Origin of the sequence: Bacillus sp. UNC437CL72CviS29 (genome assembly GCF_000482345.1) — a bacterium.
In the GTDB taxonomy this organism is placed as follows: Bacteria; Bacillota; Bacilli; order Bacillales; family Bacillaceae_G; genus Bacillus_A; species Bacillus_A arachidis.
In genome coordinates this window covers 1-47,373 of the sequence record NZ_AXVB01000029.1, presented here as the reverse complement: position 1 = coordinate 47,373, position 47,373 = coordinate 1, and the positions used below count along the sequence as shown (strand labels likewise).

The window sequence follows — 47,373 nt, the reverse complement described above, 5'->3', positions numbered from 1 at the left end:
CCTCCTTCAAAACGTCGAAACCCCGGCTAAACAAAGGAAAAACCTCTGTCTAACCGAAAGTCCCCCTTAGGCAGTTCCCGATTGTGCACAACAAGCGATGTTTCTGTACGAAATTTCTCGATAATGCATCATATCCATTATAGACAAAAGGGAAAATTCTATACAGAAAAATTAAACACGACGACGTTTTGGCGGACGACATCCATTATGAGGAACTGGAGTAACATCTCTGATTGCTGTTACTTCTAGACCTGCAGCTTGAAGAGCACGAATTGCAGCTTCACGACCAGCACCAGGACCTTTTACAGTAACCTCTAAAGTTTTTAAACCATGCTCCATTGCAACTTTAGCAGCAGTTTCAGCAGCCATTTGCGCAGCGAATGGAGTAGATTTACGAGATCCACGGAAACCAAGTGCACCAGCACTAGACCAAGAAAGCGCGTTACCGTGAGTATCTGTAAGTGTTACGATTGTGTTGTTGAAAGTAGAACGAATATGAGCTACACCAGCTTCAATATTCTTTTTCACACGTTTTTTACGAGTGTTTGTTTTACGTGCCATTGTTAGTTCAACCTCCTTTACTTATTATTTCTTTTTATTTGCTACTGTACGACGTGGACCTTTACGTGTACGAGCATTGTTTTTAGAGTTTTGACCACGAACTGGTAAACCACGACGGTGACGAAGACCACGGTAAGAACCGATCTCCATTAGACGTTTAATGTTAAGTGATACTTCACGACGAAGGTCTCCCTCAACTTTAATACGATCGATGATATCACGGATACGTCCTAATTCGTCTTCCGTTAAATCACGAACTCGTGTTTCTTCAGAAACACCAGCTTCAGCAAGAATTTTTTCAGCAGTTGTGCGACCAATGCCGAATACGTAAGTTAAAGAAATAACAACGCGTTTGTCACGAGGAATATCTACACCTGCGATACGTGCCATTCCGAATGCACCTCCTTCTGATTAACCTTGTTTTTGTTTATGTTTAGGGTTTTCACAAATAACCATTACTTTTCCACGTCTACGAATAACTTTACATTTTTCGCAGATTGGTTTAACTGACGGTCTTACTTTCATGTCTCGAACCTCCTTAAAGATTACGGAGTGCTATATTATTTAAAACGGTACGTAATACGACCACGATTTAAATCGTACGGAGATAATTCTACCGTAACTTTGTCTCCTGGTAAAATACGAATGAAGTTCATACGGATTTTACCAGAAACGTGAGCCAATACGACATGCCCATTCTCTAATTCTACTTTGAACATAGCATTTGGCAACGTTTCAAGAACGGTACCTTCGACTTCAATTACATCATCTTTAGCCATTCAATAGTTCTCCCTTCTTCAAATCAGTAACATTTTACACTGCTCTGAAATCCCGGAGAGCCAGCTACTTATAAAGTGGTAAGGATTTCGTATCCTGCTTCTGTAAGAGCAATCGTGTGCTCAAAATGGGCACACCATTTACCATCTACCGTTACCACTGTCCAGTCATCAGATAGTGTTTTTACATATCGTCTTCCTTGGTTCACCATCGGCTCAACACAGATGACCATGCCCGGCTTTAATCTAGGACCTTTATTTGGTGGACCATAGTGCGGGATTTGAGGGTCTTCATGTAAGTCTTGCCCGATTCCGTGACCAACATACTCCCTAACGATTGAGAATCCATTATCTTCAACATACGTTTGAATCGCATGTGAGACATTTGATAATCTCTCGCCTGGTTTTATTTGTTCTAGACCAAGATACAACGATTTTTCTGTGACATCAAGTAGCTTTTGAACAGATTCAGAAATGTTTCCTACTGGATACGTCCATGCAGAATCTCCATGGTACCCATTGTATTTCGCACCAATATCGATACTGATGATATCGCCCTCTTGGAGCTTGCGCCTTCCTGGAATCCCATGTACAAGCTCTTCATTTACAGAAGCACAGATGCTTCCCGGAAATCCATTGTATCCTTTAAAAGATGGCGTAGCACCATATTTTCGAATCGTCTTTTCCGCTATTTGATCGAGCTCTTTCGTTGTAATTCCTGGAGTAATATGCTTTTTCAACTCTTGATGAGTTAAAGCAACGATCCTGCCAGCTTCTCGCATGATTTCTATCTCGCGAGGAGTTTTGCAAATGATCATTACGCTAAGCCTCCGATGAGAACATCGATATCAGCAAATACTTTATTGATATCTTGCTCACCATTAATGCTTTGTAAGTAACCAAGCTCTTCATAGAAATCAAGCAAAGGTTGTGTTTGCTTAATATTTACCTCTAAACGATTCGCTACAGTTTCTTCGTTGTCATCAGAGCGTTGATATAATTCGCCACCACATTTATCGCACACATCAGCTTTTGCTGGTGGATTGAATTCTAAGTGGTAAGTCGCACCGCACTCTTTACAAATGCGACGGCCTGTAAGACGTTTTAATAGCAATCCTGAATCCACATTAATGTTTAAAACATAGTCGATTTTTTTGCCAAGATCTTTCATAATCTCTTCAAGAGCAGATGCTTGTGCAACTGTTCGTGGAAAACCGTCTAATAAGAAGCCTTTCACGCAGTCTTCTTGGCTTAAACGTTCACGAACGATTCCAATTGTAACCTCATCTGGTACAAGCGCACCTTTATCAATAAAAGATTTTGCTTGTAAACCAAGTTCAGTTTCAGCTTTCATAGCTGCACGGAACATATCTCCTGTTGAGATGTGAGGGATGTTATACTTGGCAACAATCTGTTCGGCTTGTGTACCTTTACCAGCACCAGGAAGCCCCATTAAAATTAAGTTCATCTTTGTTCCCCCTCATAATGAGCATGTAGGGAAGACACATCTTCCCACTTACTCACTGCTTGATAAACCCTTTGTAATGGCGTTTTACCAGTTGGCTTTCTAGCTGCTTCATTGTTTCTAAAGCAACGCCGACAACGATTAACATACTCGTTCCACCGATCTGTGCAGATGGAGGAAGATTTCCCAGCTTCGTAAAGATAACTGGTAGAATTGCAATCGCTGCTAGGAAAATAGATCCTACAAAGGTCAAACGATACAAGATTTTTGTTAGATATTGCTCTGTATTCTTACCCGGACGAATACCAGGAACATATCCACCTTGTTTGTTTAGATTCTCTGACATTTGTTCTGGATTAACCTGAACAAATGCATAGAAATATGTGAAGGCTACAATGAGCGCAACATATATAATCATTCCCACTGGATGAGAATAGTTAAAGTTTTGGATAATCCACTGCGATATATCATGTTTCGGGAAGAACTGTGCAATAGTTGGAGGCGTAATCAAGAATGAAACAGCAAAAATTACTGGAATAACACCCGCACTATTTACCTTAAGAGGTAAATGTGTGTTTTGTGCTCCAGTATAACTACCATTTCCTCCTGTTACACGCTTCGCATATTGAATTGGAATCTTTCTAACAGCCTGTTGAATGAAGATAACTCCAACAACAACTGCTAGCACAGCTAGTAATATCAATACAACTTTAACGATACTCATGAACAGTTGATCTCCGACATTTTGAAACTGTTGTTGATACACTTGAGATATTACACTTGGGATAGCTGCGGCAATACCAGCAAAGATGAGGATGGAAATACCATTCCCTACACCTTTAGCTGTAATCTGTTCACCTAACCACATTAAAAATGCAGTACCAGCAGTCAGTACCGTAGCAATGTATAAATAAGTGCTCCAACCTGGATTCAAAATTAACTGCCCACCTACCATACCGTTAAAACCGATTGACATACCAAACCCCTGAATAAACGCAAGAACAATTGTAAAGTAACGCGTGAATTGTGTTAATTTACGACGGCCCATTTCGCCTTGCTTCGACCATTCCGAAAATTTAGGAACAACATCCATCTGCAATAATTGCACGATGATGGATGCTGTAATATACGGCATGATTCCCATCGCAAAGATGGAGAAGTTTTTCAAAGCGCCACCGCCAAATGTATTAAGGATTCCTAATGCATTTAACTGATCTTGTGCTTTCAGTACGTCTCCATTTGTAAATGGCACTGGGATAAACGTGCCAATCCTGAATACGATTAACATCGCTAAAGTGAATAATATTTTACGTCTTATCTCAGCAACGCGCATAAAGTTGGAGATTGTACGAAACATTAGATCACCTCAACTGTTCCGCCAGCTGCTTCAATTGCTTCTTTAGCACTTGAAGAGAACTTGTGCGCTTTAACAGTTAGTTTTTTCTCAACTGCTCCGCTTGCAAGAACTTTAACACCGTCGTTTAATTTGCTGATAACGCCAGTTTCCAGCAATAATTCAGGTGTTACTTCTGTACCATCTTCAAAACGATTTAACGTCGCTAAGTTTACGATAGCAAACTCTTTGCGGTTAATGTTTGTGAAGCCGCGTTTTGGTAAACGACGGAATAATGGAGTTTGACCACCTTCAAAGCCAAGACGAACACCGCCGCCAGAACGTGCGTTTTGTCCTTTATGACCTTTACCAGCAGTTTTACCGTTACCAGAACCGATACCGCGACCGACACGGTTACGTACTTTACGAGAACCTTCTGCAGGTTTTAATTCATGAAGTTTCATTCCCAGGCACCTCCTTATATTAATGAGTTATCCTTAAGCTTCTTTTACAGTTACAAGGTGAGAAACTTTGTTGATCATACCAAGAATAGCAGGAGTTTCTTCCTTAACTACAGTTGAATTCAACTTTTTAAGACCTAAAGCTTCTACAGTCGCACGTTGATCTTGCGGACGACCAATTACACTACGAGTGAGGGTAATTTCTAACTTTTTCGCCATTTGTTTTCCCTCCTTCTTAACCTAGTAGCTCTTCTACAGATTTACCGCGTAATTTTGCAACATCTTCAGCACGCTTAAGTTCGCTTAATCCGTTCACAGTAGCGCGAATCATGTTAATTGGTGTGTTAGAACCAAGAGATTTCGAAAGAATATCTTGTACACCAGCTAATTCAAGAACCGCACGAACAGGTCCACCAGCGATTACTCCAGTACCTTCAGCAGCAGGTTTTAGGAATACTTCACCAGCTCCGAAATGTCCGATGATTTCGTGTGGAATTGATGTACCAACTAATGGTACTTCGATTAAGTTTTTCTTAGCATCTTCGATAGCTTTGCGAATAGCATCAGGTACCTCTTGAGCTTTACCAGTACCGAATCCAACATGACCGTTTTTATCACCAACTACAACTAGTGCAGCAAAGCGGAAACGACGACCACCCTTAACAACTTTCGCAACACGGTTTATCGTAACTACACGTTCTTCAAGTTCTAATTTACTTGGGTCAATGCGACGCATCAATTTTCCCTCCTTTGACCATTAAAATTGTAATCCAGCCTCACGAGCAGCTTCAGCTAGAGCTTTAACACGGCCATGGTATAAATAACCACCGCGATCAAATACTACTTCTTTAACACCCTTCTCTACAGCACGCTTAGCAACTAATTCGCCAACTTTCGTAGCAGCTTCAGTGTTGCCTGTACCGTTAAGAGCAAGGTCTTTATCAAGAGTAGATGCACTTACTAATGTTACACCATTCACATCATCAATAACTTGAGCGTAAATGTGTTGATTAGAACGGAATACGTTTAAACGTGGACGTTCTGCAGTACCAGTAAGTTTAGCACGTACACGTGCATGTCTTTTCTTACGAGTCGCATTTTTATCAGCTTTAGTGATCATTCTTGTCACTCCTTTCTTTCACCTAACGGGCTTACTTAGCAGTTTTACCTTCTTTACGACGAACAACTTCGCCTTCGTAACGAATTCCTTTACCTTTGTAAGGTTCTGGAGCACGTACAGCACGAACGTTAGCAGCGAATTCGCCAACACGTTGCTTGTCGATACCTTTAATCACGATCTTAGTTGGAGCAGGAACTTCAACTTCAAGACCCGCTTCAGGAGTCATTTCAACTGGATGAGAGTAACCTACGCTTAATACAAGTTTGTTACCTTGTTTTTGAGCACGGTAACCAACCCCGATTAATTCAAGTCCACGAGTGAAACCTGTAGTTACACCTTCAACCATGTTTCCTAGTAAAGCACGAGTTGTACCATGTAATGCACGGTGTTCCTTCTGTTCAGATGGACGCTCTACTGTTAGGATGTTTTCTTCAATTTTGATAGACATATCAGCATTGAATGTACGAGTTAATTCACCTTTAGGTCCTTTTACTGTTACAGTATTGTTTTCTGTTACTGTGATAGTAACACCTGCAGGGATTTCAAGAATCTTTTTACCAATACGAGACATGTTGTCACACCTCCGTTCGTTTCAATATTAATTACCAAACGTATGCTACTACTTCTCCACCTGTTTGTAACTGACGAGCGTCTTTGTCCGTCATTACTCCCTTAGATGTAGAAACAAGAGCGATACCTAATCCGTTAAGTACACGTGGTACTTCGTCAGCTTTAGCGTAAACGCGTAAGCCAGGCTTACTGATACGTTTTAATCCAGTGATTACACGTTCATTGTTTGCACCATATTTCAGGAAAATACGAAGGATACCTTGTTTGTTATCCTCGATGTATTCTACATCACGAATGAAACCTTCACGTTTTAAAAGTTCAGCGATCTCTTTTTTGATTTTAGAAGCAGGAACCTCTAATTTCTCATGACGTACCATGTTCGCATTACGGATGCGAGTAAGCATATCTGCAATTGGATCTGTCATCACCATGTGTTTTACCTCCTTCCCATTTGTGGGTTTTACCAACTAGCTTTTTTAACACCAGGAATTTGACCTTTATATGCAAGTTCACGGAAACAAATACGGCAAAGTTTAAATTTGCGGTATACAGAATGCGGACGACCGCAGCGCTCGCAACGTGTATACTCTTGTACTTTAAACTTAGGAGTACGCTTTTGTTTCGCAATCATAGATTTTTTAGCCACGTTTTCGCCTCCTCTACTTAGCGTTGGCTTCCATTATTTTTGGAATGGCATACCGAATTGTGTTAAAAGTTCACGAGCTTCTTCGTCAGTGTTCGCTGTAGTAACGATTACGATGTCCATACCGCGGACTTTGCTTACTTTATCATAATCGATCTCAGGGAAAATAAGTTGCTCTTTAACACCTAATGTATAGTTACCACGACCATCGAAAGATTTCTTAGATACACCACGGAAATCACGTACACGTGGTAAAGAAACAGATACTAATTTGTCGAAGAACTCATACATTTGCTCACCGCGTAAAGTAACTTTCGCTCCGATTGGCATACCTTCACGTAGACGGAAACCAGCGATAGATTTCTTAGCACGAGTGATTACAGGCTTTTGACCTGCGATTTGAGTTAATTCTTCTACAGCATTGTCTAATGCTTTAGAGTTTGCTACCGCATCACCAACACCAGTGTTGATAACGATCTTTTCGATCTTCGGTACTTGCATTACAGATTTATAGTTAAACTTGCTCATTAGAGCAGGAGTAATTTCCTTTTGGAACTTCTCTTTAAGGCGATTCAATGAAGTGACCTCCTTTCTTAAGAAAATTATTTATCTAATAATTCACCAGATTTTTTTGCAATACGAACTTTTTTACCATCTTCCACTTTGTAACCTACACGAGTAGGTTCACCTGTTTTCGGATCTAATGGCATAACATTAGACACGTGAATAGGTGCTTCTTTCGTGATGATTCCACCTTGTGGATTTAATTGAGATGGCTTAGAGTGCTTCTTAACGATGTTAACACCCTCAACGATAACACGGTTTTGCTTTGGGAAAGCAACAAGGATAACACCTTGTTTTCCTTTGTCTTTACCAGTGATTACCTGTACTTTATCACCTTTTTTTACATGCATCTTAATTCTGCACCTCCTTAGCAAGGCAATACCTCAAATTATAGAACTTCTGGAGCTAAAGAAACGATCTTCATGAAGTTGCTATCACGTAGTTCACGAGCTACTGGTCCGAAGATACGAGTACCGCGTGGGCTCTTGTCATCTTTAATGATAACAGCTGCGTTTTCATCAAAACGGATGTAAGAACCATCTGGACGACGAGCACCGCTCTTCGTACGTACTACTACTGCTTTAACAACGTCACCTTTTTTAACAACGCCACCTGGTGTTGCTTGTTTTACCGTAGCAACGATAATATCACCGATGTTAGCATATTTACGACCAGAGCCGCCTAATACCTTAATTGTTAAAAGTTCACGTGCACCAGAGTTGTCAGCAACTTTCAAACGAGATTCTTGTTGGATCATGTTATGAAACCTCCCTTCGGACTTAAAATTCCGATTCGTCTATTTAGATAATAACCGCTTCTTCAACGATTTCAACTAAACGGAAACGCTTAGTAGCAGAAAGCGGGCGAGTTTCCATGATTTTAACGATATCGCCAACTTTTGCTTGGTTTTGCTCATCATGGGCTTTGTACTTCTTAGAATACTTAACGCGCTTTCCGTACAAGGAATGAGTTTTGTAAGTTTCAACTAAAACTGTAATCGTTTTGTCCATTTTGTCAGATACAACACGACCAGTATAAACTTTGCGTTGGTTACGTTCGCTCACTTTGCAAACCTCCCCTCAATTTATCGATTAATTCCGATCTCTCTTTCACGAACTACAGTTTTCATACGAGCGATCGCTTTACGCACTTCACGGATGCGTGTTGGATTCTCTAATTGTCCTGTAGCAAGTTGGAAGCGAAGGTTAAACAACTCTTCCTTTAACGCTTTAACTTTTGTTTCGATTTCGGCAGTGGTTAATTCACGAATATCATTAGTTTTCATTAGATTCACCACCATTTTCTTCACGTTTTACGAATTTACATTTCACTGGTAATTTGTGAGCTGCAAGACGTAATGCTTCGCGTGCTACCTCTTCAGATACACCCGCGATTTCAAACATAATTTTCCCAGGTTTTACTACTGCTACCCAGCCTTCTGGTGCCCCTTTACCGGAACCCATACGTACTTCAAGAGGTTTTGCAGTGTAAGGTTTAGAAGGGAAAATTTTAATCCAAACTTTACCGCCACGTTTCATGTAACGAGTCATTGCACGACGAGCAGCTTCGATTTGACGGTTAGTGATCCATGAAGCATCTTGTGCTTGAAGACCGAACTCACCAAATGCGATTTCCGTACCACCTTTAGCACGACCACGCATTTTACCACGATGCTCTCTACGATATTTTACGCGTTTTGGCATTAACATATTATTTTCCTCCTTCCTCAGAAGCTTTCTTTTTTGTAGGAAGGACTTCTCCACGGTAGATCCATACTTTTACGCCTAATTTACCGTATGTTGTATCAGCTTCAGCTGTTGCATAGTCAATATCAGCGCGAAGTGTATGAAGTGGAACAGTTCCTTCACTGTAAGATTCTGCACGAGCGATATCTGCTCCGCCAAGACGACCAGAAACCTGTGTTTTAATACCTTTAGCACCTGCGCGCATAGCACGTTGAATAACTTGCTTTTGTGCACGACGGAAAGATACACGGTTTTCTAATTGACGAGCGATATTTTCCGCTACTAATTTAGCGTCAAGATCAGCTCTCTTAACTTCTAAGATGTTGATGTGTACACGCTTGCCTGTTAATTGGTTAAGAGCTTTACGAAGTGCTTCAACTTCAGTACCACCTTTACCAATTACCATACCAGGTTTTGCAGTGTGAATTGTAACATTTACACGATTTGCTGCACGCTCGATTTCTACTTTAGAAACAGAAGAATCTTTTAAGCGAGCTGCGATGTATTCACGAATTTTGATGTCTTCATGAAGAAGTGTAGCGTAATCTTTCTCAGCGAACCAGCGAGATTCCCAATCACGAATAACACCGACACGAAGACCGACTGGATTAACCTTTTGACCCATCGATTATCCCTCCTTCTTTTCTGATACCACAACTGTGATGTGGCTTGTGCGTTTGTTAATTTGGCTTGCACGACCCATTGCACGTGGACGGAAACGTTTTAACGTTGGACCTTCGTCAACGAAAACTTTTTCAACAACTAAGTTGTTTACATCCATTTCGTAGTTATGCTCTGCGTTTGCGATTGCAGATTTTAAAACTTTCTCTACAACTGGAGAAGCAGTTTTTGGTGTGTGGTTAAGGATAGCGATCGCTTCACCCACTTGCTTGCCTCGGATTAAGTCTACTACTAAACGAACTTTACGAGGAGCAATACGAACTGTTCTCGCTACTGCTTTAGCTTGCATTGAAGTGCCTCCTCTCATTATCTTCTAGTTTTCTTATCGTCAGCATCATGACCTTTGTACGTACGAGTTGGTGCGAATTCACCTAACTTGTGGCCAACCATGTCCTCAGTGATGTATACAGGTACGTGTTTGCGACCGTCATATACAGCGATTGTGTGACCAATGAACTGAGGGAAGATTGTTGAACGACGAGACCAAGTTTTAACAACTTGCTTTTGCTCAGTTTCGTTTAACTTTGCAACTTTATTCATTAAGTGATCATCAACAAATGGTCCTTTTTTTAAGCTACGAGCCATTGTGGTGCCTCCCTTCGTGATTGCCGTACGGTTCCAAAAGTGAACCGTACTACAACCCCATTATTTTTTACGACGACGAACGATGAATTTATCAGACGCTTTATTTTTCTTACGAGTCTTGAATCCAAGAGTTGGTTTACCCCATGGAGACATTGGAGACTTACGTCCGATTGGAGAGCGACCTTCACCACCACCGTGTGGGTGATCAACTGGGTTCATTACAGAACCACGAACAGTTGGGCGCTTACCTAACCAGCGAGAGCGACCTGCTTTACCGATTTTGATAAGTTCATGTGATTCGTTACCTACTTGACCTACAGTAGCACGACAAGCAGATAATACTAGGCGTACTTCACCAGAAGTTAAACGTACAAGAACGTATTTACCTTCTTTACCAAGTACTTGTGCAGATGTACCAGCAGAACGAACTAATTGTCCACCACGGCCTGGTTTAAGCTCGATGTTATGAACAACAGTACCTACTGGAATGTTGATTAATGGTAATGCGTTACCGATTTTAATGTCAGCATCAGCGCCAGACATAATTTCCATACCTACTTCTAAGTTTTTAGGAGCAAGAATGTAACGTTTTTCACCGTCAACGTAGTTAATTAATGCGATATTCGCAGAGCGGTTTGGATCGTATTCGATCGTAGCAACGCGTCCTGGAATTCCATCTTTGTTACGCTTAAAGTCGATGATACGGTATTGACGCTTATGTCCGCCACCTTGGTGACGTACAGTAATTTTACCTTGGTTATTACGACCAGCCTTTTTGCTTAAAGGAGCAAGTAAAGACTTTTCCGGTCTGTCAGTCGTGATTTCAGCGAAATCATTCGTAGTCATGTTACGACGACCGTTAGTAGTTGGATTATACTTTTTAATTGCCATCTCAATTTCCCTCCTTCTTTAGTAAGAATTAAACACCTTGGAAGATTTCGATTTCTTTGCTGTCAGCAGTTAGCTTAACGATTGCTTTACGACGACGGCTAGTAAAACCAGCGTGACGACCAACGCGTTTTGCTTTCGGCTTGTAGTTCATGATGTTCACTTTTTCTACTTTAACACCAAAGATCGCTTCTACAGCATCTTTAACTTCTGTTTTATTAGATTTAACGTCCACATCGAACGTGTATTTTTTTTCAGCCATCATTTCCATAGAACGTTCAGTGATAACTGGGCGCTTAATGATATCACGAGGATCTCTCATTATGCAAGCACCTCCTCTACTTTTTCCACTGCCGCTTTTGTCATGATTAGCTTATCATGATGAAGCACGTCTAAAACGTTTACGCCATCAGCAGTGATTACTGTTACCCCAGGAATGTTGCGAGCAGATAACTCTACAGCTTCGTTTGCATCAGCAGTTACGATAAGAGCTTTCTTCTCTACAGCTAATCCTTTAAGTACTGCTACCATGTCTTTTGTTTTCGGTGCATTTAACACTAGGTCTTCAAGAACTACAATGTTGTTCTCAACTACTTTAGTAGCTAATGCAGATTTGATTGCTAAGCGACGAACTTTCTTAGGAAGTTTGTAAGCATAGCTTCTTGGTGTAGGTCCGAATACCGTACCACCACCGCGCCATTGAGGAGAGCGGATAGAACCTTGACGAGCACGTCCAGTTCCTTTTTGACGCCATGGTTTACGACCACCACCACGTACTTCAGAGCGAGTTTTTACTTTGTGTGTACCTTGACGTAAAGATGCACGTTGCATCATTACAGCTTCGAAAAGTACAGCTTCATTTGGTTCGATACCGAAAATAGCTTCTGCTAATTCGATTTCACCAACCTGTGAACCAGTTTGGTTATATACAGTAACTTTTGGCATTGGAATTCCTCCTTCCTATTGTGAATTATTTACTAGCCTTCACAGCGCCTTGAACAACTACAAGAGATTTCTTAGCACCTGGAACGTTACCTTTAACTAATAATAAGTTGCGTTCAACGTCAACTTGAACGATTTCTAAGTTTTGAACCGTAACTTGGTCTCCACCCATACGTCCAGCAAGTTTTTTGCCTTTGAATACACGGTTCGGAGCAACTGGGCCCATTGAACCTGGACGACGGTGATAACGAGAACCGTGAGACATTGGTCCGCGAGATTGTCCGTGGCGTTTAATAGCACCTTGGAAACCTTTACCTTTAGAAATTCCTGTTACGTCTACGATTTCACCTGTAGTGAAAACTTCAACTTTTACCTCTTGACCAACCTCTAATCCGTCCACGTCTGCATCGCGGATTTCGCGAATGAAGCGCTTAGGAGCAGTAGATGCTTTAGCAACGTGACCTTGTTCAGGTTTGTTAGCTAATTTTTCACGTTTGTCGTCGAATCCTAACTGAATTGCGTTATAGCCATCAGTTTCAGTTGTTTTCTTTTGAAGAACAACGTTTGGAGTCGCAGCGATTACTGTTACAGGAATTAGCTCACCGTTTTCAGCAAATACTTGAGTCATACCGATCTTTCTTCCTAAGATTCCTTTGGTCATGAGTTACACCTCCTACATTTTTAAGTTATATAAATTATAGTTTGATTTCGATATCTACACCAGATGGTAAGTCTAAACGCATTAATGAGTCTACTGTTTGTGGAGTAGGGCTCACGATGTCAATTAGACGTTTGTGCGTGCGCATTTCGAATTGCTCACGAGAATCTTTGTACTTATGAACAGCACGAAGAATTGTGTAAACAGTTTTTTCAGTTGGTAATGGGATCGGACCAGAAACTGTTGCCCCAGAACGCTTAGCTGTTTCTACAATTTTCTCAGCTGACTGATCAAGAATACGGTGATCGTAAGCTTTTAAACGGATACGAATTTTTTCTTTTGCCATTATTTTCCCTCCTTCGTTCGCCTATTTCTAAAATAGACCTTCTCCATGGAAATTTCCTCACACCATGCCATGGCAAAGCGGCCGGGTGTGTCAGCAACCTTCCACTTCATCGCAGTCAAAGACCAACATTGTCTATTATACAATGTTATTCGTCTAGATGCAAGCATATTTTTGTTTGCATCTGCTTTTCTCTACTTTTGCTATTATACATGGCACTTTAAAGAATTTCAAGTTTTCATCTGCGGTAAATACTTTTACAGTTTTTGGATTCTTTATTTTCTAATTTATATACTATAGAAGAAACTCGTCAAAAACTAGAAAACACTCTTTCTTCTATTATAAATAATATAAAAAAACCCAAGGGAGAATCCCTCGGGTTTTTTCGAATCTATTTAAAGATTACTCAGCGATGATTGTAGCAACTACACCAGCACCTACAGTACGTCCGCCTTCACGGATAGAGAACTTAGTTCCCTCTTCAACTGCGATTGGAGCGATAAGTTCAACAGTCATTTCGATGTTGTCGCCAGGCATTACCATTTCAGTACCTTCTGGTAATTGGATGATTCCAGTTACGTCAGTTGTACGGAAGTAGAATTGTGGACGGTAGTTAGCGAAGAATGGAGTGTGACGTCCACCTTCTTCTTTAGATAAAACGTAAACTTCAGCTTTGAATTTAGCGTGAGCTTTTACAGAGCCAGTTTTAGCAAGAACTTGTCCACGTTGGATTTCTTCACGAGCAACCCCACGAAGTAGAGCACCGATGTTGTCACCAGCTTGAGCTTGGTCAAGAAGCTTACGGAACATTTCGACACCAGTTACAGTTGTAGAAGCGTTCTCTTCAGCAAGACCGATGATTTCTACTACGTCACCAACTTTAACTACTCCACGCTCTACACGACCAGTAGCAACTGTACCACGACCTGTGATAGAGAATACGTCCTCGATAGGCATTAAGAATGGTTTGTCAGTGTCACGTTCTGGAGTTGGGATGTAAGCATCAACTTCAGCCATTAACTCAACGATTTTAGCTTCCCACTCAGCTTCTCCTTCAAGAGCTTTAAGAGCAGAACCTTTAACTACAGGGATATCATCGCCTGGGAAGTCGTATTCAGATAATAGATCGCGAACTTCCATTTCTACTAATTCTAATAATTCTTCGTCGTCTACCATGTCGCATTTGTTTAAGAATACAACGATGTAAGGTACACCTACTTGACGAGAAAGAAGGATGTGCTCACGAGTTTGTGGCATTGGACCATCAGCAGCAGATACTACTAAGATACCGCCGTCCATTTGAGCAGCACCAGTGATCATGTTTTTAACATAGTCAGCGTGACCTGGGCAGTCAACGTGTGCATAGTGACGAGTTTCAGTTTCGTACTCAACGTGTGCAGTTGAGATTGTGATACCGCGCTCTCTTTCTTCTGGAGCAGCATCGATTTGATCGTATCCGCGTGCTTCAGCACCACCAGCTTTTGCAAGAACTGTAGTGATCGCAGCAGTTAATGTAGTTTTACCATGGTCAACGTGGCCGATTGTACCGATGTTAACATGGGGTTTAGAACGTTCGAATTTAGCTTTAGCCATTCTAAATTCCTCCTTAGTTTATATAGGTTATTTTATATTTAGACTAGAAAGTGAAACTTACGTCCCACTTTCTAAGCTTACATAAGTAGTTATACTTGAACAATCGATAAAAATCAATTATTCACCTTTATTTTTTTTGATAATTTCTTCTGAAACAGACTTTGGCACTTCTTCATAATGGTCAAATACCATTGAGAATGTTCCACGTCCTTGAGTGTTAGAACGTAATGACGTTGCATAACCGAACATTTCAGAAAGTGGAACCATAGCGCGAACAACTTGTGCGTTACCGCGAGCTTCCATACCTTCTACACGTCCACGACGAGATGTTACGTCACCCATGATGTCTCCCATGTACTCTTCAGGAATTACAACTTCAACTTTCATCATTGGCTCAAGAATTACTGGGCTACATTTAGAAACCGCAGCTTTAAGTGCCATAGATGCAGCGATTTTGAACGCCATCTCAGAGGAGTCAACATCATGGTAAGATCCGTCAACTAATGCAGCTTTAATGTCTACTAGTGGATATCCAGCAAGTACACCATTTTTAAGTGCATCTTCAAGACCTGCTCCTACAGCTGGGATGTATTCACGTGGAACAACACCACCGACGATCTTGTTTTCGAATTCGAATCCTTTACCTTCTTCGTTAGGTTCAAACTCAATCCAAACGTGACCGAATTGTCCACGACCACCAGATTGACGAGCGAACTTACCTTCAACTTTCGCAGCAGCGCGGAAAGTTTCACGGTATGCTACCTGAGGAGCACCAACGTTTGCTTCAACTTTGAATTCACGGCGCATACGGTCAACGATGATATCAAGGTGAAGTTCACCCATACCAGCGATGATTGTTTGGCCAGTTTCTTGGTCAGTGTGAGCACGGAATGTTGGATCTTCTTCAGAAAGCTTAGCTAATGCTGTACCCATTTTATCTTGGTCAGCTTTAGATTTTGGTTCGATAGCTACAGAGATAACTGGCTCTGGGAATTCCATAGACTCAAGGATAACAAGGCTCTTCTCGTCACAAAGAGTATCACCAGTAGTAGTATCCTTTAAACCTACAGCAGCAGCGATGTCACCAGCGTAAACTGTTGAGATCTCTTCACGGCTGTTAGCGTGCATTTGTAGGATACGACCTACACGCTCACGCTTACCTTTAGTTGAGTTTTTCACGTATGATCCAGAGTTTAACACACCAGAGTACACACGGAAGAACGTTAACTTACCAACATAAGGGTCAGTCATGATTTTGAATGCTAGAGCTGCGAATGGTTCTTCATCGCTAGACTTACGTTCTACTTCTTCATCTGTATCCGGAAGAATACCTTTAATAGCAGGTACATCTAATGGAGATGGTAAGTAGTCAATAACTGCGTCTAACAGAATTTGAACACCTTTGTTTTTGAATGCAGAACCACAGATTACTGGGAAGAATTCTACAGAAGTTGTAGCCTTACGGATACCAGCTTTAAGCTCTTCTACAGTGATTTCTTCACCTTCTAGGTACTTCATCATCATTTCTTCATCAAGCTCAGCTACCGCTTCAATAAGTCTTCCGCGGTATTCTTCAGCTAATTCTTTGTGCTCTTCAGGAATTTCAACACGTTGAATGTCTGTTCCTAAATCGTTACCGTACATGTAAGCACACTCTTCAACAAGGTCAATGATACCATTGAACTCGTCTTCAGCACCGATTGGTAACTGAATTGGATGTGCGTTTGCTTGTAAACGATCATGGATTGTTCCTACAGAGTATAAGAAATCAGCACCGATTTTATCCATTTTGTTAACGAATACGATACGAGGTACGCCGTAAGTAGTAGCCTGACGCCAAACAGTTTCTGTTTGTGGTTCTACACCAGATTGTGCATCAAGTACTGCTACTGCGCCATCAAGTACGCGTAAAGAACGTTCTACTTCTACTGTGAAGTCTACGTGTCCTGGAGTGTCAATGATGTTTACACGGTGACCTTTCCATTGAGCTGTAGTTGCAGCAGAAGTAATTGTGATACCACGCTCTTGCTCTTGCTCCATCCAGTCCATCTGAGATGCACCTTCGTGAGTTTCACCGATTTTATGAATACGACCTGTGTAGTACAGGATACGTTCAGTTGCTGTTGTTTTACCAGCATCGATGTGAGCCATGATACCAATATTACGAGTGTTTTCTAAAGAGAACTCTCTTCCCATTTGGTGTCTTGCTCCTTCCATATATGGATTGGATTTTTTATTTTAAGTAGCAAAAAAAGCCACTTTATTTTGTTACACATGTCAGTATGTCCAGTGCTCTCATTATGTAAAACGAGCGCCATTGAAAGGGAGAGGCATTCTCCCTCTCCACACTTCCATAAGCGACAAATAAAGCGGTCTATGCTTACATTTATTTTACGTTGAATCCTACCAACGGTAATGAGCAAATGCTTTGTTAGCTTCTGCCATTTTATGAGTGTCTTCACGTTTCTTAACAGATGCACCAGCGTTGTTAGCTGCATCTAAGATTTCGTTAGCAAGACGCTCTTCCATAGTTTTTTCACCACGAAGACGAGCGTAGTTTACTAACCAACGAAGACCTAAAGTTGTACGGCGTTCTGGACGAACCTCAACTGGAACTTGGTAGTTAGCACCACCAACACGACGAGCGCGTACTTCAAGAACAGGCATAATGTTCTTAAGAGCTTGCTCGAATACTTCCATTGGCTCTTTACCAGTACGTTCACTAACGATATCGAACGCATTATAAAGAATTGTTTGAGATTTACCTTTTTTACCGTCAACCATCATTTTGTTGATTAGGCGTGTTACTAGTTTAGAATTGTACATTGGATCTGGTAACACATCACGTTTCGCAACAGGTCCTTTACGAGGCATATTGAGTTCCTCCTTTCATTGTAAATTTATTATTTTTTAGCAGGTTTTGGTCTCTTAGTACCATATTTAGAACGTCCTTGCATACGTTTGTCAACACCAGCTGTGTCAAGCGCACCACGAACGATGTGGTAACGTACCCCCGGTAAATCCTTTACACGACCACCGCGAATTAATACTACGCTATGCTCTTGTAGGTTATGACCGATACCTGGGATGTAAGCAGTAACCTCGATACCGTTTGTTAAACGTACACGAGCGTATTTACGTAACGCTGAGTTCGGTTTCTTTGGAGTCATTGTACCAACACGAGTACATACACCACGTTTTTGAGGTGCAGAGATATCAGTTGATTTTTTCTTTAAAGAGTTGAAACCTTTGTTTAACGCAGGTGATTTAGATTTCCATACTTTATCAGTACGACCATTTCTCACTAATTGGTTAATAGTAGGCATTTGATTTATCCTCCCTTCGCATGTTTGTATGACCACATATCCAGGTGGTTCATTATTAGTTGAAAACAAAGTTTTTGCAAGGGAGAGCAAATGCTCTCTCCTCACAAAAACAGTTTTAACTTATTATTCCTATTGCTGAAGCTCCCACTTGAATCCCCGAAGCTTTACCAAGCTTACGAACCGATTCAACTTTGGTTATGGGCACGTTATGTTGCAGTGCAGTACGAGCGATAACATGGGTTAAACGCATGTCAGCATCTTCTGCAATAACAACTTCTTTAACTGTACCATTTTTAATTGCTTCCAATGTTCGTTTATGACCAACGATTACATTTTCCGCATTTGATACTTTTTGATAAGACATATACATATCCTCCAAAGCATCGTTCAGGAGCAACCTTGCTTATAGTAACATTTTGACTCATACAATGTCAACTAGGATTATCTGTTTTTATACAAAATTTACGACGGAAAATTTTACTGTTCCACGTAAACTTCATCGTTTTCTACATTCATGTCTTCTTGTGTTGTTTTAACAAGATCCACTTTACGATAACGATTCATACCAGTTCCAGCTGGAACAAGTTTACCGATAATAACATTCTCTTTCAATCCTAGAAGTTCATCGCGTTTGCCTTTAATTGCTGCATCTGTTAGAACGCGAGTTGTTTCTTGGAACGACGCTGCAGATAAGAATGAATCTGTTTCAAGTGATGCTTTTGTAATACCAAGAAGTACTGGTCGTGCTGTAGCTGGCTGTTTACCTTCTAACAACACTTTTGCATTCGCATCAGTAAACTGGTGGATATCCAGTAATGTTCCTGGTAATACATCTGTTTCACCCGCATCGATGACACGGACTTTACGAAGCATTTGGCGAACCATTACCTCTACGTGCTTGTCACCAATTTCTACCCCTTGCATACGGTATACTTTTTGAACTTCACGTAACAAGTATTCTTGAACTGCTGTAATGTCCGTTACTTTTAGTAATTCTTTCGGATCAATAGAACCTTCTGTTAACTCTTTTCCGTGACCAATTTGTTGTCCTAGGACTACTTTTAGACGAGCACCATAAGGAATTGCATATGTGCGAGCTTCAACCTCACCCTGTACAACTACCTCTTGACGATCTTTAACATCGTTAATCGCCGCGATAACACCGTCGATTTCACTGATAACTGCCTGACCTTTCGGATTACGAGCTTCGAAGATCTCTTGGATACGAGGTAAACCTTGTGTGATATCATCTCCGGCAACCCCACCTGTATGGAACGTACGCATCGTTAACTGTGTACCTGGCTCACCGATAGATTGAGCTGCGATAATACCTACCGCCTCTCCTACTTCTACGTCTGTACCAGTTGCTAAGTTACGACCGTAACACTTCTTACATACACCGTGGCGAGTATTACACGTAAACGCTGAACGAATGTTTACAGTTTCAACACCCGAATTTTCAACGATATGAGCGATATCTTCAGTAATTAATTGGTTTTCACCAACTAATACTTCACCTGTTTCAGGATGTTTTACAGTTTTTCTTGCAAAACGTCCAACAAGACGATCATATAGTGACTCAATAACTTCATTACCCTCTTTAATCGCACCGATTAATAAACCACGATCTGTTCCACAATCATCTTCACGAACGATTACATCTTGTGCAACGTCTACAAGACGACGTGTTAAGTAACCAGAATCGGCAGTTTTAAGTGCTGTATCAGCAAGACCTTTACGCGCACCATGCGTAGAGATGAAGTACTCAAGTACTGTTAAACCTTCACGGAAACTTGATTTGATCGGAAGCTCAATGATACGACCAGATGGATTGGCCATCAGACCACGCATACCAGCAAGCTGAGTAAAGTTCGATGCGTTACCACGGGCACCGGAATCACTCATCATGAAGATTGGGTTGCGTTTATTCAAGGATTTCATCAGCTTTCCTTGGATAACATCTTTCGCATTACTCCAAATAGAGATAACGCGATCGTAACGTTCTTCTTCCGTGATTAAACCGCGACGGAATTGTTTAATTACTTTATCTACTTTTGCTTGTGCTTCGTGGAGAATTTCATCTTTTTCGCCTAATACAAGAATGTCTGATACCCCAACTGTAATACCAGCTTTTGTAGAGTATTTAAATCCTAAGTTTTTCATACGGTCAAGCATACGAGATGTTTCCGTAATGTGGAAACGTTTGAACACTTCCGCAATAATATTACCAAGGATTTTCTTACTAAATGGCGCCACTTCTTCGCGACTAGCAATAATCTCTTTAATGTTCGCACCTTTTTCAACGAAATACTCCGCTGGAGTTTCTTTTTCAAGGTTTGAGTTTGTTGGTTCATTAATATAAGGGAACGACTCTGGTAAGATTTCGTTAAATATTAATTTACCAACTGTTGTTAATAGAAGCTTACCTTTTTGCTCTTCAGTAAATGTTACGTTATTTACTGAACTTGCAGCAACTGCAACACGTGTGTGCAGATGTACATATCCATTTTGGTATGCAAGTATTGCTTCGTTTGCATCTTTGAAGACCATACCTTCACCGATTGCACCCTCACGCTCAAGTGTTAAGTAGTAGTTACCTAATACCATATCCTGAGATGGAGTAACAACTGGTTTTCCGTCTTTTGGATTCAAGATGTTTTGTGCCGCTAACATAAGAAGACGAGCTTCCGCTTGTGCTTCTGATGATAACGGAACGTGAACCGCCATTTGGTCACCGTCAAAGTCCGCGTTGTATGCAGTACATACAAGTGGGTGAAGACGGATTGCGCGACCTTCTACTAGTGTAGGTTCAAACGCCTGGATACCAAGACGGTGAAGTGTTGGTGCGCGGTTTAGAAGTACTGGATGCTCTTTGATCACAGATTCTAAAACGTCCCAAACTTCAGGTTGTACACGCTCGATTTTACGTTTAGCACTCTTAATGTTGTGTGCTAATCCTTTTTCCACTAAATCTTTCATAACGAAAGGTTTGAACAATTCAAGTGCCATCTCTTTCGGTAATCCACATTGATACATTTTTAAGTTCGGTCCTACAACGATAACGGAACGACCAGAGTAATCAACGCGTTTACCTAATAAGTTTTGACGGAAACGTCCTTGTTTACCTTTTAGCATGTGAGATAGTGATTTTAATGGACGGTTACCCGGACCAGTAACTGGACGGCCACGACGACCATTATCGATTAATGCGTCTACAGCTTCTTGTAACATACGTTTTTCGTTTTGAACGATGATGCTTGGTGCACCTAAGTCCAATAGACGTTTTAAACGGTTGTTACGGTTAATTACACGACGGTATAAGTCATTTAAGTCAGAAGTTGCAAAACGTCCACCATCTAACTGTACCATTGGGCGTAGTTCTGGTGGGATAACCGGCAGAACATCTAAGATCATCCAAGAAGGTTCATTGCCAGAGTTACGGAATGCTTCTAATACTTCTAGACGTTTAATAGCACGAGTACGACGTTGTCCTTGTGCTGTTTTTAATTCTTCTTTTAAGAAGTCTACTTCTTTATCCAAATCGATGTCTTGTAATAGCTTCTTAATCGCTTCTGCACCCATAGCAGCTTGGAATGTGCTGCCATATCGATCACGATATGCACGGTATTCTTTTTCAGAAAGCAATTGCTTCTTATCAAGTGGTGTATCTCCACTTTCTGTTACAACATAAGAAGCGAAATAAATTACTTCTTCAAGCGCGCGAGGGGACATGTCTAAGACAAGTCCCATGCGGCTCGGGATACCTTTGAAATACCAAATATGAGACACAGGAGCAGCCAATTCAATATGACCCATACGTTCACGACGTACTTTCGCACGCGTTACTTCAACGCCACATCGATCACAAACTACACCTTTATAACGTACACGCTTATATTTTCCGCAATGACATTCCCAGTCCTTTTGTGGTCCGAAAATACGCTCACAGAACAAGCCGTCTTTTTCTGGCTTTAACGTACGATAGTTAATTGTTTCTGGTTTCTTAACTTCACCGTATGACCAAGAACGAATCTTGTCAGGTGAAGCAAGTCCAATCTTCATATATTCAAAGTTATTTACATCTATCAAGGGGCCTACCTCCCTTTTAGTCTACAGGTTATCCCAATTATTCCTTAGTTGTCTCAACTTCGATATTCAATTTGTCTGCTGATTGATGATCATCATCATCTTCCGTATCACGCATTTCAATTTCTGTATCGTCGCTAGACATCATTTTAACGTCCATACCTAAACTTTGCAGTTCTTTAATCAATACTTTGAATGATTCTGGAACGCCTGGTTCTGGAACATTTTCACCTTTAACAATTGCTTCATATGTCTTAACGCGGCCGACAACATCATCAGACTTCACTGTTAAGATTTCTTGAAGAGTATAAGCAGCACCGTAAGCTTCAAGTGCCCAAACCTCCATCTCACCGAAACGCTGTCCACCGAACTGAGCTTTACCTCCAAGAGGTTGCTGCGTTACAAGTGAGTATGGTCCAGTAGAACGAGCATGAAGTTTATCGTCAACCATGTGCGCAAGTTTGATCATATACATGACACCAACAGATACGCGGTTGTCGAATGGTTCACCAGTACGTCCGTCATACAGGATTGTTTTCGCGTCATTTGCCATACCAGCTTCTTCGATTGTACCCCATACATCTTCCTCACGAGCACCATCGAATACTGGTGTTGCAACGTGGATACCAAGGTATCTTGCTGCCATACCAAGATGAAGCTCTAATACCTGACCGATATTCATACGAGATGGTACCCCTAATGGGTTCAACATGATATCGATTGGTGTACCGTCTGGTAAATATGGCATATCTTCTTCCGGTAAAATACGGGAGATAACACCTTTGTTACCGTGACGGCCGGCCATCTTGTCACCTTCAGAAATCTTACGTTTTTGAACGATATATGCACGTACAAGTTGGTTTACACCTGGTGGCAATTCATCGCCATCTTCACGGTTAAATACTTTTACGTCTAAGATAATACCGCCACCACCGTGTGGTACACGAAGTGATGTATCACGTACTTCACGTGCTTTCTCACCGAAGATTGCATGTAATAAACGTTCCTCTGCTGTTAATTCTGTTACACCTTTTGGTGTTACTTTACCAACAAGTAGATCTCCGTCTTTTACTTCAGCACCGATGCGAATAATACCACGTTCGTCAAGGTTGCGAAGCGCATCTTCCCCAACGTTCGGGATATCACGTGTAATTTCTTCTGGTCCAAGCTTCGTATCACGAGCTTCTGATTCATATTCTTCAATATGGATCGAAGTGTACACATCGTCTTTTACAAGGCGCTCACTCATAATGATCGCATCCTCGTAGTTATAACCGTCCCATGTCATGAAGCCAACAAGCACGTTACGTCCAAGTGCTAGTTCACCTTTTTCCATAGAAGGACCATCCGCAAGGATTTCACCTTTTACAACTTGATCGCCAACACTTACGATTGGACGTTGGTTATAGCAAGTTCCTTGGTTAGAACGAATGAATTTCAACATTTTGTAGCGATCTAAGTCGCCTTTTACTTTTTGACCGTCAACTTCTACATAACGGCGTACCCAAACTTCACGTGCTTCTACGCGTTCAACAACACCTGGGTGTTTACAGATTACTGCAGCACCTGAGTCTTTTGCTGATACGTACTCCATACCTGTACCTACAATCGGAGATTCCGGATTCATTAACGGAACCGCCTGACGTTGCATGTTCGCACCCATAAGTGCACGGTTGGAGTCATCGTTTTCTAAGAACGGAATACAAGCTGTCGCTGCCGACACTACTTGTTTTGGAGATACATCCATGTAGTCGATGCGTTCTCTATTTGTGACAATGTTTTCACCACGGAAACGAGCTACGATATCTTCATCAAGGAATTCCCCTTCTTCAGATAATTTCATATTCGCTTGGGCTACAACATAGTTATCTTCTTCGTCTGCTGTTAAGTAATCAACATGACCCGTTACACGACCAGTTTCCGGATCAACACGACGGTATGGAGTTTCAATGAAACCAAACTCATTTACTTTCGCGAATGAAGATAATGAGTTGATCAAACCGATGTTTGGTCCCTCTGGTGTTTCAATTGGACACATACGACCATAGTGAGAGTAGTGAACGTCACGTACTTCAAAGCCTGCACGCTCACGTGTTAAACCACCAGGTCCTAATGCTGATAGTCTTCGTTTGTGCGTTAACTCTGCTAATGGGTTTGTTTGGTCCATGAACTGAGATAACTGAGAACTTCCGAAGAACTCTTTAATAGATGCAATAACTGGACGAATGTTAATTAACGCCTGCGGTGTAATTGCATTTGTATCTTGAATCGACATTCTCTCACGAACAACACGTTCCATACGAGAAAGACCGATACGGAATTGGTTTTGTAATAACTCCCCTACAGAACGCAGACGACGATTTCCTAAATGGTCAATATCATCTGTATCTCCTACTTTGTATAGTAGGTTAAAGAAGTAGCTAATAGAAGCAAGGATATCACCTGGTGTGATATGTTTTACGTCACGAGTGATATTTGCATTCCCAATTACGTTGATAGAACGTTCACCATCTGACTCTGGAGCATAAATCTTAATAGATTGCAGCTCAACATCGCCTTCTACCACTCCACCCATTGGTTTCGCTGTTTTGAATCCAATGTTTTTCTCTAAGTAAGGTAAAATGCGATCTAATGTACGACGATCTAAGATTGTTCCTTCAGCCGCTAAAATTTCACCAGTTTCTGGATCCACTAATGTTTCAGCTAAACGTTGGTTAAACAATCTATTTTTAATGTGTAACTTTTTGTTGATCTTGTAGCGGCCTACATTTGCTAAATCGTAGCGCTTTGGATCAAAGAAGCGAGAAACAAGCAAGCTTTTCGCATTTTCTACTGTCGGTGGTTCACCTGGACGTAGACGCTCATAAATTTCAAGCAATGCTTTTTCTGTGCTATCTGTGTTGTCTTTTTCTAGCGTATTGCTTAAGTATTCGTTATCACCTAAAAGCTCGGTGATTTCTTGATCAGAGCCAAACCCTAATGCGCGTAACAAAACAGTTACAGGAAGTTTACGCGTACGGTCAATACGTACATATACAACATCCTTAGCATCTGTTTCATACTCTAACCAAGCTCCGCGGTTTGGAATTACAGTAGCAGTAAAACCACGTTTTCCGTTTTTATCCACTTTGCCACTATAGTATACGCTTGGAGAGCGAACTAACTGGGAAACGATAACACGTTCTGCACCGTTAATTACGAATGTTCCTGTCTCTGTCATGAGTGGGAAATCTCCCATGAACACATCCTGTTCTTTTACTTCACCAGTTTCCTTATTGATTAGACGAACTTTCACACGAAGTGGTGCTGCATACGTCACATCACGCTCTTTACACTCTTCTACAGAGTATTTAGGTTCACCTAAGCTGTAGTCGATAAATTCAAGCGATAGATTTCCCGTAAAGTCTTCAATCGGAGAAATGTCTTGGAACATTTCTCGCAAACCCTCATCAAGAAACCACTGATAAGAAGAGGTTTGAATTTCGATAAGATTTGGTAACTCTAATACTTCACTAATACGGGCATAACTTCTTCGTTGGCGGTGGCGTCCGTATTGAACTAGTTGACCTGTCAACTGCTTCACCCCTCAAATCATGAGTATTATAAATGCACAAAAAAATTTGTGCAAAATCACAAATAAATACAGCTAACGCCATTAGCGTAGCTTTTTCTCTCAAAGATAGATACGTTGAGTCTTTCTACCTGCTCAAAAAAGAAAAATGGCTTCTATAAGAAAACCATCATTCTGTTTCATAATCTGCTGATTTTACTATCTTTTCCAAGAGAAACAAAAATATACATTTTTCTCAACGCAGAAAATCATATATTGGCATTGTATAATGTTAACATAGCCAAAAATAACCGTCAACGTTTTTTTGATTTTATGATATAATATCCTTTTTTCTTTTCTACAACCTCAACTTCAGAAAATGATTCTTCTAGTTTTTTTAGCGCAGATGGTGCTCCTTGTTTCTTTTGAATAACGATCCACAGCTCCCCACCTGGTACTAGATGATCCACAGCTTTTTCTAAAATTTCATGCACGATATGCTTACCAGCACGAATCGGAGGATTAGATAGAATAGCAGCATACTGTCCGTTCACATTTTCATAGACGCTACTTTGGAAAATATAAACATTTTCAATTTTGTTATTAGCGGCGTTTTCTTCCGCAAGCCCAAGCGCCCTTTCATTCACATCCACCATATGAACGTTACGACCTTGCCACTCTTTCGCTAATGATAAACCGATTGGACCGTATCCACACCCAACATCCAACACATCACCTTGAACATCTGGCATTTGAAACGCTTCAATTAAAAGACGAGAACCAAAGTCTACCTCGTTTTTCGAAAACACCCCATGGTCAGATAAAAAAACAAATCGAGATCCTCGCAATGTATATTCCCATCGTTTACGATCACTTTTGCTCGAAGGGTCGTTAGAAAAATAATGGTCTGCCATATGGCCACCTCTTTTCTTTACAGTTAAAAAAAAAGCCCGCATAAGAGCGAGCTTTTTTTAAGCTTCAAAAGTTAATTACTTAACTTCTACAGCAGCGCCAACTTCTTCAAGTTTAGCTTTCATTTCTTCAGCTTCTTCTTTAGAAGCGCCTTCTTTGATTGCTTTTGGAGTGTTGTCAACTAATTCTTTAGCTTCTTTTAAGCCAAGACCAGTGATTTCACGAACAACTTTGATAACTTTGATTTTTTGAGCTCCAGCACTTTCAAGTACTACGTCAAATTCAGTTTTCTCAGCAGCAGCTTCACCAGCGCCACCAACAACAGCTACAGGAGCAGCAGCAGTTACGCCGAATTCTTCCTCGATAGCTTTTACTAAGTCGTTAAGTTCTAATACAGTCATAGATTTAACTGCTTCAATGATTTGTTCTTTAGTCATTGTAAATATCCTCCCTTAAATAGGTTTGTATTGTTTTATCGATAACACGTAATTATCTTTTAAAAAATTAAGCGCCTTGCTCTTCCTTTTGATCTGCAACTGCTTTAGTAGCAAGTGCAAGGTTACGGATTGGAGCTTGAAGAACGCTAAGAAGCATAGAAAGTAAGCCTTCACGTGATGGAAGAGTAGCGATAGCTTTAACCTCATCAAGTGATACAAGTTTACCTTCGATTACGCCCGCTTTAATTTCTAAAGCTTCATGATCTTTAGCGAAGTCGTTTAATACTTTTGCAGGAGCAACTACATCCTCGTTACTGAACGCGATTGCGTTTGGTCCTGTTAAGAATTCGTTTAACTCAGCCATTTCAACAGATTCTGCAGCACGACGAGTTAAAGAGTTTTTGTAAACTTTGAACTCAACGCCAGCTTCACGTAAGTTTTTACGTAATTCAGTTGCTTCAGCTACTGTTAAACCACGGTAGTCAACAACGATTGTAGATTTACTTTCGCGAAGTTTATCAGCGATTTCAGTTACAACTTGTTGTTTAGTTTCGATTGCTTTGCTCATGTTATTACACCTCCTGTAGATTATATAGAAGATGTACCGAAAGTGCACTAAAAACCTCCATGCCCAGTTGTAGACATGGAGGCATATAGTCACAGAAAAAAATTCCGTTTCGTATATTAACACCTAGGTAGGAAATTAAGCCAAATTGGCACCTACTGTCTACGGTACACTATTTAAATTCACAACATAAATGATTATATTAAAACTTCTTTATGAAGTCAACTTCCAATTTTTACGCAATTGTAGAAACGTCTACACGTACGCCAGGTCCCATTGTAGAAGCAACAGTTGCATTCTTCATGTAAGTACCTTTTGCAGCAGCTGGTTTAGCTTTTACTAGCGTATCAGCAATTGTTTTGAAGTTTTCTACTAATTTAGCATCTTCGAAAGATACTTTACCGATTGGAACGTGGATGTTACCAGCTTTATCAACGCGGTATTCAACTTTACCAGCTTTGATTTCGTTAACAGCTTTAGTTACATCGAAAGTAACTGTTCCAGTTTTAGGGTTTGGCATTAAACCTTTAGGTCCTAATACGCGACCAAGTTTACCAACTTCACCCATCATGTCAGGAGTTGCTACTACTACATCGAAATCGAACCAACCTTGTTGGATTTTACCGATGTAATCAGTATCGCCTACGAAGTCAGCGCCAGCAGCTTCAGCTTCTTTTGCTTTTTCGCCTTTAGCGAATACTAATACACGTTGTACTTTACCAGTACCGTGTGGAAGAACAACTGCGCCACGGATTTGTTGGTCAGCTTTCTTAGGGTCAACACCTAAACGGAATGCAGCTTCTACAGTTGCATCAAATTTAGCTGTGTTTGTTTTCTTTACTAATTCTACTGCTTCTGTTGCAGAGTAAGCAGTTGCACGATCAACAAGCTTTGCAGCTTCTACGTACTTTTTACCTCTTTTAGCCATGTTTATTTCCTCCTTGAATGTGGTTTTAGCGGAATAACCTCCCACGTTTACGCCTTCGTTTCGGGAATCCCCTGAGGATGTGCGCCCATCCATTTATTTAAAAACGATACTCATTTACGATAATAAAGGTTGCGAATTGGAATTCCAGACCCGCAACCTTTTTTACAAAAAAACAAATCGAATTAGTCTTCGATAACGATACCCATACTGCGTGCAGTACCTTCAACCATACGCATTGCAGCTTCTACGCTAGCAGCGTTTAAGTCAGGCATTTTAGTTTCAGCGATTTCGCGTACTTTATCACGCTTAACAGTTGCCACTTTATTACGGTTTGGTTCACCAGAACCAGACTCAATACCAGCTACTTTCTTAAGAAGAACAGCAGCAGGAGGAGTTTTAGTAATGAAAGTGAATGAACGGTCTTCGAATACCGTAATTTCAACAGGAATGATAAGACCAGCTTGATCTGCTGTACGAGCGTTGAACTCTTTACAGAAGCCCATGATGTTAACACCCGCTTGTCCTAATGCTGGACCAACTGGTGGAGCTGGGTTAGCTTTACCTGCAGGAATTTGAAGTTTTACCATTTTAATTACCTTTTTAGCCACGAGACACACCTCCTTAAGTCCGTGATGTGGTCAATTGGGCAGTGATTTGCCCTCCCACTTCTATTTTATCTGTAACGATAAAATCTTTTCAAAAAACGTCTCCGTTACCGAAGACGTACTGACTTAAAAGATATTATCACTTTTTACAGTTCATTTCAAGTTTCATTTTATAATTTTTCAATTTGATGGAAATCGAGCTCGACCGGTGTTTCACGACCAAACATATCTACAAGCACTCTCACTTTTTGTTTTTCCATATCAATCTCTTCGATTGCACCTGTATAATTCGCGAATGGTCCTTCATTAACCCGTACTGTTTCATGAAGTTCAAAGTCGAAATCAACCACTTCATTGTCCATTCCCATATGCTTCATAATGGTAACAACTTCCTCTTCTAACAAAGGAGATGGTTTTGAACCTGATCCAGAAGATCCAACAAAACCTGTTACACCTGGCGTATTACGAACAACATACCAAGAATCATCAGTCATAATTAGTTCAACTAATACATAACCCGGGAATACTTTTCGTTTTGTTAATTTTTCTTTTCCGTTTTTCATTTCTACTTCTACTTCTTCCGGAACAACAACACGGAAAATTTTATCCTGCATTCCCATTGATTCTACACGTTTTTCTAGGTTTGCTTTTACTTTATTTTCATATCCAGAATAAGTATGGACAACATACCAACTTTTTTCCATTCATTTAGGACGAGCGTCCTTCCCTCCCTGACGTACATTTTTTTGCGCAAATGAAAAAACCCGTTCATCGGGCTTTTACACAGTTCGTATAAATAACATTATATCATGGATAAGTGCTTCTTATTCAAGAATTAACCGAATTAAAGAAGAAATACCCATGTCAACTACTGCGAAGAAAACTGCAAAAAAGACAACTGTCGCAATAACAGTAGCTGTTGAACGGAGTAATTCATCTTTCTTAGGCCAACTTACTTTTTTCATTTCGCGACCTACATCGCCGAAAAAGTTCGTCAAACGCATTTACGGGACCTCCAGTTTATTATTTCGATTATTTATTTTGTTTCCTTATGAACTGTATGCATATTGCATGTTTTACAAAATTTCTTTATCTCAAGCCGCTCTACTGAGCTCGTATCTTTCATTGTAGAGTAGTTTCGGTTCTTACACTCTTCACATGAGAGTACAACTTTTTTCCTCATTTGTTACACCAACCTTGTAACATTATGTCCCTAAAAATGTATCATACAATAAAAGACAATGTCAATGACATGCCGCTTACTACCTCACAAAAAGAAAGCAGGAGAATGATTTTACTCCTGCAACATACACTACGAATTTAGAGTTGTATTTTCTCTCATCTCCATATATCGTTCAAGTTTTCTTTTCACGCGCTGTAGAGCATTATCAATAGACTTTACATGCCTATTTAACTGCTCTGAAATTTCCTGATAAGAACGACCATCTAAGTATAAAGAAAGAACTTTTCTTTCTAAATCGCTTAATAATTCAGATATTTTTAGTTCTATGTCGGTATATTCTTCCTGACTAATAATCATCTCTTCAGGATCAGTCACCTTTGCTTCTGAAATAACATCTAATAGCGTACGATCAGATTCCTCATCGTAAATCGGTTTATCCAAAGAAACATACGAATTTAAAGGAATATGCTTTTGTCTCGTTGCTGTCTTAATAGCAGTAATAATTTGACGAGTAATACATAATTCAGCAAATGCTTTAAAAGAAGATAGCTTGTCCTCTTTGTAATCACGAATAGCTTTAAATAAACCGATCATACCTTCTTGAACAATATCTTCCCGATCGGCACCTACTAAAAAATAAGATCTTGATTTTGCACGAACAAAGTTCTTGTACTTGTGAATTAAATACTCAAGAGCATCAATATTACCTTTTCGAACTAACTCAACTATTGCCTCATCCTCTAAATCGCGAAACGTAACGTTGTTGGTACTTACGAAGCCTGTTTCCACTCTGATCCCTCCGACCGCTATTTATTTAGAAATATTATACAGTAAGCGTTTGAAGAGCGTCAATGCTTCAACGCTCTCCTCGCCTTAATTTTTCTAACTTTTCTGTAATATCCTTACTAAATATCGTTCGCATAGCTGGTTGTTTCTCTTTTACCTTTTGCGTTTGATGGCGCACTTGTTGTTCCATCATCTTTACTTCTAACTCCAGCTCACGCGCTGATTTCCGCAGTGCACCTTGTCCAAAAATAACCCACTGCTCTGTATAATCAGAAGTCGCAACATAAATTTGTGTATTAATATTGCGAAGTTCAATCGCAAGCTGTTCGATTTTTTCATCCGCGGTTTGATTTTTTCTTGTGAAAATGACTTCAACACGTGATTGCTTCATCTTCTTCTCAATACCTTGAACCGTATAAGCATCAAATACGATCATCACTCTTGTTCCTGTATACCCCTGATAGTCTGCCATCTTATCGATAAGCGCGTCTCTTGATGCTTGCAAATCTACATCCCGTAATTGTTTTAAATCTCCCCAAGCCCCAATAATGTTGTATCCATCGACGATTAAAATCTCGTTCATTTTTACTCACCAATCTGGTGACGTTTGCGATATACCTCGTACATTAACAGACTAGCAGCTACTGAAGCATTTAAGGATGTAACTTTACCAACCATCGGCAAGTTGATTAAGAAATCACATTTCTCACCAATAATACGGCTCATACCTTTTCCTTCACTACCAATTACCAATCCAATCGGCATATTACCATCTAAATTACGATAATCCGTTTTCCCTCTTGCATCTGTACCCGCAATCCAAAGACCGCGCTCTTTTAAATCATCAATTGTTCGAGATAAGTTTGTCACGCGAGCAACAGGAATATATTCAATTGCTCCTGTTGAAGCTTTCGCAACTGATGCTGTAAGCCCAACAGCTCTTCTTTTCGGAATAATAATGCCGTGAGCACCTGTTGCATCTGCCGTACGCATAATAGAACCTAAATTATGCGGATCTTCAATTTCATCTAGGATTAAGAAGAACGGATCTTCATTACGCTTAGCAGCTGCTTCAAATAAATCCTCTAATTCTGCATATTGATATGCCGCTACTTGTGCAATTACTCCCTGATGATTCCCTTCAACAAGTTGGTCTAACTTTTTCTTTGGTGCATGTTGCAAAATAATTTTATTTTCTTTCGCTAATGCTAATACAATTTGCACTTGTCCTTTAGCTGCACCTTCTGCAATCCAAATCTTATTAATATCTCTTCCTGATCGTAACGCTTCAATTACAGGGTTACGTCCGATAATATATTCACTACTCATATTGATGCGCCCCCTTCCTTCGCTTCTAAAACATCAATTGCTTTATATACAAGTTCTTCTAATCTTTCGCTATTGTTCAATAAGTAATGGTATCCAAGCAATGCCTCAAAAGCAGTGCTATAGCGATATGTTTGCACATCTGTATTTTTAGGAACAGAACCCGAATTTGCATTACGTCCTCTTCTTAAGACCGCTTCTTCTTCATCTGTCAAAAATGCTGTTTCTAGTAAATGATAAACAACTTTCGCTTGTGCTTTCGCCGAAACAAAGCTTGTCCCTAAACGATGTAATTGGTTAGGACGAACCGTTCCTTTTTGAAGGAGGTGATAGCGGATATATTGTTCATATACCGCATCACCCATATATGCTAACGCTAAGCTGTTTAATTGCTTTGCATCAATCATGTTTATCCTCTTTTCCATCTTGTACCTTGAGCGGTATCTTCTAAAATAATATTACGCTCTTTTAAATCATCACGAATTTGATCAGACAGTGCAAAATCGCGGTTTTGACGAGCCTCAATACGTTTTTGAATTAATGCTTCAATCTCTTCATCAAGCAATTCTTCTTTTGTTAACTCTAATCCTAAAATACCAAATAACGTTTCGAACTGTTTTACATACGCCTCAATTACAGCTTTTGATGTATGTTCTTCCAATAGATATTGATTTGCATGATTTGCTAAATTATACAATTCAGTTATTGCATTTGCTGTATTAAAATCATCGTTCATTGCTTCTTCAAACGTTAACTGGAATTTCTCTATTTCAACTAACCATTTTTCATTATGGTCTGTTAAATCTGTGCTACTTTCCATACGGTGCTTTAAGTTACCATATGCTGTTTTAATTCGCTCTAATCCATTATTTGTACTGTGTAATAACTCTTCACTAAAGTTGATTGGATGACGATAATGTACAGATAGCATAAAGAAACGAATTAACTGCGGGTCGTATTGCTTAATAATGTCATGAACTAAAATGAAGTTCCCTAATGATTTAGACATTTTTTCATTGTTAATATTAATATATCCATTATGCATCCAGTAACGTGCAAATGTTTTTCCCGTCAACGCTTCTGATTGTGCAATCTCATTTTCATGGTGTGGGAACGCTAAATCTTGACCACCAGCATGAATATCGATTGTATCACCTAAATATTTTCTTGCCATCGCAGAGCATTCAATGTGCCATCCCGGACGACCTTTCCCCCAAGGGCTCTCCCAGAAGATTTCTCCTTCTTTCGCAGCTTTCCATAATGCAAAGTCAAGTGGATCTTGTTTCTTTTCTCCAACTTCAATACGTGCACCATGACGTAAATCTGCAATTGGTTGATGAGACAATTTGCCGTAACCTTCAAATTCTTTCGTTTTGTAATAAACATCGCCTTCAGATTCATATGCATATCCTTTTTTCACAAGTTCCTCAATAAATTCAATAATGATATCCATATTTTCTGTTACACGAGGATGAACCGTAGCGTGTTTGCAACCTAATGCAGTTACATCTTCAAAGTACGCTTCAACAAAGCGATCTGCAATTGTTGGAACGTCCTCTCCTAGTTCATTTGCTGCTTTAATTAATTTATCATCTACATCTGTAAAGTTAGAAACATATTGTACATCATACCCTTTGTACTCTAAGTAGCGGCGCACTGTATCAAATACCATAGGTGGTCTTGCATTTCCAATATGAATATAGTTGTATACTGTCGGTCCGCATACATACATCTTCACTTTATTTTCTTCTAAAGGAACAAACTCTTCTTTCTCACGCGTTAACGTATTATAAATGTGAATAGTCATTTTCATCCTTCCTTTCCACTTTCACTTCAAGTTGCTTTTTTAATTTCTCGAGTTCAGCTTCCATTACTTTCAATTTATCGAAAATCGGATCCGGAAGATCTGAATGATTTAATTCCTGGCCTATCTTTACTCCATTCTGAATTACGACACGACCAGGTATACCTACAACTGTCGAATGTGCAGGAACTTCTTTCAACACAACAGACCCTGCACCAATTTTAGAATTCTCTCCAACTGTAATAGATCCGAGTACTTTTGCACCAGTTGCAATCAGTACATTATCTTGAATTGTTGGATGCCTTTTTCCTTTTTCTTTCCCTGTACCCCCTAATGTAACTCCTTGATAAATTGTTACATTGTCTCCAATTTCACATGTCTCCCCAATGACAACTCCCATACCGTGATCAATGAAAAAGCGGCGACCAATTGTGGCTCCTGGATGAATCTCAATCCCAGTAAAAAAACGACTAACTTGTGAAATCCAACGCGCAAGGAAGAAAAAATTCCGCTTATAAAAAGCATGTGCAATTCGGTGTGCCCAAACTGCATGTAATCCAGAGTAAGTTAAAATGACTTCGAAATAACTTCGTGCCGCTGGATCTTGTTCAAAAACGACTTCAATATCTTCTCGAAGCCTCTTAAACATCGATGTCCCCTCCCCTTTATGGGCTACTTTTCCGAGTGAACCGATTTACCACGAATTCCCTTACTTGTTATCTAGTCTTTATCCATCTCTACAACAACTTATACCATACCTATTTACATGGTATAAAAAAGACGCCTCTGTCAAATTGACAGAGACGCCTTATAAGCGCGGTTCCACTCTGTTTAGGCTAAAATATAACCTCAAACTCATCCATGATAACGGTTTATACCGCTCCTGCTTACTTACGTTTCCCGAAACTATTCGTTGTTCAGCAGAAGACTCGAAGGGGCATTTCAAAAATCCGCTTATAAACCACTTCCAGCCAAAAGGTGGTTCTCTCTGTAAAAAGCCTGATTGTCTACTTCTCCTTCTCGTCGCTTTTCCATATTAGGTTTTAATGTATTCTTATTATATTTCTAAATTCGTCAAATGTTAACCAATTACTTTAAGAATACGGTTTAAAACTTTTTCTTTCCCAAGAAGTGCAATTGCATTTGGAAGTTCTGGACCATGTGTTTGACCAGTAGTCGCAACACGAATTGGCATAAATAAGTTTTTACCTTTATGTCCTGTTTCTTTTTGGACCGCTTTAATAGCCTTCTTAATCGCCGCTGGCTCCATTTCATCTAAAGCTTCTAATTCCGCAGCGAAAGCACGAAGTACTTCAGGTACTTGTTCACCTTTCAACACTTCTTGTCCTTCTTCCTCATAATCTACATGATCTTTAAAGAACATCTCAGACAGCTCTACAATTTCAGCACCAAAACTCATTTGCTCATGATATAAAGCAATTACATCACGAATCCAAGCTTGCTCTTGCTCACTTAAGTTTTCACTTACGCGACCAGCTTTTACTAAATGAGGTAAACTTAATGCAACAACAGTATCTAAATCTTGCTTTTTCATGTACTGGTTGTTCATCCATTTTAGTTTCTGAGAATCAAATAATGCAGGTGATTTTGATAAACGAGCTGCATCAAACATTTCAATAAATTCATCTTTAGAGAAGATTTCCTCTTCACCAACTGGTGACCAACCTAACAATGCAATAAAGTTAAAGATTGCTTCTGGAAGATATCCCAGCTCTTTATATTGCTCAATAAATTGAATAATAGATTCATCGCGTTTACTTAACTTTTTACGACTTTCATTTACAATTAAAGTCATATGACCGAACTGAGGGACATCCCAACCGAAAGCTTCATAGATCATCATTTGCTTTGGTGTGTTAGAAATATGGTCATCACCACGAAGTACGTGTGTAATCTCCATTAAATGATCGTCTACTGCTACCGCAAAATTATAAGTTGGAATTCCATCTTTTTTCACGATAACGAAATCACCAAAGTCATTTGAGTGGAAAGCAACTTCATCTTTTACGATATCCTTAAATGTGTAGTCGCGGTCAGCTGGTACACGGAAACGAATACTTGGAATACGACCTTCTGCTTCAAATTGTTTAATTTGTTCTTCTGTTAAATCACGGTGATTACCTGCATAACGAGGTGTTTCACCACGAGCAATTTGTCCTTCACGCTCTGCTTCCAATTCTTCTTCTGTCATATAGCATTTATAAGCCAAACCACGCTCTAGTAAATCTTCATATAACTTTTTATAAATATCTAAACGTTCTGTTTGACGATATGGTCCATATTCACCACCAACATCAACACCTTCATCCCAGTCCATACCGAGCCATTTCAAGTATTTTAATTGGCTTTCTTCACCGCCAGCAACATTACGTTTTACATCAGTATCCTCAATACGAATGATAAACTTGCCATCTTGATGACGAGCAAATAAATAATTAAATAATGCCGTACGCGCATTTCCGATATGTAAGTGTCCTGTTGGACTTGGCGCATAGCGCACTCTCACTTGCTTTTCCATAATTGGTACACCTTCCATTCCTAATGTCAACACATTCTATAATTGTACACCAAAAAAATATGATTATCCATCTTACGAATTAAAAACAACTATTTTTTCTGTAATAGTACAACTGCTTGAGAAGCAATCCCTTCTTCTCTTCCTGTGAATCCTAATTTTTCAGTTGTTGTCGCCTTCACATTAACATTGTCTATAGAAGTTTCTAACAATTCACTAATACGCTTCCGCATACTTTCAATATATGGTGCCATTTTTGGCTTCTGAGCGATAATTGTACAATCTAAATTACCTAATTCATACCCTTGCTCACGCACAAACTCCCAAACCTTTTGCAATAACACAGCTGAATCTGCATCTTTAAAAGCAGGATCTGTATCTGGGAAATGTTTCCCAATATCACCTGCAGCAATTGCTCCTAAACATGCATCAGCAATTGTATGTAAAAGTACATCTGCATCTGAGTGACCTAATAATCCTTTTTCATGAGGAATCGTAATTCCACCGATAATTAACGGTCTACCTTCTGCAAATTCGTGTACATCAAAGCCTTGTCCAATTCGAAACATTTTACATCCTCCTCAAACTAAACTACTGAAATTCATGACCATATGTCGATGAATCTATTAAGAAAAGCCCGGTAGCTACCGAGCTTTTCTTAATATTATACCATCACTATCGTTCCTTCTGAACACGCAAGAAACTTTCAGCAATTAATAAATCTTCTGGAGTTGTCACTTTAATATTGTAATAACTCCCCTCTACTACGCCTACTTCTTTTCCTATGCGTTCTACAAGACTTGCATCGTCGGTACCAAGAAAACATCCTTGCTTTGCACTTTGATGCGCTTCTAGTAAAAGTGGAACAGCAAATCCTTGTGGTGTTTGAACTGCTCTAAGCTGAGAACGGTCAACCGTTTCAACAACGCTATCTTGTTCTACTCTCTTTACTGTATCCTTAACAGGCACTGCACAAATGGAAGCACCTTTCTCTTTTGACTCAGTCAATACATCATGAATCATTTGTTCTGTTACAAACGGACGTGCTCCATCATGAACAAGAACATATTTGACCTCTTCTACATATTGAAGTGCATTATACACACTATCTTGTCTTTCAGCCCCGCCTTGAATAAACTGTACGCGTTTCTGAATCGGATATCTCTGCATTAGCTCTTCAAAATAAGGGCGTTCTTCTTTATTAATTGCCATAATAATATTTTTACATGCCTCATCTTTTTCAAAGGCACGTAATGTATGCACAATAATAGGCACTTCATTAATAAGCAAAAATAATTTATTTTTACCAGCACCCATTCGCTTTCCTTGGCCCGCAGCCGGAATAATTAATGTATACATGCTAATAATCCTCTACTTATAATGCTTTTTCTAATAACTTACGCTTTGCAAAAATCATTCGACCAGCAGATGTTTGTAGTACACTCGTAACGAGTACATCAAGTTGTGAACCAACATATTCTCGTCCATCTTCTACTACAATCATTGTACCATCATCTAAATAAGCAACACCTTGATTTTGTTCTTTTCCATCTTTAACAACATAAACGCTTAGTTCTTCACCTGGAAGTACAACCGGTTTGATTGCATTTGCTAAATCATTAATGTTCAGAACGGTTACTCCTTGTAGTTCAGAAACTTTATTTAAATTAAAATCATTTGTGACAACAGTACCACCAGTTATCTTCGCTAATTTCACAAGTTTGCTATCCACTTCTTGAATGTCTTCGAAATCACCTTCATAAATCTCTACTGGAATTGGCATCTCTTTTTGAATACGATTTAAGATATCTAATCCTCTACGTCCTCGATTACGCTTTAATGCATCAGAAGAATCGGCAATATGTTGTAACTCTTCTAATACAAATTGAGGAATCACAATTGTTCCTTCTAGAAACTTTGTTTGACAAATATCCGCAATACGTCCATCGATAATTACACTTGTATCAAGAATTTTCCAATGAGAAGAAGATTCTTCGACTCCTGTTTCTGCTTCAGCCTCTTCATTCCCACTATTGTTATTTTTCTTCTTACCACCGCGCTGTGGTAATGTAAATAACCCTAACAATTCATTTCTCTTTTTAAATCCTACTTGGAATCCTAAGTAACCAAGTAAAAGTGTAAAGAAGATTTGTAATACAGTGCTAATGACCGGGATTGTAAATTCCCGAATTGGTATCAAAATTAAATATGCAACAATAAGACCCGAAATTAATCCAAGCGTACCAAATAAAACATCTGTTACAGGCGCCTTTACAAGGGCTTCTTCAATATGTTTAATAAGCTGAACAATATAATCTACGAGCCAAAATGTTGTTAAAAATAAAATAATTGCACCAATAATTGCACGAACATATGAACCTTCAAGCAAAGGTACTGCACCAATGTTCAATACATTAATAACTTTCGGGATTAAATAAATCCCGAGCGCCCCTCCAATTACTAAAAAGAAGAGCTGTACGATCCGTCTTAACATCCAACCACCTCCTACTCATTATTAACCATTGTTTTGCTAATCAAAACGCCGAATGCAAAAGCGGACGTGTCTTTTCATAAATTGTTTTATTTACCAATATAACATATCATATACCAAAAATGTGTTAGTGTCGTTATATTATGGAATCAATGTAATATTCTTAATTGTGTCTACTCATATACAAATGCTCTTGTATTCGTTTTAAACCTTCTCGTATTTTTTTCGCCCGAACTTCTCCAATTCCTTCTACATCATCTAACTCATTAATACTCGCACGACAAACACCTTGCAATGTTTTAAATCGATTGATCAAGTTTTCAATAATAAGAGGTGGTACCCTAGAAATTTTACTTGTAATCCTATATCCTCTCGGTGTAACACTTTCCTCTAAACTCATTTGCCCCGGGTAACCAAGTAATTTCACTAAATCACTATCTTCTAAAAGCTGCGCGTTTGCAAGTTCCTGTAATTTTTTTAAAATTTGATAGTGATCCTGCGTCTTTTCTTGATAATAGTCTTTAATTAATAGTGCTGCTTCTGCTTCTAAATCTGCCAATAGCTCCGTAAGCTGCAAACGAATAAGTCTGCCTTCTGTTCCTAATTCATGAATATAACTTAGAATTTCATTCTTAATACGGAGTACCATCTCAACGCTATGTAGGACATGGACTACTTCAGACATTGTAACAACTTCCTCAAATTCTAGAATACCCAAGTTCGTAATACCATCATTCCATACTGCCTTATATTTTTCTAAAGTTTGAATAGCCTGATTTGCCTTTGTTAAAATAACACCTATATCTTTTAATGTATAACGTAAACTTCCCTGATATAGCGTAATTACGTTACGTCTTTGTGAAATAGCAACTACAAGACTTCCTGTTTGCTTCGCTACGCGCTCTGCTGTACGATGGCGCATCCCTGTTTCAATAGAATCAATAGATGATTCGGGAACCAGTTGTGCATTTGCAATCAAAATTTTACTTCCTGTCTCATTTAAAATAAGAGCTCCATCCATTTTTGCTAATTCGTATAAACTAGCGGGAGAGAATGCACAATTAATGTGAAATCCTCCATCAACAATGCTTTTAATCTGATCATTATATCCAAGGACAATTAAACCACCTGTTTGCGCGCGAAGTACATTATCAATACCTTCTCGCAAAGGTGTCCCTGGTGCAACAAGCTGTAAAATATTAATCATACTTTTTTTGACACGTTGCTTGTTTTCTTCCATAGCCTAGCCTCCTAATGTCAAACGAAGCGCCTCTCCTAAATTAGAAACACCAACTACTTCAATCCCATCCGGAATTGTCCACCCCCCTAAATTCTTTCGTGGGATAATGGCACGTTGAAACCCTAGTTTAGCCGCTTCTTGTACTCGTTGTTCAATTCTCGATACCCTTCTTATTTCGCCAGTTAATCCAACTTCTCCTATTACCGCATCGGTTGGTGCAGTTGACTTATCTCGAAAACTCGATGCAATACTTAAAGCGACCGCCAAATCAATTGCTGGTTCATCCAATCTCAACCCTCCAGCAACCTTTAAATACGCATCTTGGTTTTGTAATAATAAACCTGCTCTTTTTTCTAGTACCGCCATAATAAGCGATACACGATTATGATCAATCCCTGTAGCCATCCTTCTTGGATTTCCAAAACTAGTAGGAGAAATTAATGCTTGTATTTCTACTAAAACTGGCCTTGTCCCTTCCATGGAAGCAACAACTGTAGAACCAGCAACTCCAACTGGCCTTTCTTCTAGAAAAATTTCTGAAGGATTTAATACTTCTGCAAGACCTAATTCCTTCATTTCAAATATACCCATCTCATTTGTAGAACCAAAACGATTTTTAACCGCCCGCAATATACGATATGTGTGATGACGGTCTCCTTCAAAATAAAGAACCGCATCCACCATATGTTCTAACATACGTGGTCCTGCAATCGCGCCTTCTTTGGTCACATGCCCTACGATAAAAATCGGGATTCCTTTCGTTTTTGCAAGTTTCATCAGTTCTGCTGTACATTCACGTACTTGTGAAACACTTCCTGGCGCTGAAGTTACTTCTGGTAAATAAATAGTTTGAATGGAATCAATGACAACAAAGGAAGGATTCATTTCGTCGATATGTGCTGCAATTCTCTGTAAATCTGTTTCTGAAACAACAAATAAGTTATTTCCATTTACATGTAGACGGTCTGCACGAAGTTTAATTTGTTTTGCTGATTCTTCACCAGATATATACAATACATCATACGCAGAATCTGCTAATTGCGATGATATTTGTAGTAATAAAGTTGATTTCCCAATTCCAGGGTCTCCTCCAATAAGTACGAGAGAACCATCAACAATTCCTCCACCGAGCACACGATTAAATTCTTGAAATTTCGTTTCAATGCGTGCCTCTGACTTTGTTTCTACCTCTGTAAGACGCCTTGGCTTCGTTACTTCCGTTTGAATCGCATTTGCATAGTTGATACGACGGGAGGATACAACTTGTTCCATCTCTTCAACAAGCGTATTCCATTGCCCACATCCAGGACACTTCCCCATATATTTTGGTGACTGATAACCACATTCTTGACATATAAATTTCGTTTTCTTTTTAGCCATCTTGTTTTTCACTTCACTTCACTTTCATATGTAAACATATATCCTTCTTGTACAAGAAAGAGGGCTATTATTTAGCCCTCTTCGTTTGTCTATACTTATTTTACCTTTTCTGCACTACGAATGACAAATGATTCTCCTTCAGCATCGAAGACAACTTTTTGACCTTTCTCAATTGCTCCTTTTAGAAGCTCTTCTGATAATCGATCTTCCACATGTTTTTGAATTGCTCGGCGTAGTGGCCGAGCACCATACTCACGATCAAATCCTTGATCAGCAATCGCTTCAATCGCTGCGCTTGTTAACTCTAATTCAATTTCTTGTTCTTTTAAACGGCTCACTAATTGATTCACCATGAGCGTTACAATTTCCTGAATATGTTTTTTCTCAAGCATATGGAACACAATGATTTCATCGATACGGTTTAAGAATTCTGGACGAAATGCTTTTTTCAATTCATCCATTACTTTACCCTTCATATCCGAATAATCACGGCTCTCATCTTGTACGTTAAAACCAAGATGTTTATTACGTTTTAATGCCTCAGCACCAACGTTAGAAGTCATAATAACAATTGTATTACGGAAATCCACTGTGCGTCCTTTAGAATCTGTTAAACGGCCATCTTCTAACACCTGCAGTAAGATGTTAAATACATCTGGATGTGCCTTCTCTACTTCATCTAATAGAACGACGGAATATGGTTTACGACGAACCTTTTCCGTCAATTGACCGCCCTCTTCGTACCCAACATACCCTGGAGGAGATCCAACTAAGCGAGAAGTAGAATGTTTCTCCATGTACTCAGACATATCAATCCGAATCATCGCATCTTCATCACCAAACATGGATTCCGCCAGCGCTCTTGCTAATTCGGTTTTACCTACCCCAGTAGGTCCTAAGAAAATAAATGAACCAATTGGACGTTTTGGATCTTTTAAACCTGCTCGTGCACGGCGCACCGCTTTCGCTACCGCAACAACAGCTTCATCTTGACCAATTACACGGTCATGTAAAATGGATTCTAGATTCAATAATTTATTTGTTTCTGTTTGTGCAAGTTTAGAAACTGGGATACGCGTCCACGTAGAAACAACATTTGCAATATCCTCTACTGTTACTTCAGAGTTTTCTTTTCCTTGCTGCTCTTTCCACTGACGTTTTGTATCTTCTAACTTTTCACGTAAACGTTGTTCCATATCGCGTAAAGAAGCTGCCTTTTCAAACTCTTGGCTCTGTACAGCCGCATCTTTTTCTTTTCGAATTTCTTCAAGCTTCACTTCAAGTTCTTTTAAATTTGGTGGTGTTGTATAAGAACGTAAGCGTACTTTTGAAGCTGCTTCATCGATTAAGTCAATTGCTTTATCAGGTAAAAACCGATCTGTAATATAACGATCTGAAAGTTTTACAGATGCATCAATTGCATCATCCGTAATGGAAACACGATGATGCGCTTCGTAACGGTCACGTAATCCTTTTAAAATTTGAATTGATTCTTCTAAGCTTGGTTCATCAACATGAATTGGTTGGAAACGTCTTTCTAGTGCTGCATCTTTTTCAATGTATTTACGATACTCATCTAACGTTGTCGCTCCAATGCATTGCAATTCACCACGTGCTAATGATGGTTTTAAAATATTGGATGCGTCAATCGCACCTTCTGCACCACCTGCACCAATTAATGTATGAAGTTCGTCAATAAACAAGATAATATTACCCGCTTGTCGAATTTCATCCATCACTTTCTTTAAGCGGTCTTCAAATTCACCACGATACTTCGTACCAGCAACAACTGTACCCATATCTAACGTCATAACACGCTTATCACGTAATGTTTCTGGAACTTCATTATTTACAATTTGCTGTGCTAGGCCCTCAGCTATTGCCGTTTTACCTACCCCAGGTTCTCCGATCAATACTGGGTTATTCTTAGTTCTGCGGCTCAGTACTTCAATAACACGTTGAATCTCTTTACTACGGCCAATAACAGGATCTAGGCGCCCTTCACGTGCCACAACCGTTAAATCACGTGCTAGACTATCAAGCGTTGGTGTATTTGCATTTGCTGATGCACCACCTTGATGACCTGATGTAGCTTCATTGCTTCCAAGGAGCTGTAATACTTGCTGTCTTGCTTTATTTAAACTTACGCCTAAGTTATTTAATACTCGCGCCGCAACGCCTTCACCTTCACGAATCAATCCTAATAAAATATGTTCTGTTCCGACATAAGAATGACCAAGTTTACGTGCCTCATCCATTGATAATTCAATTACTTTTTTTGCACGGGGTGTATAATGAACCGTTTGAGACATCTCTGTTCCACGACCAATCAATGCCTCTACCTCTTTTTGTACCTTCTCTGGGCTTAATCCAAGGGCGATTAACGCTTTAGCTGCAATTCCTTCACCTTCGCGTACAAGCCCAAGTAAAATATGTTCTGTTCCAATATTATTATGCCCAATGCGAATTGCCTCTTCTTGAGATAAAGCTAATACTTTCTGTGCTCGTTCTGTAAATCTTCCAAACATCATAGAAATCGCCTCCTACTTGCGCTCAATTTTGTTCAATTCGTAGTCGTTCACGTATTAATGTTGCTCTTCGATAATCCCTTTCTTCTGGACTCAAAGGGCCACCCGCGTATTGCTGTAAAATTCCAGGCTGAGTTAGTACCATCAACTCGGTTAAAATATTTCTTGATATATTTTTTATATAACCAAGATCAATGCCTAGCCGCATATCTGACAGACAAGTAGCCGCCTCTGCCGATTGAATTAATCGACTATTGGCCAGTATACCGTAAGAACGATATACTCGGTCTTCAAGTTCAATACTTGAATTTTTCATAATCAATTCTCGAGCTACTCTTTCTTGTTGTATAAGCTGATGAACGACACTCTCTAAGTCTGCTAGAATATCTTCTTCTGATTTTCCTAATGTCATTTGATTAGAAATTTGAAATATATTACCTAGGGCTTCGCTACCTTCACCGTATATTCCTCTTACGACTAAACCCAATTGTTGAATTGCTTGTATAATACGACTCATTCGTTTCGTCAAAACAAGTGCTGGTAAATGTATCATCACCGAAGCCCGTAACCCCGTTCCAACATTTGTGGGGCAACTTGTCATATAGCCAAGCGCTTCATCAAAAGCATATTCAACTGCTTCTTCAATCCAATTATCCATTTTGTTTGCGCATTGTAGCGCCTCTGATAATTGCAATCCTGAGAGCAAACATTGAATTCGCACATGATCTTCTTCATTAAGCATCACACTTATATGTTCATCTTCTGATAGTAAACAAGCACCAAATTCTGTTCCAGCAAGATTAGGACTGATTAAATGTTTTTCTACTAAAACTCTTCGCTGAAGTGGATTTAGTTCATTCATCTTTAACAGTTCAAAACTCCCAAAAGATTTCACTTTCCGATTTGCCAGTTTCTTTTGAAATAAATTAGTAATCTGCTTAGCTTCTTCGTTTGTCTGCATAGTAGGGAAATGATAATCTTTTAAATTACGAGCCAAGCGAATGCGACTACTTAAAACAATATCAGAATCAGGGCCATCTCCCTTCATCCATGGACTAATTGCTTCATTCATAATACGATCTAGTGACATAGAATTATTCCCCCTTTCTATGTCCACTAAGTTGATTTATAATACTTCGAATTTGATCACGAATTTGAGCTGCTTCCTCAAATTCTTCTTTCTGTACACATTGCTTTAATTTTAATTTTAGTTCATCTAATTCTTTCTTTAGATGAATATTTCCTCCCATACGCTCTGGAATTTTTCCACAATGTTGTGTATAACCACCATGAAGCCGCTTCAACATGGGCTTTAGTTGTTCCTTAAATGTCTCATAACACGAAGCGCATCCAAAGCGTCCCACTTTTGCAAACTGTTCATATGTCATATTGCAAGTTGAACACCGTAACACCCTTGTATCTAAAAAATTATCCTCTTGGTTTTCAAACATTGATGATTCTCCATGTAGCAATCCAGCTAGTAAGTCATGAAAGGAAAAACTAGGTTGTGGTGATTGAAAGAAAGACGTATAGCCATTTTGTTCTGCACATTGCTCACAAAGATGAACTTCCGTCTTTTGTCCGTTTATTACTTTTGTATAATGTAAAGCTGCTGGTCTTACATTGCAATTTTGACAAGTCATCTTATATCCCCACCTTCACAATAGGAACAATCTACTTCATGATACTTTTTATACGTGACTAAATTATTTTGTTCACTTAATCTCGCCTATAAAAAGCCTCACGATAAAATGATATACCGCTAAAAACATTTTTAACAAAAGCTGTATTTATTTATATTTCAGTGTCCTCAACATTGCGCATAATATTCGAGCCCTAAGTTGATCCCGCGAAGGTAAATCCATTAATAATACGGATCGATCTAATACGCTCAGCATAAGTTTTGCTTCCCGATTTGTCACAATATCTTCTTCTACTAATCGTATGATGATACTTTCCGCATTTCCCTGCGCAATGCTATGCTCAATCATATGAAGCATTTGATCAATAATGTCTACATCGTCATGCAATTTGACTTTGATAATGCGAATGTAACCACCGCCGCCTCGTTTACTTTCAACGACAAACCCTCTTTCTAACGTAAAGCGAGTATTGATTACATAATTAATTTGAGATGGGACACAATCAAATCGGTCCGCAATCTCATTTCTCTTAATCTCAATCACATTATTATTGCTTAAGTCAATAACTTGCTTTAGATATTGCTCAATGATATCAGATATATTTCTCATTTATCCGCCACCTTTATTGACTTTGACTATCTTTGACTTTAATTATATACGTATTAAAGAAATTTGCAACTCTTTTGCTTCTTCACTATCCTAGCCAAAATTTTAGTTCTTTAATCACTGAGTTCACATTTTATATAACAAGATAAATTTCCCAGTTTCATTACATAGTAATACAAAAAAAGCACGAGTCAATTGACTCGTGCTTTAATTGCTTGGCGACGTCCTACTCTCACAGGGACAAGGTCCCAACTACCATCGGCGCTAGAGAGCTTAACTTCCGTGTTCGGTATGGGAACGGGTGTGACCTCTCTGCCATCATCACCAAACTATTGAAGGCATATTCCTTCAAAACTAGATAACATTTGCATTCATATTATATGGTTAAGTCCTCGATCTATTAGTATTCGTCAGCTCCACATGTCACCATGCTTCCACCTCGAACCTATCAACCTGATCATCTTTCAGGGATCTTACTAGCTTACGCTATGGGAAATCTCATCTTGAGGGGGG

At 39.5% G+C, this 47,373-nt stretch carries 59 protein-coding genes, 2 rRNA genes and 2 other annotated features; all 61 genes read right to left on the bottom strand.

Translation table 11 applies throughout. The features are described from left to right. Positions 1-171 precede the first annotated feature (171 nt). The gene (rpsK, locus tag M014_RS0119365) at positions 172-561 is read right to left on the bottom strand and encodes a 30S ribosomal protein S11 (RefSeq protein ID WP_000101801.1); all 390 of its coding nucleotides are present in this window, start codon (positions 559-561) and stop codon (positions 172-174) included. A 24-nt stretch (positions 562-585) separates the two neighbouring features. Beyond that, on the bottom strand, positions 586-951 hold the full coding sequence (gene rpsM / locus M014_RS0119360) for a 30S ribosomal protein S13 (RefSeq protein WP_000090789.1): 366 nt from the start codon (positions 949-951) through the stop codon (positions 586-588). Positions 952-972: 21 nt separating this feature from the next. Further along, a complete protein-coding gene (rpmJ, locus tag M014_RS0119355; RefSeq protein ID WP_000868344.1) occupies positions 973-1,086 on the bottom strand; it encodes a 50S ribosomal protein L36 in 114 nt (37 codons plus the stop codon). A gap of 35 nt (positions 1,087-1,121) precedes the next feature. Beyond that, a complete protein-coding gene (infA, locus tag M014_RS0119350; protein WP_001029884.1) occupies positions 1,122-1,340 on the bottom strand; it encodes a translation initiation factor IF-1 in 219 nt (72 codons plus the stop codon). Between the two features lie 68 nt (positions 1,341-1,408). After that, on the bottom strand, positions 1,409-2,155 hold the full coding sequence (gene map / locus M014_RS0119345; RefSeq protein ID WP_026593174.1) for a type I methionyl aminopeptidase: 747 nt from the start codon (positions 2,153-2,155) through the stop codon (positions 1,409-1,411). Beyond that, positions 2,155-2,805 (bottom strand): adenylate kinase, encoded by a 651-nt coding sequence (locus M014_RS0119340; RefSeq protein ID WP_026593173.1) that lies wholly within the window; start codon positions 2,803-2,805, stop codon positions 2,155-2,157. The genes map and M014_RS0119340 overlap by 1 nt, the downstream gene beginning before the upstream one ends. A 52-nt stretch (positions 2,806-2,857) precedes the next feature. Further along, on the bottom strand, positions 2,858-4,159 hold the full coding sequence (gene secY / locus M014_RS0119335; protein ID WP_026593172.1) for a preprotein translocase subunit SecY: 1,302 nt from the start codon (positions 4,157-4,159) through the stop codon (positions 2,858-2,860). Further along, positions 4,159-4,599: a 50S ribosomal protein L15 gene (gene rplO, locus M014_RS0119330; RefSeq protein WP_017150138.1), complete on the bottom strand. Its 441-nt coding sequence runs from the start codon at positions 4,597-4,599 to the stop codon at positions 4,159-4,161. The genes secY and rplO overlap by 1 nt, the downstream gene beginning before the upstream one ends. A 33-nt stretch (positions 4,600-4,632) precedes the next feature. Continuing rightward, complete coding sequence (gene rpmD, locus M014_RS0119325) at positions 4,633-4,815, bottom strand: 50S ribosomal protein L30 (RefSeq protein ID WP_001085234.1); 183 nt, start codon at positions 4,813-4,815, stop codon at positions 4,633-4,635. Between the two features lie 16 nt (positions 4,816-4,831). Further along, positions 4,832-5,332, bottom strand: coding sequence for a 30S ribosomal protein S5 (rpsE, locus tag M014_RS0119320; protein WP_017150137.1), 501 nt, complete (start codon positions 5,330-5,332; stop codon positions 4,832-4,834). A gap of 21 nt (positions 5,333-5,353) precedes the next feature. Next, the gene (gene rplR, locus M014_RS0119315; protein WP_017150136.1) at positions 5,354-5,716 is read right to left on the bottom strand and encodes a 50S ribosomal protein L18; all 363 of its coding nucleotides are present in this window, start codon (positions 5,714-5,716) and stop codon (positions 5,354-5,356) included. A gap of 31 nt (positions 5,717-5,747) precedes the next feature. Further along, complete coding sequence (rplF, locus tag M014_RS0119310; RefSeq protein ID WP_026593171.1) at positions 5,748-6,287, bottom strand: 50S ribosomal protein L6; 540 nt, start codon at positions 6,285-6,287, stop codon at positions 5,748-5,750. 31 nt (positions 6,288-6,318) lie between these two features. Further along, the gene (rpsH, locus tag M014_RS0119305) at positions 6,319-6,717 is read right to left on the bottom strand and encodes a 30S ribosomal protein S8 (RefSeq protein ID WP_000245511.1); all 399 of its coding nucleotides are present in this window, start codon (positions 6,715-6,717) and stop codon (positions 6,319-6,321) included. Between the two features lie 29 nt (positions 6,718-6,746). After that, entirely contained in the window at positions 6,747-6,932 is a 186-nt protein-coding gene (gene rpsN, locus M014_RS0119300) for a 30S ribosomal protein S14 (RefSeq protein WP_001085700.1), read from the bottom strand. Positions 6,933-6,965: 33 nt separating this feature from the next. Continuing rightward, entirely contained in the window at positions 6,966-7,505 is a 540-nt protein-coding gene (gene rplE, locus M014_RS0119295) for a 50S ribosomal protein L5 (protein WP_017150134.1), read from the bottom strand. Between the two features lie 26 nt (positions 7,506-7,531). Beyond that, a complete protein-coding gene (gene rplX / locus M014_RS0119290; RefSeq protein ID WP_026593170.1) occupies positions 7,532-7,843 on the bottom strand; it encodes a 50S ribosomal protein L24 in 312 nt (103 codons plus the stop codon). 38 nt (positions 7,844-7,881) lie between these two features. After that, positions 7,882-8,250: a 50S ribosomal protein L14 gene (gene rplN / locus M014_RS0119285; protein ID WP_011983254.1), complete on the bottom strand. Its 369-nt coding sequence runs from the start codon at positions 8,248-8,250 to the stop codon at positions 7,882-7,884. Positions 8,251-8,293: 43 nt separating this feature from the next. Further along, a complete protein-coding gene (gene rpsQ, locus M014_RS0119280) occupies positions 8,294-8,557 on the bottom strand; it encodes a 30S ribosomal protein S17 (protein ID WP_011983253.1) in 264 nt (87 codons plus the stop codon). Positions 8,558-8,577: 20 nt separating this feature from the next. Next, positions 8,578-8,778: a 50S ribosomal protein L29 gene (gene rpmC, locus M014_RS0119275; protein ID WP_000855718.1), complete on the bottom strand. Its 201-nt coding sequence runs from the start codon at positions 8,776-8,778 to the stop codon at positions 8,578-8,580. Beyond that, complete coding sequence (gene rplP / locus M014_RS0119270; RefSeq protein ID WP_026593169.1) at positions 8,768-9,202, bottom strand: 50S ribosomal protein L16; 435 nt, start codon at positions 9,200-9,202, stop codon at positions 8,768-8,770. Before rplP ends, rpmC begins: the two co-directional genes overlap by 11 nt. A 1-nt stretch (position 9,203) precedes the next feature. Then, positions 9,204-9,863: a 30S ribosomal protein S3 gene (rpsC, locus tag M014_RS0119265; RefSeq protein WP_017150132.1), complete on the bottom strand. Its 660-nt coding sequence runs from the start codon at positions 9,861-9,863 to the stop codon at positions 9,204-9,206. 3 nt (positions 9,864-9,866) lie between these two features. Next, positions 9,867-10,208 (bottom strand): 50S ribosomal protein L22, encoded by a 342-nt coding sequence (gene rplV / locus M014_RS0119260; RefSeq protein WP_011983250.1) that lies wholly within the window; start codon positions 10,206-10,208, stop codon positions 9,867-9,869. A gap of 17 nt (positions 10,209-10,225) precedes the next feature. Further along, entirely contained in the window at positions 10,226-10,504 is a 279-nt protein-coding gene (gene rpsS, locus M014_RS0119255) for a 30S ribosomal protein S19 (RefSeq protein WP_017150130.1), read from the bottom strand. Between the two features lie 60 nt (positions 10,505-10,564). Then, positions 10,565-11,395, bottom strand: a complete 831-nt coding sequence (gene rplB, locus M014_RS0119250) for a 50S ribosomal protein L2 (protein WP_026593168.1) — start codon at positions 11,393-11,395, stop codon at positions 10,565-10,567. Positions 11,396-11,423: 28 nt separating this feature from the next. Beyond that, positions 11,424-11,714 (bottom strand): 50S ribosomal protein L23, encoded by a 291-nt coding sequence (rplW, locus tag M014_RS0119245; protein WP_026593167.1) that lies wholly within the window; start codon positions 11,712-11,714, stop codon positions 11,424-11,426. After that, positions 11,714-12,337, bottom strand: coding sequence for a 50S ribosomal protein L4 (gene rplD / locus M014_RS0119240; protein WP_026593166.1), 624 nt, complete (start codon positions 12,335-12,337; stop codon positions 11,714-11,716). The genes rplW and rplD overlap by 1 nt, the downstream gene beginning before the upstream one ends. A gap of 25 nt (positions 12,338-12,362) precedes the next feature. Next, positions 12,363-12,995: a 50S ribosomal protein L3 gene (gene rplC, locus M014_RS0119235; protein ID WP_026593165.1), complete on the bottom strand. Its 633-nt coding sequence runs from the start codon at positions 12,993-12,995 to the stop codon at positions 12,363-12,365. A gap of 34 nt (positions 12,996-13,029) precedes the next feature. Then, positions 13,030-13,338: a 30S ribosomal protein S10 gene (gene rpsJ / locus M014_RS0119230; protein WP_001040596.1), complete on the bottom strand. Its 309-nt coding sequence runs from the start codon at positions 13,336-13,338 to the stop codon at positions 13,030-13,032. Positions 13,339-13,737: 399 nt separating this feature from the next. Further along, positions 13,738-14,928: an elongation factor Tu gene (gene tuf, locus M014_RS0119225; protein ID WP_026593164.1), complete on the bottom strand. Its 1,191-nt coding sequence runs from the start codon at positions 14,926-14,928 to the stop codon at positions 13,738-13,740. 117 nt (positions 14,929-15,045) lie between these two features. After that, the gene (gene fusA, locus M014_RS0119220; RefSeq protein WP_026593163.1) at positions 15,046-17,124 is read right to left on the bottom strand and encodes an elongation factor G; all 2,079 of its coding nucleotides are present in this window, start codon (positions 17,122-17,124) and stop codon (positions 15,046-15,048) included. 207 nt (positions 17,125-17,331) lie between these two features. Beyond that, positions 17,332-17,802 (bottom strand): 30S ribosomal protein S7, encoded by a 471-nt coding sequence (rpsG, locus tag M014_RS0119210; RefSeq protein WP_001137493.1) that lies wholly within the window; start codon positions 17,800-17,802, stop codon positions 17,332-17,334. A 29-nt stretch (positions 17,803-17,831) separates the two neighbouring features. Then, on the bottom strand, positions 17,832-18,254 hold the full coding sequence (rpsL, locus tag M014_RS0119205) for a 30S ribosomal protein S12 (RefSeq protein ID WP_001142341.1): 423 nt from the start codon (positions 18,252-18,254) through the stop codon (positions 17,832-17,834). A gap of 115 nt (positions 18,255-18,369) precedes the next feature. Continuing rightward, complete coding sequence (locus tag M014_RS0119200; protein ID WP_026593162.1) at positions 18,370-18,618, bottom strand: ribosomal L7Ae/L30e/S12e/Gadd45 family protein; 249 nt, start codon at positions 18,616-18,618, stop codon at positions 18,370-18,372. A gap of 113 nt (positions 18,619-18,731) precedes the next feature. Then, on the bottom strand, positions 18,732-22,343 hold the full coding sequence (gene rpoC, locus M014_RS0119195) for a DNA-directed RNA polymerase subunit beta' (RefSeq protein WP_026593161.1): 3,612 nt from the start codon (positions 22,341-22,343) through the stop codon (positions 18,732-18,734). Between the two features lie 37 nt (positions 22,344-22,380). Further along, on the bottom strand, positions 22,381-25,914 hold the full coding sequence (gene rpoB, locus M014_RS0119190) for a DNA-directed RNA polymerase subunit beta (RefSeq protein ID WP_026593160.1): 3,534 nt from the start codon (positions 25,912-25,914) through the stop codon (positions 22,381-22,383). Positions 25,915-26,204: 290 nt separating this feature from the next. Continuing rightward, positions 26,205-26,804: a class I SAM-dependent methyltransferase gene (locus M014_RS0119185; protein ID WP_026593159.1), complete on the bottom strand. Its 600-nt coding sequence runs from the start codon at positions 26,802-26,804 to the stop codon at positions 26,205-26,207. 75 nt (positions 26,805-26,879) lie between these two features. Next, on the bottom strand, positions 26,880-27,239 hold the full coding sequence (gene rplL / locus M014_RS0119180) for a 50S ribosomal protein L7/L12 (RefSeq protein ID WP_006093113.1): 360 nt from the start codon (positions 27,237-27,239) through the stop codon (positions 26,880-26,882). 67 nt (positions 27,240-27,306) lie between these two features. Beyond that, positions 27,307-27,807, bottom strand: coding sequence for a 50S ribosomal protein L10 (rplJ, locus tag M014_RS0119175; RefSeq protein WP_026593158.1), 501 nt, complete (start codon positions 27,805-27,807; stop codon positions 27,307-27,309). Between the two features lie 39 nt (positions 27,808-27,846). Further along, positions 27,847-27,990 (bottom strand) — a sequence feature (ribosomal protein L10 leader region). A 49-nt stretch (positions 27,991-28,039) separates the two neighbouring features. Further along, positions 28,040-28,732, bottom strand: coding sequence for a 50S ribosomal protein L1 (gene rplA / locus M014_RS0119170; protein WP_026593157.1), 693 nt, complete (start codon positions 28,730-28,732; stop codon positions 28,040-28,042). 182 nt (positions 28,733-28,914) lie between these two features. After that, complete coding sequence (gene rplK / locus M014_RS0119165) at positions 28,915-29,340, bottom strand: 50S ribosomal protein L11 (protein WP_001085872.1); 426 nt, start codon at positions 29,338-29,340, stop codon at positions 28,915-28,917. A 167-nt stretch (positions 29,341-29,507) separates the two neighbouring features. Further along, positions 29,508-30,041, bottom strand: a complete 534-nt coding sequence (gene nusG, locus M014_RS0119160) for a transcription termination/antitermination protein NusG (RefSeq protein WP_000415795.1) — start codon at positions 30,039-30,041, stop codon at positions 29,508-29,510. Positions 30,042-30,161: 120 nt separating this feature from the next. Next, on the bottom strand, positions 30,162-30,341 hold the full coding sequence (gene secE / locus M014_RS0119155; protein WP_026593156.1) for a preprotein translocase subunit SecE: 180 nt from the start codon (positions 30,339-30,341) through the stop codon (positions 30,162-30,164). Between the two features lie 32 nt (positions 30,342-30,373). Then, entirely contained in the window at positions 30,374-30,520 is a 147-nt protein-coding gene (gene rpmG, locus M014_RS28665; protein ID WP_002055487.1) for a 50S ribosomal protein L33, read from the bottom strand. Positions 30,521-30,649: 129 nt separating this feature from the next. Beyond that, positions 30,650-31,309 carry an RNA polymerase sporulation sigma factor SigH gene (locus M014_RS0119150; protein WP_003194323.1) on the bottom strand — a complete coding sequence of 220 codons (660 nt, stop codon included), beginning with the start codon at positions 31,307-31,309 and terminating at the stop codon, positions 30,650-30,652. 67 nt (positions 31,310-31,376) lie between these two features. Continuing rightward, positions 31,377-31,889 (bottom strand): NYN domain-containing protein, encoded by a 513-nt coding sequence (locus tag M014_RS0119145; protein WP_026593155.1) that lies wholly within the window; start codon positions 31,887-31,889, stop codon positions 31,377-31,379. Positions 31,890-31,891: 2 nt separating this feature from the next. After that, complete coding sequence (rlmB, locus tag M014_RS0119140) at positions 31,892-32,635, bottom strand: 23S rRNA (guanosine(2251)-2'-O)-methyltransferase RlmB (protein ID WP_026593154.1); 744 nt, start codon at positions 32,633-32,635, stop codon at positions 31,892-31,894. Continuing rightward, positions 32,632-33,039, bottom strand: coding sequence for a Mini-ribonuclease 3 (locus tag M014_RS0119135; RefSeq protein ID WP_026593153.1), 408 nt, complete (start codon positions 33,037-33,039; stop codon positions 32,632-32,634). The genes rlmB and M014_RS0119135 overlap by 4 nt, the downstream gene beginning before the upstream one ends. A gap of 2 nt (positions 33,040-33,041) precedes the next feature. Then, entirely contained in the window at positions 33,042-34,439 is a 1,398-nt protein-coding gene (gene cysS / locus M014_RS0119130; RefSeq protein ID WP_026593152.1) for a cysteine--tRNA ligase, read from the bottom strand. Next, entirely contained in the window at positions 34,420-35,085 is a 666-nt protein-coding gene (cysE, locus tag M014_RS0119125) for a serine O-acetyltransferase (protein ID WP_026593151.1), read from the bottom strand. The genes cysS and cysE overlap by 20 nt, the downstream gene beginning before the upstream one ends. A 147-nt stretch (positions 35,086-35,232) precedes the next feature. After that, positions 35,233-35,469: a binding site (T-box leader), on the bottom strand. A gap of 48 nt (positions 35,470-35,517) precedes the next feature. Further along, positions 35,518-36,975: a glutamate--tRNA ligase gene (gene gltX / locus M014_RS0119120; protein ID WP_026593150.1), complete on the bottom strand. Its 1,458-nt coding sequence runs from the start codon at positions 36,973-36,975 to the stop codon at positions 35,518-35,520. An 89-nt stretch (positions 36,976-37,064) separates the two neighbouring features. Then, positions 37,065-37,541, bottom strand: a complete 477-nt coding sequence (gene ispF / locus M014_RS0119115) for a 2-C-methyl-D-erythritol 2,4-cyclodiphosphate synthase (protein WP_026593149.1) — start codon at positions 37,539-37,541, stop codon at positions 37,065-37,067. Between the two features lie 106 nt (positions 37,542-37,647). Continuing rightward, positions 37,648-38,331 (bottom strand): 2-C-methyl-D-erythritol 4-phosphate cytidylyltransferase, encoded by a 684-nt coding sequence (gene ispD, locus M014_RS0119110; protein ID WP_026593148.1) that lies wholly within the window; start codon positions 38,329-38,331, stop codon positions 37,648-37,650. A 16-nt stretch (positions 38,332-38,347) separates the two neighbouring features. Beyond that, positions 38,348-39,466, bottom strand: coding sequence for a PIN/TRAM domain-containing protein (locus M014_RS0119105; RefSeq protein WP_026593147.1), 1,119 nt, complete (start codon positions 39,464-39,466; stop codon positions 38,348-38,350). Between the two features lie 160 nt (positions 39,467-39,626). After that, positions 39,627-40,703 (bottom strand): DNA integrity scanning diadenylate cyclase DisA, encoded by a 1,077-nt coding sequence (gene disA, locus M014_RS0119100; protein ID WP_026593146.1) that lies wholly within the window; start codon positions 40,701-40,703, stop codon positions 39,627-39,629. A gap of 3 nt (positions 40,704-40,706) precedes the next feature. Beyond that, positions 40,707-42,083 (bottom strand): DNA repair protein RadA, encoded by a 1,377-nt coding sequence (gene radA / locus M014_RS0119095; RefSeq protein WP_026593145.1) that lies wholly within the window; start codon positions 42,081-42,083, stop codon positions 40,707-40,709. 95 nt (positions 42,084-42,178) lie between these two features. Continuing rightward, positions 42,179-44,614: an ATP-dependent protease ATP-binding subunit ClpC gene (gene clpC, locus M014_RS0119090; RefSeq protein ID WP_026593144.1), complete on the bottom strand. Its 2,436-nt coding sequence runs from the start codon at positions 44,612-44,614 to the stop codon at positions 42,179-42,181. Positions 44,615-44,636: 22 nt separating this feature from the next. Then, complete coding sequence (locus tag M014_RS0119085; RefSeq protein ID WP_026593143.1) at positions 44,637-45,701, bottom strand: protein arginine kinase; 1,065 nt, start codon at positions 45,699-45,701, stop codon at positions 44,637-44,639. 4 nt (positions 45,702-45,705) lie between these two features. Next, the gene (locus M014_RS0119080) at positions 45,706-46,254 is read right to left on the bottom strand and encodes a UvrB/UvrC motif-containing protein (protein ID WP_026593142.1); all 549 of its coding nucleotides are present in this window, start codon (positions 46,252-46,254) and stop codon (positions 45,706-45,708) included. A 147-nt stretch (positions 46,255-46,401) separates the two neighbouring features. Then, positions 46,402-46,863, bottom strand: a complete 462-nt coding sequence (locus M014_RS0119075) for a CtsR family transcriptional regulator (protein ID WP_026593141.1) — start codon at positions 46,861-46,863, stop codon at positions 46,402-46,404. 210 nt (positions 46,864-47,073) lie between these two features. Continuing rightward, positions 47,074-47,189: ribosomal RNA gene (rrf, locus tag M014_RS0119070) — 5S ribosomal RNA — on the bottom strand. A 51-nt stretch (positions 47,190-47,240) separates the two neighbouring features. Further along, positions 47,241-47,373 (bottom strand): 23S ribosomal RNA (locus M014_RS0119065); the annotation flags it as partial.

What these genes read in the sequence shown, in the direction of transcription:
- rpsK (WP_000101801.1), bottom strand. Translation starts at nt 561, where the DNA reads ATGGCACGTAAAACAAACACTCGTAAAAAACGTGTGAAAAAGAATATT.
- rpsM (WP_000090789.1), bottom strand. Translation starts at nt 951, where the DNA reads ATGGCACGTATCGCAGGTGTAGATATTCCTCGTGACAAACGCGTTGTT.
- rpmJ (WP_000868344.1), bottom strand. Translation starts at nt 1,086, where the DNA reads ATGAAAGTAAGACCGTCAGTTAAACCAATCTGCGAAAAATGTAAAGTT.
- infA (WP_001029884.1), bottom strand. Translation starts at nt 1,340, where the DNA reads ATGGCTAAAGATGATGTAATTGAAGTCGAAGGTACCGTTCTTGAAACG.
- map (WP_026593174.1), bottom strand. Translation starts at nt 2,155, where the DNA reads ATGATCATTTGCAAAACTCCTCGCGAGATAGAAATCATGCGAGAAGCT.
- M014_RS0119340 (WP_026593173.1), bottom strand. Translation starts at nt 2,805, where the DNA reads ATGAACTTAATTTTAATGGGGCTTCCTGGTGCTGGTAAAGGTACACAA.
- secY (WP_026593172.1), bottom strand. Translation starts at nt 4,159, where the DNA reads ATGTTTCGTACAATCTCCAACTTTATGCGCGTTGCTGAGATAAGACGT.
- rplO (WP_017150138.1), bottom strand. Translation starts at nt 4,599, where the DNA reads ATGAAACTTCATGAATTAAAACCTGCAGAAGGTTCTCGTAAAGTACGT.
- rpmD (WP_001085234.1), bottom strand. Translation starts at nt 4,815, where the DNA reads ATGGCGAAAAAGTTAGAAATTACCCTCACTCGTAGTGTAATTGGTCGT.
- rpsE (WP_017150137.1), bottom strand. Translation starts at nt 5,332, where the DNA reads ATGCGTCGCATTGACCCAAGTAAATTAGAACTTGAAGAACGTGTAGTT.
- rplR (WP_017150136.1), bottom strand. Translation starts at nt 5,716, where the DNA reads ATGATCACTAAAGCTGATAAAAATGCGACTCGTAAGAAAAGACATGCA.
- rplF (WP_026593171.1), bottom strand. Translation starts at nt 6,287, where the DNA reads ATGTCTCGTATTGGTAAAAAGATTCTTGAAATCCCTGCAGGTGTTACT.
- rpsH (WP_000245511.1), bottom strand. Translation starts at nt 6,717, where the DNA reads ATGGTGATGACAGATCCAATTGCAGATATGCTTACTCGCATCCGTAAT.
- rplX (WP_026593170.1), bottom strand. Translation starts at nt 7,843, where the DNA reads ATGCATGTAAAAAAAGGTGATAAAGTACAGGTAATCACTGGTAAAGAC.
- rplN (WP_011983254.1), bottom strand. Translation starts at nt 8,250, where the DNA reads ATGATCCAACAAGAATCTCGTTTGAAAGTTGCTGACAACTCTGGTGCA.
- rpmC (WP_000855718.1), bottom strand. Translation starts at nt 8,778, where the DNA reads ATGAAAACTAATGATATTCGTGAATTAACCACTGCCGAAATCGAAACA.
- rplP (WP_026593169.1), bottom strand. Translation starts at nt 9,202, where the DNA reads ATGTTAATGCCAAAACGCGTAAAATATCGTAGAGAGCATCGTGGTAAA.
- rpsC (WP_017150132.1), bottom strand. Translation starts at nt 9,863, where the DNA reads ATGGGTCAAAAGGTTAATCCAGTCGGTCTTCGTGTCGGTGTTATTCGT.
- rplV (WP_011983250.1), bottom strand. Translation starts at nt 10,208, where the DNA reads ATGCAAGCTAAAGCAGTAGCGAGAACAGTTCGTATTGCTCCTCGTAAA.
- rpsS (WP_017150130.1), bottom strand. Translation starts at nt 10,504, where the DNA reads ATGGCTCGTAGCTTAAAAAAAGGACCATTTGTTGATGATCACTTAATG.
- rplB (WP_026593168.1), bottom strand. Translation starts at nt 11,395, where the DNA reads ATGGCAATTAAAAAGTATAATCCAACTACTAACGGTCGTCGTAACATG.
- rplW (WP_026593167.1), bottom strand. Translation starts at nt 11,714, where the DNA reads ATGAGAGATCCTCGTGATATCATTAAGCGCCCAGTTATCACTGAACGT.
- rplD (WP_026593166.1), bottom strand. Translation starts at nt 12,337, where the DNA reads ATGCCAAAAGTTACTGTATATAACCAAACTGGTTCACAGGTTGGTGAA.
- rplC (WP_026593165.1), bottom strand. Translation starts at nt 12,995, where the DNA reads ATGACCAAAGGAATCTTAGGAAGAAAGATCGGTATGACTCAAGTATTT.
- rpsJ (WP_001040596.1), bottom strand. Translation starts at nt 13,338, where the DNA reads ATGGCAAAAGAAAAAATTCGTATCCGTTTAAAAGCTTACGATCACCGT.
- tuf (WP_026593164.1), bottom strand. Translation starts at nt 14,928, where the DNA reads ATGGCTAAAGCTAAATTCGAACGTTCTAAACCCCATGTTAACATCGGT.
- fusA (WP_026593163.1), bottom strand. Translation starts at nt 17,124, where the DNA reads ATGGGAAGAGAGTTCTCTTTAGAAAACACTCGTAATATTGGTATCATG.
- rpsG (WP_001137493.1), bottom strand. Translation starts at nt 17,802, where the DNA reads ATGCCTCGTAAAGGACCTGTTGCGAAACGTGATGTGTTACCAGATCCA.
- rpsL (WP_001142341.1), bottom strand. Translation starts at nt 18,254, where the DNA reads ATGCCTACTATTAACCAATTAGTGAGAAATGGTCGTACTGATAAAGTA.
- M014_RS0119200 (WP_026593162.1), bottom strand. Translation starts at nt 18,618, where the DNA reads ATGTCTTATCAAAAAGTATCAAATGCGGAAAATGTAATCGTTGGTCAT.
- M014_RS0119185 (WP_026593159.1), bottom strand. Translation starts at nt 26,804, where the DNA reads ATGGCAGACCATTATTTTTCTAACGACCCTTCGAGCAAAAGTGATCGT.
- rplL (WP_006093113.1), bottom strand. Translation starts at nt 27,239, where the DNA reads ATGACTAAAGAACAAATCATTGAAGCAGTTAAATCTATGACTGTATTA.
- rplJ (WP_026593158.1), bottom strand. Translation starts at nt 27,807, where the DNA reads ATGAGCAAAGCAATCGAAACTAAACAACAAGTTGTAACTGAAATCGCT.
- rplA (WP_026593157.1), bottom strand. Translation starts at nt 28,732, where the DNA reads ATGGCTAAAAGAGGTAAAAAGTACGTAGAAGCTGCAAAGCTTGTTGAT.
- nusG (WP_000415795.1), bottom strand. Translation starts at nt 30,041, where the DNA reads ATGGAAAAAAGTTGGTATGTTGTCCATACTTATTCTGGATATGAAAAT.
- secE (WP_026593156.1), bottom strand. Translation starts at nt 30,341, where the DNA reads ATGCGTTTGACGAACTTTTTCGGCGATGTAGGTCGCGAAATGAAAAAA.
- rpmG (WP_002055487.1), bottom strand. Translation starts at nt 30,520, where the DNA reads ATGAGGAAAAAAGTTGTACTCTCATGTGAAGAGTGTAAGAACCGAAAC.
- M014_RS0119145 (WP_026593155.1), bottom strand. Translation starts at nt 31,889, where the DNA reads ATGAACGAGATTTTAATCGTCGATGGATACAACATTATTGGGGCTTGG.
- rlmB (WP_026593154.1), bottom strand. Translation starts at nt 32,635, where the DNA reads ATGAGTAGTGAATATATTATCGGACGTAACCCTGTAATTGAAGCGTTA.
- M014_RS0119135 (WP_026593153.1), bottom strand. Translation starts at nt 33,039, where the DNA reads ATGATTGATGCAAAGCAATTAAACAGCTTAGCGTTAGCATATATGGGT.
- cysS (WP_026593152.1), bottom strand. Translation starts at nt 34,439, where the DNA reads ATGACTATTCACATTTATAATACGTTAACGCGTGAGAAAGAAGAGTTT.
- cysE (WP_026593151.1), bottom strand. Translation starts at nt 35,085, where the DNA reads ATGTTTAAGAGGCTTCGAGAAGATATTGAAGTCGTTTTTGAACAAGAT.
- gltX (WP_026593150.1), bottom strand. Translation starts at nt 36,975, where the DNA reads ATGGAAAAGCAAGTGAGAGTGCGCTATGCGCCAAGTCCAACAGGACAC.
- ispF (WP_026593149.1), bottom strand. Translation starts at nt 37,541, where the DNA reads ATGTTTCGAATTGGACAAGGCTTTGATGTACACGAATTTGCAGAAGGT.
- ispD (WP_026593148.1), bottom strand. Translation starts at nt 38,331, where the DNA reads ATGTATACATTAATTATTCCGGCTGCGGGCCAAGGAAAGCGAATGGGT.
- M014_RS0119105 (WP_026593147.1), bottom strand. Translation starts at nt 39,466, where the DNA reads ATGTTAAGACGGATCGTACAGCTCTTCTTTTTAGTAATTGGAGGGGCG.
- disA (WP_026593146.1), bottom strand. Translation starts at nt 40,703, where the DNA reads ATGGAAGAAAACAAGCAACGTGTCAAAAAAAGTATGATTAATATTTTA.
- radA (WP_026593145.1), bottom strand. Translation starts at nt 42,083, where the DNA reads ATGGCTAAAAAGAAAACGAAATTTATATGTCAAGAATGTGGTTATCAG.
- clpC (WP_026593144.1), bottom strand. Translation starts at nt 44,614, where the DNA reads ATGATGTTTGGAAGATTTACAGAACGAGCACAGAAAGTATTAGCTTTA.
- M014_RS0119085 (WP_026593143.1), bottom strand. Translation starts at nt 45,701, where the DNA reads ATGTCACTAGATCGTATTATGAATGAAGCAATTAGTCCATGGATGAAG.
- M014_RS0119080 (WP_026593142.1), bottom strand. Translation starts at nt 46,254, where the DNA reads ATGACTTGTCAAAATTGCAATGTAAGACCAGCAGCTTTACATTATACA.
- M014_RS0119075 (WP_026593141.1), bottom strand. Translation starts at nt 46,863, where the DNA reads ATGAGAAATATATCTGATATCATTGAGCAATATCTAAAGCAAGTTATT.